This window comes from Dietzia papillomatosis NBRC 105045 (genome assembly GCF_001570845.1).
Lineage (GTDB): Bacteria > Actinomycetota > Actinomycetes > Mycobacteriales > Mycobacteriaceae > Dietzia > Dietzia cinnamea.
Map to the genome: position 1 here is coordinate 1 of NZ_BCSL01000002.1, position 55877 is coordinate 55877.

Annotated in this window: 56 protein-coding genes; 13 read left to right on the forward strand and 43 right to left on the reverse strand. The window is 72.2% G+C overall.

The genetic code is table 11. The features are described from left to right. Positions 1-43: 43 nt before the first annotated feature. The 4 genes from DPA01S_RS00785 to DPA01S_RS00800 form a co-directional block, all read right to left on the reverse strand. Positions 44-799: an SDR family oxidoreductase gene (locus DPA01S_RS00785; protein ID WP_061913542.1), complete on the reverse strand. Its 756-nt coding sequence runs from the start codon at positions 797-799 to the stop codon at positions 44-46. Further along, complete coding sequence (locus tag DPA01S_RS00790) at positions 796-1671, reverse strand: DNA-formamidopyrimidine glycosylase family protein (protein ID WP_061228334.1); 876 nt, start codon at positions 1669-1671, stop codon at positions 796-798. The genes DPA01S_RS00785 and DPA01S_RS00790 overlap by 4 nt, the downstream gene beginning before the upstream one ends. A gap of 3 nt (positions 1672-1674) precedes the next feature. Further along, positions 1675-2613, reverse strand: coding sequence for a cation diffusion facilitator family transporter (locus DPA01S_RS00795; protein ID WP_061228333.1), 939 nt, complete (start codon positions 2611-2613; stop codon positions 1675-1677). Between the two features lie 70 nt (positions 2614-2683). Beyond that, complete coding sequence (locus DPA01S_RS00800; RefSeq protein ID WP_061913544.1) at positions 2684-7420, reverse strand: ATP-dependent helicase; 4737 nt, start codon at positions 7418-7420, stop codon at positions 2684-2686. A 96-nt stretch (positions 7421-7516) separates the two neighbouring features. On the opposite strand from DPA01S_RS00800, the gene DPA01S_RS00805 reads away from it, so the two are divergent. The 3 genes from DPA01S_RS00805 (at position 7517) to DPA01S_RS00815 (ending at position 9641) form a co-directional block, all read left to right on the forward strand. Continuing rightward, positions 7517-8257, forward strand: a complete 741-nt coding sequence (locus tag DPA01S_RS00805) for a 3'(2'),5'-bisphosphate nucleotidase CysQ (RefSeq protein ID WP_061228331.1) — start codon at positions 7517-7519, stop codon at positions 8255-8257. A gap of 61 nt (positions 8258-8318) precedes the next feature. Continuing rightward, a complete protein-coding gene (locus DPA01S_RS00810) occupies positions 8319-9119 on the forward strand; it encodes a thymidylate synthase (protein WP_061913546.1) in 801 nt (266 codons plus the stop codon). Between the two features lie 9 nt (positions 9120-9128). Next, a complete protein-coding gene (locus DPA01S_RS00815) occupies positions 9129-9641 on the forward strand; it encodes a dihydrofolate reductase (protein WP_061228329.1) in 513 nt (170 codons plus the stop codon). On the opposite strand, the gene DPA01S_RS00820 is transcribed toward DPA01S_RS00815, so the two are convergent. From DPA01S_RS00820 to mftA, 12 genes are all read right to left on the reverse strand, one after another. After that, positions 9638-10258, reverse strand: a complete 621-nt coding sequence (locus tag DPA01S_RS00820) for a DUF1707 SHOCT-like domain-containing protein (protein ID WP_061228328.1) — start codon at positions 10256-10258, stop codon at positions 9638-9640. The two genes, DPA01S_RS00815 and DPA01S_RS00820, sit on opposite strands and share 4 nt — an antisense overlap. A gap of 96 nt (positions 10259-10354) precedes the next feature. Continuing rightward, on the reverse strand, positions 10355-11476 hold the full coding sequence (locus tag DPA01S_RS00825) for an NDMA-dependent alcohol dehydrogenase (protein ID WP_061228327.1): 1122 nt from the start codon (positions 11474-11476) through the stop codon (positions 10355-10357). A gap of 161 nt (positions 11477-11637) precedes the next feature. Continuing rightward, positions 11638-12021 (reverse strand): thioredoxin, encoded by a 384-nt coding sequence (trxA, locus tag DPA01S_RS00830; protein WP_061228326.1) that lies wholly within the window; start codon positions 12019-12021, stop codon positions 11638-11640. Positions 12022-12215: 194 nt separating this feature from the next. Further along, a complete protein-coding gene (locus DPA01S_RS00835; protein ID WP_061228325.1) occupies positions 12216-13127 on the reverse strand; it encodes an alpha/beta fold hydrolase in 912 nt (303 codons plus the stop codon). Between the two features lie 55 nt (positions 13128-13182). Further along, positions 13183-14490 carry a mycofactocin system GMC family oxidoreductase MftG gene (mftG, locus tag DPA01S_RS00840; RefSeq protein ID WP_083961774.1) on the reverse strand — a complete coding sequence of 436 codons (1308 nt, stop codon included), beginning with the start codon at positions 14488-14490 and terminating at the stop codon, positions 13183-13185. Beyond that, complete coding sequence (gene mftF, locus DPA01S_RS00845) at positions 14487-16013, reverse strand: mycofactocin biosynthesis glycosyltransferase MftF (RefSeq protein ID WP_083961775.1); 1527 nt, start codon at positions 16011-16013, stop codon at positions 14487-14489. The genes mftG and mftF overlap by 4 nt, the downstream gene beginning before the upstream one ends. Next, positions 16010-16735 carry a mycofactocin biosynthesis peptidyl-dipeptidase MftE gene (gene mftE, locus DPA01S_RS00850; protein WP_083961776.1) on the reverse strand — a complete coding sequence of 242 codons (726 nt, stop codon included), beginning with the start codon at positions 16733-16735 and terminating at the stop codon, positions 16010-16012. The genes mftF and mftE overlap by 4 nt, the downstream gene beginning before the upstream one ends. Positions 16736-16741: 6 nt before the next feature. Then, a complete protein-coding gene (locus DPA01S_RS00855; protein ID WP_061913550.1) occupies positions 16742-17557 on the reverse strand; it encodes a mycofactocin-coupled SDR family oxidoreductase in 816 nt (271 codons plus the stop codon). Between the two features lie 34 nt (positions 17558-17591). After that, positions 17592-18815 (reverse strand): pre-mycofactocin synthase MftD, encoded by a 1224-nt coding sequence (mftD, locus tag DPA01S_RS00860; RefSeq protein WP_061228322.1) that lies wholly within the window; start codon positions 18813-18815, stop codon positions 17592-17594. A gap of 63 nt (positions 18816-18878) precedes the next feature. Further along, complete coding sequence (mftC, locus tag DPA01S_RS00865; protein ID WP_061228321.1) at positions 18879-20114, reverse strand: mycofactocin radical SAM maturase; 1236 nt, start codon at positions 20112-20114, stop codon at positions 18879-18881. Continuing rightward, a complete protein-coding gene (mftB, locus tag DPA01S_RS00870; protein WP_061228320.1) occupies positions 20111-20437 on the reverse strand; it encodes a mycofactocin biosynthesis chaperone MftB in 327 nt (108 codons plus the stop codon). The genes mftC and mftB overlap by 4 nt, the downstream gene beginning before the upstream one ends. Position 20438: 1 nt before the next feature. Then, positions 20439-20525: a mycofactocin precursor MftA gene (mftA, locus tag DPA01S_RS16655; RefSeq protein ID WP_067716580.1), complete on the reverse strand. Its 87-nt coding sequence runs from the start codon at positions 20523-20525 to the stop codon at positions 20439-20441. Between the two features lie 113 nt (positions 20526-20638). On the opposite strand from mftA, the gene mftR reads away from it, so the two are divergent. Beyond that, entirely contained in the window at positions 20639-21277 is a 639-nt protein-coding gene (gene mftR / locus DPA01S_RS00875; protein WP_061228319.1) for a mycofactocin system transcriptional regulator MftR, read from the forward strand. A gap of 26 nt (positions 21278-21303) precedes the next feature. Beyond that, positions 21304-21816, forward strand: coding sequence for a hotdog fold domain-containing protein (locus tag DPA01S_RS00880; RefSeq protein ID WP_061228318.1), 513 nt, complete (start codon positions 21304-21306; stop codon positions 21814-21816). Between the two features lie 51 nt (positions 21817-21867). Here DPA01S_RS00880 and DPA01S_RS00885 read toward each other — a convergent pair whose 3' ends face one another. After that, the gene (locus tag DPA01S_RS00885) at positions 21868-22734 is read right to left on the reverse strand and encodes an ABC transporter permease (RefSeq protein ID WP_061228317.1); all 867 of its coding nucleotides are present in this window, start codon (positions 22732-22734) and stop codon (positions 21868-21870) included. Next, positions 22731-23783 carry an ATP-binding cassette domain-containing protein gene (locus tag DPA01S_RS00890; protein WP_061913552.1) on the reverse strand — a complete coding sequence of 351 codons (1053 nt, stop codon included), beginning with the start codon at positions 23781-23783 and terminating at the stop codon, positions 22731-22733. The genes DPA01S_RS00885 and DPA01S_RS00890 overlap by 4 nt, the downstream gene beginning before the upstream one ends. A 131-nt stretch (positions 23784-23914) precedes the next feature. Here DPA01S_RS00890 and DPA01S_RS00895 point away from each other — a divergent pair, with 131 nt between their 5' ends. Further along, entirely contained in the window at positions 23915-24310 is a 396-nt protein-coding gene (locus DPA01S_RS00895; protein ID WP_061228315.1) for a VOC family protein, read from the forward strand. 99 nt (positions 24311-24409) lie between these two features. Further along, the gene (locus DPA01S_RS00900) at positions 24410-25240 is read left to right on the forward strand and encodes an HpcH/HpaI aldolase/citrate lyase family protein (protein WP_061228314.1); all 831 of its coding nucleotides are present in this window, start codon (positions 24410-24412) and stop codon (positions 25238-25240) included. An 87-nt stretch (positions 25241-25327) separates the two neighbouring features. On the opposite strand, the gene DPA01S_RS00905 is transcribed toward DPA01S_RS00900, so the two are convergent. The 6 genes from DPA01S_RS00905 to eccCa all read right to left on the reverse strand — a co-directional run bounded on the left by DPA01S_RS00905 (position 25328) and on the right by eccCa (position 33441). After that, positions 25328-26200, reverse strand: coding sequence for a sulfurtransferase (locus DPA01S_RS00905; protein ID WP_061228313.1), 873 nt, complete (start codon positions 26198-26200; stop codon positions 25328-25330). A 48-nt stretch (positions 26201-26248) separates the two neighbouring features. After that, the gene (locus DPA01S_RS00910; protein WP_061228312.1) at positions 26249-27607 is read right to left on the reverse strand and encodes an NAD-dependent succinate-semialdehyde dehydrogenase; all 1359 of its coding nucleotides are present in this window, start codon (positions 27605-27607) and stop codon (positions 26249-26251) included. A gap of 167 nt (positions 27608-27774) precedes the next feature. Further along, the gene (locus DPA01S_RS00915; RefSeq protein ID WP_061228311.1) at positions 27775-28068 is read right to left on the reverse strand and encodes a WXG100 family type VII secretion target; all 294 of its coding nucleotides are present in this window, start codon (positions 28066-28068) and stop codon (positions 27775-27777) included. Positions 28069-28101: 33 nt separating this feature from the next. After that, complete coding sequence (locus tag DPA01S_RS00920; protein WP_007628508.1) at positions 28102-28422, reverse strand: WXG100 family type VII secretion target; 321 nt, start codon at positions 28420-28422, stop codon at positions 28102-28104. A gap of 112 nt (positions 28423-28534) precedes the next feature. Next, a complete protein-coding gene (locus DPA01S_RS00925; RefSeq protein ID WP_061228310.1) occupies positions 28535-29374 on the reverse strand; it encodes a hypothetical protein in 840 nt (279 codons plus the stop codon). After that, positions 29371-33441 carry a type VII secretion protein EccCa gene (eccCa, locus tag DPA01S_RS00930; protein WP_061913661.1) on the reverse strand — a complete coding sequence of 1357 codons (4071 nt, stop codon included), beginning with the start codon at positions 33439-33441 and terminating at the stop codon, positions 29371-29373. Before eccCa ends, DPA01S_RS00925 begins: the two co-directional genes overlap by 4 nt. A gap of 190 nt (positions 33442-33631) precedes the next feature. Between eccCa and eccD the strand changes: the two genes are divergently transcribed. Next, positions 33632-35152 carry a type VII secretion integral membrane protein EccD gene (gene eccD / locus DPA01S_RS00935; RefSeq protein ID WP_061913554.1) on the forward strand — a complete coding sequence of 507 codons (1521 nt, stop codon included), beginning with the start codon at positions 33632-33634 and terminating at the stop codon, positions 35150-35152. Then, on the forward strand, positions 35149-36600 hold the full coding sequence (mycP, locus tag DPA01S_RS00940) for a type VII secretion-associated serine protease mycosin (RefSeq protein WP_082767655.1): 1452 nt from the start codon (positions 35149-35151) through the stop codon (positions 36598-36600). Before eccD ends, mycP begins: the two co-directional genes overlap by 4 nt. A gap of 65 nt (positions 36601-36665) precedes the next feature. Here mycP and eccB read toward each other — a convergent pair whose 3' ends face one another. After that, positions 36666-38120, reverse strand: a complete 1455-nt coding sequence (eccB, locus tag DPA01S_RS00945; RefSeq protein WP_061228308.1) for a type VII secretion protein EccB — start codon at positions 38118-38120, stop codon at positions 36666-36668. A gap of 149 nt (positions 38121-38269) precedes the next feature. Between eccB and DPA01S_RS00950 the strand changes: the two genes are divergently transcribed. Next, positions 38270-39901 carry a type VII secretion protein EccE gene (locus DPA01S_RS00950; protein ID WP_061228307.1) on the forward strand — a complete coding sequence of 544 codons (1632 nt, stop codon included), beginning with the start codon at positions 38270-38272 and terminating at the stop codon, positions 39899-39901. Here the strand turns inward: DPA01S_RS00950 and DPA01S_RS00955 are convergent. Further along, positions 39855-40940 carry a DUF695 domain-containing protein gene (locus DPA01S_RS00955; protein ID WP_061913557.1) on the reverse strand — a complete coding sequence of 362 codons (1086 nt, stop codon included), beginning with the start codon at positions 40938-40940 and terminating at the stop codon, positions 39855-39857. The genes DPA01S_RS00950 and DPA01S_RS00955 overlap by 47 nt on opposite strands. 155 nt (positions 40941-41095) lie before the next feature. On the opposite strand from DPA01S_RS00955, the gene DPA01S_RS00960 reads away from it, so the two are divergent. Beyond that, on the forward strand, positions 41096-42196 hold the full coding sequence (locus tag DPA01S_RS00960) for an NAD(P)H-binding protein (RefSeq protein WP_061228342.1): 1101 nt from the start codon (positions 41096-41098) through the stop codon (positions 42194-42196). Beyond that, the gene (locus tag DPA01S_RS00965) at positions 42193-42912 is read left to right on the forward strand and encodes a CPBP family intramembrane glutamic endopeptidase (RefSeq protein WP_232302948.1); all 720 of its coding nucleotides are present in this window, start codon (positions 42193-42195) and stop codon (positions 42910-42912) included. The genes DPA01S_RS00960 and DPA01S_RS00965 overlap by 4 nt, the downstream gene beginning before the upstream one ends. Before the next feature lie 34 nt (positions 42913-42946). Here the strand turns inward: DPA01S_RS00965 and truA are convergent, their stop codons facing one another. Next, the gene (gene truA, locus DPA01S_RS00970; RefSeq protein WP_061228305.1) at positions 42947-43834 is read right to left on the reverse strand and encodes a tRNA pseudouridine(38-40) synthase TruA; all 888 of its coding nucleotides are present in this window, start codon (positions 43832-43834) and stop codon (positions 42947-42949) included. A gap of 318 nt (positions 43835-44152) precedes the next feature. Between truA and DPA01S_RS00975 the strand changes: the two genes are divergently transcribed. After that, the gene (locus tag DPA01S_RS00975) at positions 44153-44899 is read left to right on the forward strand and encodes an SGNH/GDSL hydrolase family protein (RefSeq protein ID WP_061913559.1); all 747 of its coding nucleotides are present in this window, start codon (positions 44153-44155) and stop codon (positions 44897-44899) included. A gap of 74 nt (positions 44900-44973) precedes the next feature. On the opposite strand, the gene rplQ is transcribed toward DPA01S_RS00975, so the two are convergent. The 16 genes from rplQ to rpsH form a co-directional block, all read right to left on the reverse strand. Then, on the reverse strand, positions 44974-45564 hold the full coding sequence (rplQ, locus tag DPA01S_RS00980; RefSeq protein WP_061228304.1) for a 50S ribosomal protein L17: 591 nt from the start codon (positions 45562-45564) through the stop codon (positions 44974-44976). A gap of 34 nt (positions 45565-45598) precedes the next feature. After that, positions 45599-46633 carry a DNA-directed RNA polymerase subunit alpha gene (locus tag DPA01S_RS00985; RefSeq protein WP_007628082.1) on the reverse strand — a complete coding sequence of 345 codons (1035 nt, stop codon included), beginning with the start codon at positions 46631-46633 and terminating at the stop codon, positions 45599-45601. 106 nt (positions 46634-46739) lie between these two features. Beyond that, positions 46740-47345 (reverse strand): 30S ribosomal protein S4, encoded by a 606-nt coding sequence (rpsD, locus tag DPA01S_RS00990; protein WP_007628084.1) that lies wholly within the window; start codon positions 47343-47345, stop codon positions 46740-46742. Positions 47346-47367: 22 nt separating this feature from the next. Then, the gene (gene rpsK / locus DPA01S_RS00995; RefSeq protein WP_043566757.1) at positions 47368-47775 is read right to left on the reverse strand and encodes a 30S ribosomal protein S11; all 408 of its coding nucleotides are present in this window, start codon (positions 47773-47775) and stop codon (positions 47368-47370) included. Beyond that, positions 47775-48143 (reverse strand): 30S ribosomal protein S13, encoded by a 369-nt coding sequence (gene rpsM / locus DPA01S_RS01000; protein WP_061228302.1) that lies wholly within the window; start codon positions 48141-48143, stop codon positions 47775-47777. The genes rpsK and rpsM overlap by 1 nt, the downstream gene beginning before the upstream one ends. Positions 48144-48311: 168 nt before the next feature. After that, on the reverse strand, positions 48312-48533 hold the full coding sequence (gene infA / locus DPA01S_RS01005) for a translation initiation factor IF-1 (protein ID WP_010541191.1): 222 nt from the start codon (positions 48531-48533) through the stop codon (positions 48312-48314). Positions 48534-48669: 136 nt separating this feature from the next. Continuing rightward, positions 48670-49950 (reverse strand): lipase family protein, encoded by a 1281-nt coding sequence (locus tag DPA01S_RS01010; protein WP_082767653.1) that lies wholly within the window; start codon positions 49948-49950, stop codon positions 48670-48672. 136 nt (positions 49951-50086) lie between these two features. Next, positions 50087-50890: a type I methionyl aminopeptidase gene (gene map / locus DPA01S_RS01015; protein WP_061913561.1), complete on the reverse strand. Its 804-nt coding sequence runs from the start codon at positions 50888-50890 to the stop codon at positions 50087-50089. An 8-nt stretch (positions 50891-50898) separates the two neighbouring features. Next, positions 50899-51444: an adenylate kinase gene (locus tag DPA01S_RS01020; protein WP_061228300.1), complete on the reverse strand. Its 546-nt coding sequence runs from the start codon at positions 51442-51444 to the stop codon at positions 50899-50901. A gap of 48 nt (positions 51445-51492) precedes the next feature. Beyond that, entirely contained in the window at positions 51493-52815 is a 1323-nt protein-coding gene (secY, locus tag DPA01S_RS01025; protein ID WP_061228299.1) for a preprotein translocase subunit SecY, read from the reverse strand. A gap of 204 nt (positions 52816-53019) precedes the next feature. Next, on the reverse strand, positions 53020-53469 hold the full coding sequence (gene rplO, locus DPA01S_RS01030; protein WP_061228298.1) for a 50S ribosomal protein L15: 450 nt from the start codon (positions 53467-53469) through the stop codon (positions 53020-53022). A gap of 2 nt (positions 53470-53471) precedes the next feature. Next, positions 53472-53654, reverse strand: a complete 183-nt coding sequence (gene rpmD, locus DPA01S_RS01035) for a 50S ribosomal protein L30 (RefSeq protein ID WP_007628098.1) — start codon at positions 53652-53654, stop codon at positions 53472-53474. A 2-nt stretch (positions 53655-53656) separates the two neighbouring features. Beyond that, entirely contained in the window at positions 53657-54316 is a 660-nt protein-coding gene (gene rpsE / locus DPA01S_RS01040; RefSeq protein ID WP_061913563.1) for a 30S ribosomal protein S5, read from the reverse strand. Between the two features lie 43 nt (positions 54317-54359). Then, entirely contained in the window at positions 54360-54755 is a 396-nt protein-coding gene (rplR, locus tag DPA01S_RS01045; protein WP_007628102.1) for a 50S ribosomal protein L18, read from the reverse strand. A 2-nt stretch (positions 54756-54757) separates the two neighbouring features. Next, positions 54758-55294: a 50S ribosomal protein L6 gene (gene rplF, locus DPA01S_RS01050; protein ID WP_061913565.1), complete on the reverse strand. Its 537-nt coding sequence runs from the start codon at positions 55292-55294 to the stop codon at positions 54758-54760. 12 nt (positions 55295-55306) lie between these two features. Next, entirely contained in the window at positions 55307-55705 is a 399-nt protein-coding gene (gene rpsH, locus DPA01S_RS01055) for a 30S ribosomal protein S8 (RefSeq protein WP_007628106.1), read from the reverse strand. Positions 55706-55877: the final 172 nt, after the last annotated feature.

A 55877-nucleotide genomic window follows, 5' to 3' on the forward strand; every position in this document is an offset into this window, starting at 1 on the left:
AAGGCGGGTGGAAGTGCAAGCTCGAGATGATTCCGCGGCGACCTCAGACGAAGCGGCGGCTGACCTTCTCCGGGAGCAGCGTGAGCAGCGGGCCGATCACCTTCCAGGGCTTGGCCGGGACGAGCGCGCGGACGGGCTCCGCATCGATCGTCTTGACCAGCGCGTCGACGCCTTCGTCGAACTCCGTCATCAGCGCGGTCTTCACCGATCGGTTGATGTCCGTGCGGATGTAACCGGGGAGGATGTCCGTCACCTTGATACGGCTTCCGGCGCTGTCGAGTTCGGCGTACATCCCCTGCGCCAGGGACGAGACGAAAGCCTTGGTGGCGCCGTACGTGTTCTGCGCCTTGGGCATCCCCCGCAGCGCACTCACAGACGAGATGAACACCAGGTGCCCCTCCCCTCGCGCGAGCAGCAGCTGAGTCGCCGCCTCGGCCTGGTTGAGAGTGCCGATCACGTTCACTATCGCGGTCTCGCGATTGGCGTGCGCCTTGCCCGTGCCGATAGAAGCGCCCTTGCCCAGCCCGGCGTTGAGCACGAACCTGTCGATCCCACCGAGCTCCGCGTCCAGCTCGCGGAAGACCCGCTCCACCGCCTCCCCGTCGGCCACATCAAGCTCGCGAACGGCGACGGTGATCGACGGGTTGGCGGCCACCAGCTCGGCGCGCAGCTCCTCGAGGCGGTCGAGACGCCGTGCGCACAGTGCCAGGTTCTTGCCGTGCGCCGCCCAGCGGCGGGCCATACCCTCGCCGAGCCCGGAGCTGGCCCCGGTGATCAGGATCGTCTTGCGGTCGGTCACGAGTTCTCCTCAGTTGGCGATGCGCCCAGTGTGGCACGGCTCGGCTGGCAGGACGGGCAGCGGTACGCGATGCGGTCGAGCGAATCACTCGGCTCATCGGGGTTCGCGAGGCCGCCGAGGCGGAAGGTCTCCACCTCGGTCCCGCACCGTCTGCACGGTTTGCCGTCGCGGCCGTACACCCACAACTCGCGACCACGCCGGGCCTCGCCCGTGGTCACCCGGACGACACGGTCGGCGTTCGCCACCAACATCCTGCGTGCGAGCCTCACCATCGCCGGGAGATCCCGGACCGTCTCGACGGGATCGCGCGGGTCCACTCCCCGCACGAAACACAACTCGGCGCGGTAGACGGTGCCGATGCCCGCGAGGTTGCGCTGGTCGAGGAGCGCCTCGCCGATGGTGCGGGTGGGACGTTCCTCGATGCGCCGCACGACCTCGGCCACGCTGGCCGCCGGATCCCAGTCGGCACCGAGGAGGTCGGGCCCGAGGTGCTCGACAGCCACGTCGGCTTCGGCGGGCGACAGGGCGCGCAGGAAACCGAGTTCGGTCCCCACCACCTCGACGTCGTCCGCGCGCAGGACCAGCCGGGCGGTGTGTGCGGGGAACCGCCACCTCTCCCCGGCGCGGAGCACGAGGACCCGGCCCTCCATCTTGAGGTGGAGGTGGAGGGTGACGGGGTCACGCCCCTGGTCGTCGGGCCCGATGTCGACGAAGAGGTGCTTGCCCCGCGACCGGGCAGCCTTCACGGTCCTCCCGCGCAGGTCGACCGCGGCGAACCTCGGCACCCGGAGTTCGCCCCGGTCCAGGGTCCGCCCGGCGAGTGCGGCGTCAACCCGCGTGGCCGCGCGGTGGACCGTGTCTCCCTCGGGCACGGCTCACCACCCCAGTTCGCGGCAGCCGCCGACGCCCGCGGTCTCGATCTGCACGGTCACGTGCTCGATCCCGTGCTCGTCGAACAGGACACGTCGGGCATCGTCGAGCACCTCGGCGTGGTCCGCGTCCGGGGCGACGACCAGATGGACGGTCCCCACGTCCATCCCGGACGTGAGTGTCCAGAGGTGGAGGTCGTGCACCTCCTTCACGTCGCGCAGGACGCCGAGCTGGGCCTCGACCGCGGCGGGTTCAACACCGGCCGGGGCGTGCTGGGCGAGGACTGCGAGGACCTGCCGGCCGAGCGCCACCGCGCGGACCACGATGAATACCGCGATCGCCGCGGCCACCACGAGGTCCCAGACCGTCGACCCGGTGGTACGTATGAGCAGCGCGGCCGCGATCACCCCGACCGACCCGGCGGCGTCGGCGAGGACCTCGAGGTAGGCGCCGCGTACCGCGAGGCTCTCGTCGGACCCGCCACGGAGCAGCAGGAGGGAGATGACGTTGACGACCAGGCCGAGCACGCCGACGACGAGCATCGTCCCGGTGGCGACGGGCGTATCGGAGCCGAGGCGGCCGAGCGCCTCGACCAGAACGTACACGCCCATTCCCAGCATGATGAGCACGGCGAGGCCGGAGGCGAAGATCTCCACGCGGTAGCGGCCGAACGTTCGCCGGCCGGTGGAGTCGGGACGGGTGGCGATGATCGTCGCGAGGAGAGCCGCACCGAGAGCGACGACGTCGGCCCCCATGTGGCCGGCGTCGGAGAGCAGGGCGAGGGAGCCGGAGAGCAGGCCGGCAACCAGTTCGACGACGAAGAACGCTGCCGTCAGTGCTAACGCGATCGCCAGCCTGGCGCGGTGGCGCCCACCGGCATGTCCGGCGGGACGAGCGTGGGTGTGCCCCGAGCCGTGTGCACCGTGCGCGTGACCCACTCCCATCCGGCTACCCCCTCTGACATATGCACCAATGCGCATATTCTAACTAATCGGGCGTGGGGTCTCAAGGGCGTCAGCGCCGGATGCGCACCCCCTTGGGGGTGATGCCGAAGCCCGCCGCCTCGAACGCGGCGGCGTGTGGAGAGCCGTGCACGGGCTCGCCGCCGATAGTGGTGACGGTCAACGGACCGACCGCTCCCGAGCGGACGGCGTCGACGAGCGCGCCCGCGGCGAGAGGCACCGCACCGGCGCGGTCGTCGAAGATGAGGACGGTGCGTCCGCCGCGCTCGACGAACAGCACGCAGATCCCGTCGACCAGAACCACGAGCGCGCCCGCCTTCCGACCGGGCCGGTGACCCGAGCCGCCCGTGGCCGCTGCGTCGCCTCCGCCCGCCGCGTCGCCTCCACTGGGCGCGGTGGCGGGCCAGGGCAGAGCGGCACCGTAGGGGTTGGCGGGGTCGGTGGCGGCAAGAACCCGGACGGTGGGTTCGTCGGTTCCGGAGGGCCAGTGGGCGTCGTCGGCGGTGTCGTCGAACGTGCGCAGTCTGTCGATCGTGTTGCCGGCCGCGAACTGCGCTGCGCCGAGACCGTCGACGAAGTACCCGCGGCGGCAGCGGCCGGAGTCCTCCATCTGCGCCAGCACCTTGTACACGGCGGCGAACCCGCCGGGGATCTCTTCGGCCTCGACCGCGCCCCGGGTGACGACGCCGTGGCGCAGCAGAAGGGTCTCGGCCCAGGCGTGCGCCCGCAGCGTGGCGTCGCTGATCGGCTCCGGAACGAGGGACCAACGGCCCGCCAACACGGGTGGCGTCCTCGTCCCCGCGGCGACCGCACCGTTGAGCTGCGCCATCGCGGTGCGGCCGAACCGGGCGCGACGTGGGCGGGCGGAGGCGCGGGGCGACCGGTGCGCGGTCCCCGACCCGGACGAGCCACCGCCGGCGAGCACCGCGCGCAGCGGTGAGAGCGTGTCGTTGGTGACGACCCCGTCCCACACCAGGTCCCAGACGGCGTCGCGCACCGCGGCCTCGGGGACGGCGGGTGCGGGGTCGGAAGGGGCGGGGTTCACGGGCCCAGCGTCGGTAGGGGCGGTGAGTGCGCTCCTCACCGTGGTGACTATGTCGCGGAAGAACAGGGCTCCGCCGCGCAGGGAGTCGACGACGGCGAGGTGGACCGGCCCCTCCGGCTGCGGTCGCCCCAGGGGCAGGGTGGCGCCGGCGGAATCGGCCGGGTGCAGGGAGATCCAGCCGTCGCGGGATCCGGCACGTCCACGCCCGCTCCAGATGACCTCTCCCCCGGCGAGGAGTTCGTCGAGCATCGCCGGAGAGTAGTCGCTCACCCGGGGCGCCAAGACGAGTGGTTCGAGGGCGGAGGCGGGAAGCGCGAGCCCGTCGAGCTGCTCGATCACTGCGAGCAGCCCGTCGACACCGGATTCGGCACCCGCCCGCGCGCCACCGCCAGCGCCGCCACCTGACCCCAGGCTCTGCCACCCGGGCAGGAAGCGGCCCAGCGCGGACTGGGACACCGGCTCGATCTGCGAGCGCAGAGCGGCCAACGATCGACGGCGGATGTGGCGCAGCACCTCGGCGTCGCACCACTCGGGACCCGTCGCGCCGGGGCGGAACTCTCCGGCCAGCAGTGTGCCCGAGGAGGTGAGCCTGTCGAGCACGCCGCGAACGACCGCCACGCCGAGTCCGAACCGCTCGGCGACCGCCTCGACCGAGAAAGGGCCGTGGGTGCGCGCGTAGCGGCGGATCAGCTCACCCAGCGGGTCGCCCACGTCGCCGAGGAAGGCCGACGGCACGCCGGGTGGAGGCGGGACTCCGAGGCCGTCGCGGAGCCGGGCCACGTCCTCGACCCCGGCCCACCAGCTGCGACCGGAGTGCTCCACCGGCACGATCCGCCACGTCCGAGCCAACTCGTCGAGCCAGCCCGGGACGGCGCCGGGCTCGGCGGAACGTTCGGCGATCTCGTCGACGGTGAGCGGGCCGAGCAGCCGGAGCAGGTCGACCACCGCCTCGGCGTCGCGTGCCGCGCGCTCGGGCTCGAGGTGCTGAAGGCGTCGCTCGATCGAGTCGAGGACCTCCACGTCGAGCAGTTCGCGCAGCTCGACGCGGCCCAGCAGCTGACCGAGCAGGCCGGGATCGATGCTCAGTGCGGCGGCCCGCTTCTCGGCGAGCGGGGAGTCACCCTCGTAGAGGAAGGCGCCGACGTAGTCGAAGAGCAGCGACTGCGCGAACGGCGAGGCGCCGGGCGTATCCACCTCGACGATCCGCACGCTGCGCGACTCGATCTCCCCCAGCAGCCGCTCGAGCGCGGGCACGTCGTAGACGTCCTGGAGGCACTCGCGCACCGCCTCGAGGATCATCGGAAAGTCCGGATACCTCCGCGCGACGTCGAGCAACTGCGCGGACTTCTGCCGCTGCTGCCACAGCGGGGCCCGCCGGCCCGGATCCAGCCGGGGGAACAGCAGGGCGCGTGCGGAACACTCGCGGAAGCGTGAGGCGAACAGCGCCGACCCGCCCACATGCCGGGTCACCAGATCGACCGCCTCCTCCGCAGAGATCGCGAACGTCTCAGCCCCCGGGCGCGCGCCCCCCTCGCCGTCGTCACCCGTATCGGGGACCCGGAGGATGATGCCGTCGTCGGACACCACCGGCACCGCGTCGAAGCCGTGCGCGGCGGCCAGCCGGGCGCGCACGGCCTCCGCCCACGGCCAGTGCACCCGCGCGCCGAACGGCGAGTGCAGCACGATCCGCCAGTCCCCCACCTCGTCGCGGAACCGCTCCACGACCAGGGTCGTGTCGCTGGGCACGTGGCCGGTCGCCTCGCGCTGATCGGTCAGGTACCGCCGGAGGTTGGCGGCGGCGTAGGTGTCGAGGCCGGCGGCGTCCAGGCGCGCGGTGACCTCCGCCTCCGACCCGGACGACACCTCGCGCAGGAACCCGCCGAGCGCGCGGCCGAGTTCAGCGGGGCGGCCCTGGTCGTCGCCCAGCCAGAACGGCAGCCGGCCGGTCCCGCCGGGCGCGGGCGAGACGAGGACGCGGTCGTGGGTGATCTCCTCGACGCGCCAGCTGGAGGCCCCGAGCGCGAAGACGTCACCGACCCGCGATTCGTAGACCATCTCCTCGTCCAGCTCGCCGACGCGGGCGGCCTTCTCCCCCACCATGAACACGCCGAACAGGCCGCGGTCCGGGATGGTGCCGCCGGAGGTGACGGCCAGTCGCTGGGCGCCGGGGCGGCCGGTGAGGGTGCCGGCGTCGCGGTCCCACACCAGGCGTGGCTTGAGCTCGGCGAAGTCCGCGGACGGGTACTTGCCGGCGAGCATGTCGAGGGTGGCCTCGAACGCGGACCGCGGCAGACCGGCGTACGGGGCGGTGCGCCGGACGGCCGAGAACCACTCCTCCACGTCGATCGGCTCGAGTGCGCACGCGGCCACGGTCTGCTGCGCCAGCACGTCGAGCGGGTTGGCGATCACCGTGAGTTCCTCGATCGCGCCGGCGAGCATCCGCTCCACCGTGACCGCGCTGTGCACGAGGTCAGCGCGGTGCTTGGGGTAGACGACGGCCCGCGACACCTCGCCGACCTGGTGTCCCGCGCGCCCCACGCGCTGCAGCCCCGAGGCCACCGACGGCGGGGACTCGACCTGCACGACCAGATCCACCGCGCCCATGTCGATGCCCAGCTCGAGCGAGGAGGTCGCCACCACCGCGCGGAGCCGGCCGGACTTGAGCGCGTCCTCGATGATCGCCCGGCGTTCCTTGGACACCGACCCGTGGTGGGCCATGGCCAGTTCCGGCGGCGCCCCGCGCGAGACCTCTGACGGCACCATGAGCTGCGCGGGCGGCCGGGCGGGGGGCTCGGGGAGCGAGCCCGGGTCGGTGTCCTCGGCATAGATCTCGTTGAGCCTCGCGGTGAGCCGCTCGGCCAGGCGCCGGGAGTTGACGAACACGATCGTCGAGCGGTGGGCGGTCACGAGGTCCACGACCTGACGCTCCACGTGCGGCCAGATGGAGCCCTGACCCGGGGTGCCGGGCGGCGCGGTGACCTCCGGGGCCGACGAGGACAGGTCCGCCATGTCCTCGACCGGCACGCGCACCGAGAGCTCGAAGCCCTTGTCCGACCCCGGCGCCACGATCGTGGTGGGACGCTCCCCCGCGAGGAAGCGGGCGACCTCGCTGTGCGGCCGCACCGTCGCCGACAGCCCCACCCGCTGCGCGGGCGTGTCGAGCAGCTCGTCGAGCCGCTCGAGGCTGAGAGCGAGATGCGCGCCGCGCTTGCTGCCGGCGACCGCGTGGATCTCGTCGATGATCACCGTGTCCACCGTGGCGAGGGTCTCCCGCGCGGCGGAGGTGAGGAGCAGGAACAGCGACTCCGGCGTGGTCACGAGGATGTGCGGTGGCCGGGCGCGCTGGCGGCGACGCTCGTCAGGCGGGGTGTCACCGGTGCGGATCCCGACGGTGACGTCCGGCGTCGGTACCCCCATCGACGCGGCCTCACGGGCGATCCCCGCGAGCGGCGCGCGCAAATTGCGCTCGACGTCCACCGCGAGGGCCTTGAGCGGCGAGACGTAGAGGACGCGGGTGCCGGGCCCGGGGTCCGGCGCGCCGCCCCGGTCACCCAGGAGCAACCCGTCGAGCGCGGCGAGGAACGCCGACAGGGTCTTGCCGGAGCCGGTAGGGGCCACGACGAGGGTGTGCGATCCGCCGGCGAGCGCGGTCCACGCCCCTTCCTGGGCCGCTGTGGGCGCGTCGAACGCGCCTCGGAACCAGGAGGCGGTGGCCGGGTGGAACCGGTCCAGGGCGGCGGGCATGAAGTCATGATGGCCTACGACTACGACAGAGCGGCCTACGACAGCGCGGCCTACGACACAGGCCGCCACGCGCCGCCTGCTCCGTAGAGTGAGGGCATGCGCGAACTCAGCGACCACGACCTGGCCTACCACCTCGCCACGGGCATCGGGGACATCGTCCGGGGCACCCGGGCCGGCGGGTTGCTGCACGGGCGGTCGCTCGCGCGGGTCGCCAACGAGGTCGCCCAGAGCTGGACCGACGAGGTGCTCGCGGTGCACCGGCCGGACGACGGCACCCTCTCGGAGGGCGTCTCCGACGACCTGAGCCGCCTGGACAAGGCGCGCGTGTGGATCATCGATGTGATCGACGGGACCAAGGAGTTCTCGACCGGCCGCTCGGACTGGTCGGTGCACGTGGCGCTCGTGGTGGACGGCCGGCCCGCCCTCGCCTCGGTGGGCCTGCCCGACGCGGGCAGGGTGTTCCGGTCGGACCAGGTCGACCACGTCGACGGGCCGTTCTCCGGCACCATGGTGATCAGCCGCAACAACCCGCCGGCCGGCGTGCACGAGATCGCCGACGAGCTCGGGCTACGCGTGCGTCCGATGGGCTCCGCCGGGGCCAAGATGCTCTCGGTACTGCTCGGCGACGCCGACGTCTATCTCCACGCCGGCGGGCAGTACGAGTGGGATCAGGCCGCGCCGGTCGCGGTGGCGCTGGCGTCCGGGTTGCACGCGTCCCGGCCCGACGGCTCGCCGATCGAGTTCAACAAGTCCGACGCCCACTCCCCGGACATCCTCGTCTGCCGGCCAGATCTCACGGAGAAGGTGCTCGCCGCCACGGCGGGCTGGTCGGTGTGACGGAATGGGTCGCTGAGAGCCCCAGTGGGTCGGCCCCCGGATTTTCAGTAGACTCCGCCTCATGACCGTCCCCACCCCGTACGAGGATCTGCTCCGGCTCGTCCTGGAAGAGGGCACCCCGAAGGCGGATCGCACGGGAACGGGCACGCGCAGCCTGTTCGGTCACCAGATCAGGTACGACCTCGCCGCCGGCTTCCCCCTTCTCACGACCAAGCGGGTCCACTTCAAGTCGGTCGCCTACGAGCTGCTGTGGTTCCTGCGCGGCGACTCGAACGTGCGATGGCTGCAGGACCACGGCGTGAGCATCTGGGACGAGTGGGCGGACCAGGCCGGCGAGCTCGGCCCCGTCTACGGCGTCCAGTGGCGGTCGTGGCCCACCCCGGACGGCCGGCACATCGACCAGATCGCGGCGGCCGTGGACCTGCTGCGTACGGACCCGGACTCGCGGCGCAACATCGTCAGCGCGTGGAACGTCAGCGAACTCTCGCAGATGGTGCTGCCACCGTGTCACCTGCTGTTCCAGTTCTACGTGGCCGACGGCAAGCTCAGCTGCCAGCTCTACCAGCGCAGCGCCGACCTCTTCCTGGGCGTGCCGTTCAACATCGCCTCCTACTCCCTGCTCACGCACATGGTCGCGCAGCAGGTAGGCCTCGAGGTGGGCGAGTTCATCTGGACCGGCGGGGACTGCCACATCTACGACAACCATGTCGAGCAGGTGCGCACCCAGCTGGAGCGTGAGCCGTACCCGTACCCGGAGCTACGGCTACGGAAGGCGGAGTCGATCTTCGACTACCGTTTCGAGGACTTCGAGGTCGTCGGTTACGAGCACCACCCGGGCATCAAGGCCCCGGTCGCGGTCTGAGCCGGCGCCGTGGCGGTGCGGATGGTGTGGGCGCAGGCCCGCGGCGGGGTGATCGGTGACGGCCGGGATATGCCGTGGCATATCCCCGAGGACCTGGCCTTCTTCAAGCAGGCCACCGTCGGCCGCCCCGTGGTGATGGGCCGCGCGACGTGGGACTCTCTGCCGGAGCGCTTCCGCCCTCTGCCGGGACGCCGCAACATCGTGTGCACGCGGGACCCCGGGTGGGCGGCCGACGGCGCCGAGCGCGCCGGGTCGGTGGACGCCGCGTTGGCCTCGGCGGGCCGCGACGCGGTCGTGATGGGCGGCGGTCAGGTCTACGCCGCCGCGCTGCCCGCGGCCGACGAGTGCCTGGTGACCGAGATCGACGCCGACGCGCCCGGGACCGTGCTGGCGCCCACGTTGGACGCGGCGTGGGAGCGGGTGGAGGTCGGCGAGTGGATCACCGATCCACGGAGCCGCGTCGACGGGTACGACGACGAGGTGCGGCACCGGCACACCGTGTGGCGTCGCCGGGAGCGCTAGAACCACTTCCAGGTCTTGGGGATCTTCTCCCCCGCGGCGAGGATCTTGATCTTGGCGTTGGCCATGAAGCCGTTGATCTCGATGTCCAGATGCGGGCCGCCGTGGACCTCGTAGCGCCCCTCGTCGATCTTGAGATCGGTCATCGTCCGGTTCCCGGTGATCGTGACCGAGACGCCCGGCGGGAGCAGCACCCGGGCGTTGGCGGCCCACAGGTCCAGCTGGAGGTGGGTGCGGGGGCGGTCGACGACGGCCTCGCGGGCGTCGAGGTAGATCTCCCCCATCCACGAGGTGAGCCGGTAGTCGTCCGGCAGCATCCATCTCCCCTCGCGCTTGAGGGTGTCAAAGATCGAGGTGGTCTTCTGGCCCTCGTCCACGACGATGGCGGCGCCGGGGCGGGGGGCCGGCGGGCCCGGGCGGTGCGCGGCGGGCGGGGCGGCCGGGTCGGACCCGGCGGGCAGTCCGCTCAGCGCCACCTCGAGTTCGGCGGGGCAGGTGGCCGCCCAGATCTGGGCGGCGCGGTCGGAGAACTCGGCGAGCGAGAGCTCACCGCGCCCCACCATCGCCTCCAGTCGCCGTTGGGCCAGTGCTCTGGGGTCGTTGTCCTGCTCCGGATCCATGGCCTCAGATTACCCAGCGACCGGGTGCCTGTTGGGAGGGCCCGGAACGCCAGACCCCGCGGGGTCGGTGTAGGTCCGGGTCGTGGGCCGCCGCGGTCAGTCCTCGTGCACGATGATGCCGCGCACCATGCCCTCGCCGCCCGCCTCCATCATCTCGTAGCCCTCGTTGACCTGGTCGAGGGTGAAGCGGTGGGTGACGAGCTCGTCGAGCTTGAGCTGCTTCTCGTCCCACAGACGCAGGATGTTGGGGATGTCGTGGAACGCGTTGGCCGACCCGAAGAGCGACCCCTTGATGACCTTCTCGTACTGGGAGACGAACAGTCCGGTGAGGGTGATCGACTGGTTGTCGAGGCCGCCCATCGAGGTGAGCACCACGACACCGCGCTTGCCGACCATGTCGACGGCGTCGGCGGTGACCTTGGCGTCGGCCACGCCGATCGTGATGATGGCCTTCTCCGCCATGAGGCCCCAGGTCAACCCGGGCAGCTCTGCCTTGGCCTGCTCGACGTCCGTGTAGACGTGGGTGGCACCGAACTCTCTGGCCTTGGCGAGCTTGGTCTCGTCGGTGTCGATCGCGAGGATGAAGCGGGCGCCGGCGTGCCTGGCGCCCTGGATCGCGTTGATGCCGATGCCACCGATGCCGAAGACCACGACGGTGTCTCCGGCCTTGACGTCGGCGGAGTAGACCGCCGAGCCCCACCCCGTGGTGACACCGCAGCCGACGAGCGCGGCGACCTCGAAGGGGATCCAGTCCTGGATCTTGACCACCGAGTTCATGTTGGCGACGGTGTACTGGGAGAACGTTCCGAGCGTGCACATGGCGCCGGCGGTCTCGCCATTGTCCAGGGCGAAGGGGTACCGGCCGTCGGCCATGACGCCGAAGGTGCCGTTCAGGCCGCCGTCGCAGAGGTTGGACATGCCACGGGCACACGCCGGGCACTTGCCGCACGCGGGGATGAACGAGCCCACCACGTGGTCACCGGGCTGGACGTGGGTGACCCCCTCACCGACGGCCTCGACCACGCCCGCACCCTCGTGCCCCAGGACGATCGGGAGCCGACCGGGCAGGTCCCCGGTCCGCATGTGCAGGTCCGAGTGGCACAGGCCGGCGACCTTCCACTTGACCAGCACCTCACCGAAGTGGGGTCCGTCGAGCTCGGCCTCGACGATCTCGAACGGCTTGCCGAGCTCACGGGCGATTACGGCCTTGGTCTTCACTGCGACTCCCTCCGGGCGCGACGGTGGTAATCACCGTCACTGGAACGTGTTCTCGTCACACTAACCCCGGTTCTGACATCTGTGGGGTGGCTACAAGAACGTGTTCTCCCCCCGGAGGGAGCGCGGTGCGGACCAGAGGTCCCGGATCCGCGCGCGGGGATTCAGGCCTGGGCGTCGCCCTGCTGGGCCTGCGCCTCCTCGACGGCCTTGCGGACCTCGTCCATGTCGAGTCCCTTGATCTGCTCGACCAGGTCGTCCAGGGCCTGCTCCGGGATCGCACCCGAGTGACGGAAGACGGCGATGCCCTCACGGAACGCCATCAGCGTCGGGATCGACTGGATCTGCAGCATCGCACCGAGCTGCTGCTCGGCGTCGGTGTCGACCTTCGCGAAGGTCACCTCGGGGTGCTTGCCCGACACCTTCTCGTAGACCGGGCCGAAGGCCTTGCACGGGCCACACCACTCGGCCCAGAAGTCCACCAGGACGATGTCGTTCTCGGTGACGGTCTTCTCGAACTCGGCGGTCGTGATGTCGACGGTGCTCATACGAATGCCCTCCTTGCGCGTACGGGGCGACTCTCGACCCGTCTGCTTGTCGCCAGCCTACGGATCGCGCGGGCCGGCGACGAGATTCCCCGGCCACCGATACCCGGACGGGTATCGACGACCGCTCATCCAGGGCAACGTACACGGAGTGGGGTTATTCCCCGGACGCCCCCGCGCCGCGGCTCGTCGGGGACTCAGCGGAGGGGCGGCGAATCGAGCACCTCGGCCAGGAACCACTCGAGCTGGTCGAGGAAGACGGCGTTGTCGTCGCCGGCGACCATGTGACCGGCGTCGGCGACCTCCGTGGTGTGGGCGTGCGGGAGCAGCTCGAGCAGATGCTGCACGGAGTCGTCGCTGACGATGTCCGAGGCCGACCCGCGGATGAGCAGGGTGGGCTGGGTGATCCTCGGGACGAGCTCCTCGAAGAAGGCGTTGCCGATCTCGGCGTTGTCGGCGGAGGCCCCGCCGGCGAACTGCGGGTCCCAGTGCCAGTGCCAGCGCCCGTCCTCGCGCAGCCGCAGGTTCTTGCGCAGTCCCTCGGGGTTCGGGGGCCGCTTGCGGTGGGGCTGGTAGGCGGCGATCGCGTCGGCGGCCTCCTCGAGACTCGCGAACCCGTCGAACCCGGACCGCATGAACTCCCCCACCCTCTCGACGCCCGCGGCCTCGAGCCTGGGGGTGACGTCGACCAGGACGAGCGCGCGGGCGACGTCCTTGCCGGTGCCCAGCGAGAGCATCGCGGTCATCCCGCCGAGCGACGCACCGACGACGACCGGACGCCGCTCGGGGAACCGCTCTGCGACGATCGCCTCGAGATCGGCGGCGAGGCGATGGATGTCGTAGTCACCCTCCGGGTCCCAGTCGCTGTCCCCGTGTCCGCGCGCATCCATCGCGGTGACGCGGTAACCCTCGGCGGCCAGGCGGCGGGAGGCCCGGCTCCAGGCGTGGCGGGTCTGCGCACCGCCGTGGAGCATGAGGATCTCGTCGACGGGCTCGGTGGGCCGGCCGTCCGGTCCGTGCGGCTCCCAGACCTCGCCGACCAGCCGGACGCCGTCCTCGCGCTCGACCGCGAACTGCTGTGGCTCGACGGTGGTCTCAGTACTCGGCATGCGCGCCTCCCGGGCCGCCGCCCACCCTCTCGGTGGAACGTGTTCTATCTGTGTTCTACCACGCCCGCTCGGCGACCATCCGCGCGGCGAGGTCCTCGGCCACCGCCAGGACGGTGTAATACGGACCGCATAGCGGCAGCGACGGCAGGACCGACGCGTCGGCCACCCGCACTCCCTCCACCCCGAGCACCCGACCGGAGTCGTCGAGCACCTCCCCGACCCGCGCCGCGCCCGACAGGTGGTGGGAGGTCGAGCGGGTGACGGTGCCGTCGATGCCCAGGCGTTCCGCCACGAACGCCGTCGCCTCGGCCAGCGCCGTCGCGTCGCCCGGGTCGTCCGGGAGGTCCACGCTCCCGTCGGCGTGCACCCGCCCCCGTCCGAGGGGGTTCATCAGTGCCACCCCGATACGGTGCGGCACCTCGCCGAGGCCGGGGATCGCGCGGTGCATCGGGACCGCGTAGGGGCGCACCTCGATCTCCGGCACCCACCCGCGCTCCCGCACAGGGAGGTCGAGCCGCACCACGTGGGAGAGCAGGGGCGGCAGCCCGCCGGCCGCGTCAGCCCCCGTGCCGAGCCCGGCACCGGCCCCGGCGGCCGGGTCCGCGGGGACGTCCAGCAGGAGCTCGGGATGCTCCTGCACCCCGTGGCCGACCGGGTGGCCGCCGGCCCCGTCGATACCGGAGCCCAGAAGGAGAACGGTCGTCCCGATCGTCCCCGCGCACAGCACCACCTGGCGGGCGGCGATCGCCTCGTCGTCGTCGAGGACCACGCCCACACACCGCCGGGCGCCTCCCGTTCCGCCGACGGCCCCGCCCGCCCACGACAGTTCACGTACCGCGGCACCGGTGCGTACCCGCACGCCAGCGCCGGCGGGGTCCCACGCGTCGAACGCCGTCACCCTCCGCCCGTCGCTGCGCGCCTGCGGGACGGCCGCTACGCGTCCGGGGAACGCGGCGGCGACCCACGCGGCGACCGGCCCCATCGGCGCCAGGCGGGGGCGCAGGCGCTCGGCCGCCCGCGCCAACCCCACCGCGTAGCGCCGGGGCCAGCCCTGTCCCCACGCCTCGAGATCCGCCGGCCGGGCCGGCGCGCAGTACCCCCCGTTCACCGCGCCCGACCCGCCGACCGCCCGGCCGCGGGGCAGCTCAAGGGCCGTGTCCCCGAGCGTGGCGGGGTGGCGTGCGACCACGCGGGAGCCGGGGCCGATGTCGAGCAGGCCCGCGAGCGGGGTGGCGGCGGCCGTACCGGCCTCGAGCAACAGGACGTCCGCGCCGGCGTCGGCGAGCCGCCGGGCCACCACACACCCGGCGGCGCCCGCACCGACCACCACGACATCGGCGTCCCCGCCCGGGCCGCCGGTCATCGCGTGAGTTCCGGGCGCAGGGCGGCCGGGGAGCGCTCCGTCACCGCAGAGCGCCAGACCCCCGCGCCGTAGGCCAGGTCGTCCAGGCGGTGCAGCAGGACGTGCCCGACCGGCTCGTCGGCCGGCCATCGGCCCGGTTCCCGCGCGCTCCACCAGTGCCACAGCCCCTCCGCGGCGGCCGCGACCGCGAGGCGCCGGCGCAGCGCCCGCGCGATCCGGCCCCGCGACCCGGCGGTGAGCGCCAGCGCGGTCGCGGTGACCGGCCCATACGGGCGTAGTAACGCCTCCGGCAGCTGCCTGATCGAGGCCCCGGCGCCGCGGGCGACGAGCTCGGCGGCCGCGCGTCCGTCGCCGGTCAGCGCGCGCGTCCGCCACCACGCCCTGGCCACCGCGCCGAGCGCGACCACCGTGCCGAGCGGGCTCGCGCTCCATACCCCGACCGCCACGGCCAGCGACCACGGCGCGGCGACGGCGGGCGCGACGTCGGCGCCGTGCCGCGCTGCCAGAGGTGCGGCTCCACGTCCGTAGTAGGCGCGGCGGGTCAGCAGGGCGCGAAACCCGGTGCGGTGGCGGTGGGCGACGCGGGCGGCGGGCTCGTAGCGGATCCGGCCCCCGGCGTCGTCGATGCGCCAGCACAGGTCCACGTCCTCCGCGACGTGCATGCGGTCGTCGAACGGCCCCTCGCCCCCTCCTGCGGGGACCCGGGGCAGCCGGTCGGGGCGGACCGCGAGCGCCGCGCTGGGCACGTACGCCACGCGCGTTCGCGGCCTCACCCGCGCCGGTTCGGGCCCCATGTCCAGCGCCGAACGCGCCGTCTCGTAGCCGCGCACCCAGAACCGGCCGGGCTCGGCGGCGACGACGCGCGGCGCGACCGCCGCGACCAGCGGATCGTCGAGTCGGGCCAAAAGGATGTCGAGCCAGCCCGGCAGCGGGAGGACGTCGGCGTCGAGGTACACCACCACCTCGGCGCCGGAAGCGACCGCCGCGGACGTGCCGGCGTTGCGCGCGGCCGCCGGGCCGCGGGAGCGGTCGTGGCGCAGGACGGTGACGGGCGGGGTGGTGGCCGGCGCAGCAGTGAGGGGCACCGCCAGCGGCGGGTCGGAGCCGTCGTCGACGACGACGAGGTGGGCGCCGCGCGCGAGTTCGGGGGCGAGGGCCCGCGCGAGGGCGGCGACCCCGTCCGCGTCGTCACGGACGGGGACCACTACGGCGACGCCGTCCAGCGGGCGGTCCGCGGACACCGGGCCGGCGGGATGGGCCATCCCGCGATCGGTGAGAGCGCGGGCGAGCGCGGCCCCCGCGGGCGTGTCCGTCGCGACGGCCCGACCGCCGTCCAGGAGGCCCGCCACCGACGGCGCGGGCGTGATGAGCGTGACCGGGTCGCCGCCCAGGACCCGCACGACGCCGCCGCGGCGCAGGATCCGCGTCCGGCGGTCGAGCAGCACGTGCGGGCGGTCGGTGGCGGGCGGGGTGGGTGCGGCGGGCGGGGCAGGTGGCGGCGCGCGGTGTCCGGCTGGTCTCATCGGAGCATCCCGTCGTCGCCCGGGCGCCACCCGTCGAGCCGTGCGCGGGCGTCCGCCACCAGCGAACCCCACAGCCGCTCGCCGTACGCGGCCGTGGCGGTGGTGGGGTCCCCCAGGACGCCGGACGGGCTCACGGCGGCGACCCCGCCGTCGCGCATGGCGGGGAGGATCTGTGGCAGCGGCCGGACGCAGCCGCGGGCCGCGAGATCGACGCGCACTAGGTCCGGGTGCAGGTGCAGTATGAGCGAGGTCTCGGCGTGCCCGGCGTGGGTGTCGCGGGCGTCCTCGGCGGTGCGGCAGGACAGCCACGCGGCGTCGCGGCCCTCGTGCCGCAATCGCGGGACCGCGCGGCGGAGGGCGTCGACGTTGCCGCCGTGACCGTTGACCACGAGCAGTCGGTCCGCCCACGAGGACACGGACCTGCCGAGCTCGAGCAGCACCTCGGCGAGCGCCGCGGTCCCGATCGAGACGGTCCCCGCGAACGACTGGTGCTCCCCGCTCGAGCCGTAGGCCAGGGCGGGGAGCACGCGGACGGTGTCGCCGGTCGCCGCGTGGGCCGTGGCACCGGTCGCCGCGTCGGCGACGGCGCGGGCCGCGGCCTCCGCGAGGAGGGTGTCGGTCTCCGGCGGCAGGTGAGGACCGTGCTGCTCGGTGGCCCCGAGTGGCAGCACGGCCAGTACGCCGCCGCCCGGCCGTCCGTCCGCGCCGGTCGCGCCCGTCATGTCGGGTCAGACCTTGATCGCGCCCATGTCGACGGTGAAGGTCGAGGCGGTGATCGTGCGCGAGGCGTCCGACGCGAGGAACATCACGGAGTCCGAGATGTCGTCGGTGCTGGCCATGCCCATGCCCAGGATCGGGGTGAAGTGCGGCAGGAACTGCGGCATGTTGTTGAACACCTCGAGCGCGTCGGGGTCCTCGGCACCCATCGGCGTCTGCACGCCGTACGGGTGGATCGTGTTGACCCGGATACCGTGCTCACCGAGCTCCTTCGCGGCGGTCTGCGCGAGGCCCACCACGCCGTACTTCGAGGCCGAATACGGGGACTGCACCGGCATGGCCTTGAGGCCCGCCACCGAGCTGACCAGGATGATCGAGCCGCCGTTGCCCGCGTCGAGCATGTGCGGGATCGTGGCCCTGAGGGTCTTCCAGTACCCGGTGAGGTTGATGTCGATGGTGTCCTGCCACTGCTGCTCGTCGAGCTCCCAGACCTTGCCCCAGTTGCAGATGCCCGCGTTGGCGATCACCACGTCCAGGCGGCCACCGAAGCGCTCCAAGCCGCGGGCCACGAGGGCCTGCTGGAACGCCAGGTCGCGGACGTCACCGACCTCGGCGAGGATCTCCCCTCCCTCGGCCTCCACGCGCTCGATGGTGGTGGCCAGGTCGTCCTCGGTGGCGGCCCGGTACTTCACGTACTCGGACGGCGAGTCACACAGGTCCAGGCCGATGATCCTGGCGCCCTCGCGCGCGAAGCGGATCGCGTGCTTGCGGCCCTGGCCGCGGGCCACACCGGTGATGTAGACGACCTTGCCGTCGAAATCTCCCATTACAGGGGGTGTCCTTCTCTTCCGTGGTGGTGGGTCAGACGCCGAGACGGCGCATGAAGTCGTCGGGGATGACGTAGTCGTCGCGGTTCAGCTCGGAGATCGAGGACTTGCTCAGCCCGATGAGGCTCGAGTCGAGTCCGGAACGCATGATGTCGAGGACGTTCTCCACTCCCGCCTGGCCGTTGGCCCCGAGCCCCCACAGGTACGCGCGACCGATCATCACGGCCCGGGCACCGAGCGCGAGTGCCTTGGCCACGTCCGAACCGCGACGGATGCCGCCGTCGAGCAGGACCTCTACCTGATCGCCCACCTCGTCGGCGATCGGCGCGAGGCACCGGATGGACGCCGGGGTGGCGTCGAGGTTGTTGCCGCCGTGGTTGGAGACGGAGATCGCGGTGACCCCGGCGTCGACGGCCCGCTTGGCGTCGTCGACCCGGATGATGCCCTTGAGCATGACCGGTCCGTCGTAGTTCTCCACGACCCAGGCGATGTCCTCCCACGTGGCCGGCGGGGTGCCCATCCACTCGCCGTAGGCACCGAAGAACGTCGGGCCCATCTCGCCCTTGCCCACCAGGTTGGGGGTCGTCAGATCGGGGAACCGCTTGTTGACCACCACGTCGCGGGCCCACTCGGCGGCCCAGCGGGGACGCACGGCGATCTGCGGGGCGAGGGTGATCATGGCCCTGGCATCGAGCTTCTCCGGGATGGCCGGGCTGCCCCAGTCACGGCCCATCGAGAACGACCAGTCGGTGGTGAGGATGACCCCCGCCGCCCCGGCGGCCTTGGCGCGCTCCAGCCGCTCCAGCACCTTCTCCTTGCCGCCGAGCCAGTACACCTGGAAGAAGGTCTGCGGGTTGGCCGCGATGACCTCCTCGATCGGCTTGGACGCGAACGAGCTCAGTCCCATCGCGGTGCCGCGGGCGGCCGCGGCACGGGCCACATCCACCTCGCCGTCCGGCGTGACGGCCTGGACACCGGTCGGCGAGATCATCACCGGCAGGCTGATGGGCTGGCCCATCACCGTGGTGGCCATGTCACGGTCCTGCTTGGCGCCGATCACGTGGGGCTTGGGCTCGAGCTCGGTGAAGGCGTCCATGTTGTCGCGGATGGTCACCCCCGCCTCGCTGCCGCCGACGAGCGCCATGTACACGCTCTTGGGCAGCTTCTTCTTCGCGCGGCGCTGGGCCTCCGCGACAGACTCGAACCACGGGTTCTGGCGCCAGGGGTTGGCCTCGGCGATCTTCGACAGGCGGGACACGGTGGTGGCTGCTCCTTCTAGGGGGTTGGTCCGGGCCAGCGGGGTTCGTCCGGGCGGGCCGGCTCAGATCGGGGACTCGTCGCACAGGCTGGTGGGCCTGCGCGGCGGTGTCGTGACGAGGGTCAGCGGCACCGGGCCGGTGGGCTGCTTACGCGCCGCGAGCCCCATGGGCCGCGTGTGGTCCTGCGAGGGGTCGGGGATGCTGCGCTCAGCCGCGAGCAATCCCTCTCCGTAACCCTGGACGCACTCGGGGTCCGGGCCGTCCATCGGCAGCCCGGTGAAGAACTTGGCCGCCATGCAGCCACCCCGGCAACTGTCGTAGAAGTCGCAGGACGCACACGCCCCGGCCGACTGCGGCTCGCGCAGCTCACGGAACAACTCCGAGGTCTGCCACACCGTCTCGAGCCCGCCGTCGGCGACGACGTTGCCGGCGAGGAACTCCTCGTGGATGGCGAACGGACAGGCGTAGACGTCGCCGATCGGGTCGATCAGGCACACCACACGGCCGGCGCCGCACAGGTTGAGCCCGGGTAGCGAGCCCTGCGCCTGTCCTTCACCGAAGGGGGTCAGGTGGAAGAAGCTGTCGCCGGTAAGCACATCGGAGCCGTTCGCGACCAGCCAGTCGTACAGGTCCTTCTGCTGCTCGGGCAGGGGATGCAGGTCGTCCCACACGTCGGCGCCGCGGCCCGACGGACGCAGGCGCGTGATGCGCAGGGTCGCGTCGTACTTGTCGGCCAGCGCCTTGAACTCGTCCAGCTGGGTGACGTTCTCGCGCGTCACCACCACCGAGATCTTGGCGTCGGTGAAGCCGGCGTCCTTGAGGTTCTGCAGCGCACGGCAGGCCATGTCGAAGGACCCCGGGCCGCGGACCGCGTCGTTGACCTCCGCGGTCGCACCGTCGATGGAGATCTGGACGTCCACGTAGTCGCTCGCGGCCAGGCGCCTGGCGACCTTCTCGTCGATACGGACACCGTTGGTGGAGAACTTCACGCCCACCTGGTGGCTGGTGGCGTAGTCGACCAGCTCCCAGAAATCGGAGCGGACCGTCGGCTCGCCTCCGCCGATGTTGACGTAGAAGACCTGCATCTTCTGCAGCTCGTCGATGATCGACTTGCACTGCTCGGTGCTGAGCTCGCGCGGGTCACGGCGACCGGAGGAGCTCAGGCAGTGCACGCAGGCGAGGTTGCAGGCGTAGGTGAGTTCCCAGGTCAGGCAGATCGGCGCGTCGAGCCCACGCTCGAACTGGTCGACGAGGCGGCCGACGGGCGCCGGGGCGGGACGGTCGAGCATGCTGGTCATGAGGTCTCCTCGATCATGCGCGAGGCGGCGAGCTGGCCGAGCGCGTGCAGGTACAGCCGCGCTGTCGCCGGATCATCGATCGACACCCCGGCGGCGGCACAGGCGGCGCGCGCGGTGGGGTGGTCGGCGAGGGTGCTGACCACCTCGACGATGGTCGGCGACTTGAGGAAGCTGAGCTTGCGGGTGTGGAAGTGGTAGAGCAGTGCCCCGAACGGCTCGGGCCGGAGCGCCACGCCGGGGTGCAGGCGCCAGCCGGCGTCGAGGTCGAATTCCGCCGGGGCGGCTGACTGCTCGGCGTCGGCCGGCGCTGCTGCGGAGGTCATCTCAGTAGACCCCACACATGCCGTCGATGGAGACCTCCTCGATGAGGGCCTCCTCCAGCACGACCTCGGTGTTCTGCGTGTTCTCCATGACGTGTCCTTTCGTCTGGCACTCCAGCGACATCCCACCGGTTTCCGGTGAGATCTGCATCATATTGGCACTTAGTGCCAGTGGCAAGAGTCACTCATCTAGGCTCTCGTGTCATGGGAATGCCGGAAATGCCCGGAACCGAGACACGGCCCCCGGGACGTCGGCCGTCGACCACGCGCGCCTCCATCGTCGACGTGGCCCTCGACCTGTTCGCCCGGCAGGGCTACGACGCGACCAGCGTCGACCAGATCGCCGAGGCCGCGCACATCTCCCGCCGCACCCTGTTCCGCTACTTCCCCGGCAAGGCCGCCATCGCCTGGGGCGAGTTCGACGAGCAGATCGACCTCATGCTGGGGTACCTGGACGGCGTCCCAGAGAACACGCCGCTGCGCGACGCGCTGGCGGACGCCCTCATCGCGTTCAACACGTTCCCGCGCGAGCAAACGGAAGCGCACCGACTACGGATGCGCCTCCTGCTCGGCGTGGACGAACTGCAGGCGCACTCGACCCTCGTGTACGCCGACTGGCGCCGGGCCGTGGCCGGGTTCGTCGCCGCCAGGCTCGGCCAGACGGTGGACGATCTCGTGCCCGCCGCGACCGCGCACGCCGCGCTGGGGATCGCACTGTCCGCCTACCGCCTGTGGGTGGCCGAGCCCGGAGCCGACCAGGATCGCCTCCACGAGCTCCTGCGTCACGGGACGCAGATCCTCGCCCGAGAGGACGCGTTCGAGCCCGGTGGGCGACCGCGCTGAACTTACCGGCGGGTAACCTCGTCGTCGTGACCCACTCCGACACCTCCCCCACCCACCACACCGACACCTCCACCTACCGGCTGTGGAAGACCGCCACCCGGCTCCCGTTCGGCTCCCGCCTGTTCAGCGCGGCGGTGAGCCTCAAGGCCCCGTACTTCCGCACCGCGTACCCGCACGTCGTCGAACTCCGACCGGGCCGCTGCGTCGTCCGCGGACCCGGCTGGTGGGGCAACCGCAACCACATCGGCACCTTCCACGTGATCGCGGCGTGCAACCTCGCCGAGATGGCCATGGGCATGCTCGCCGAGGCCACGGTTCCCGCCACCCACCGATGGATCCCCGTGGGCATGAACGTGCGCTACCCCGCCAAGTCGACGGGCGGGATGACCGTCACGGCCGAGTGGACCGAGCTGCCCGACTTCGCGTCGATCACCACCGGGCAGGACGTCGAGGTGCCCCTGCGGTTCGTCGACGACGCGGGGGTCGAGCCCATCACCGGCTCGATCACCATCCGCGTCTCGCCCAGGAAGAAGCGCTGAGACGGTACCGGCTCTCCCGTCGGCGGGCTCGTCGGCGGGCTGACCGGCGCGCTAATCGCGGGTGCGGGCGTCGAAGGCCTTGATCGCTATCGGGGCGATCACCACCGTCAGGCCGACGATCCACAGCAGTGACGCCAGCACCGGGTGCTGCAGCGGGAGGGCGGCGTCCGGGCCGACGGCCGGGGCGTTGCCCCAGAGTTCCCGCATCGCCTGCACCACCGAGGAGAGCGGGTTCCACTCCGCGATCGCCCGCAACCACACGGGCATCGACTCCGGCGGGGCGAAGGTGTTGGCGACGAACGTGATGGGGAACGTCGTGGTGAACATGACGCCGTTCACCGCCTCGATCGTCTTGAGCCGCGAACCGACGACGATGCCGATCCAGATCATGACGAAGCCGAAGCCCAGCAGGATGAGGTATCCGAGCAGCGCGTCGATGATCCCGCTGCGGATCCGCCACCCCACGATGAGGCCCGTCAACGACATGACCACGACGCCGATCGAGGAGTGGATGAGGCTCGACGCGCTCCGCGCGATGAGGATGGACGCCCGCTGGATGGGCAGCGTCCGGAAACGGTCGATGATGCCCTTGTTGAGGTCGTTGCACAGTCCCGAGGCCACGACGAACGACGAGAACGCCATGGTCTGCGCCATGATCCCGGGAAGCAGCCACTCGCGGTAGTTCCCGCTCCCCGCCACGGCGATCGCACCGCCGAAGACGTACGCGAACAGCAGCACGAACATCACCGGCTGGATGGTGACGTCCGCGAGGTTCTCCGGCTGCCGCCGGATGTGGAACAGATTGCGGCGCACCAGCGCCGAGACCTGCCGGCCGAACGACGGGCCGTCCGGGCGGGCCGGGACGACGAAGCCGTCCGCGCTGGTGGTTCCCACGGCGGGGTCCGCGACGGTGCTCATACCCGGTACTCCTCCTCGGTGGTGCCGAGACTGGCGGTCTCGGATCGGGCGGTGTCGGATCGGGCGGTGTCGTCTCCGCCGGACTCGAGTCGGGGGTCCTCCGCCTTACGCCCCGTCAACGAGAGGAAGACGTCGTCCAGGCTCGGGCGCTGCAGGCCGATGTCGTCCAGCTCGATACCGGCCTCGGTGAACGCCGCGGCGATCCCCGCGAGCGCGGAGACACCTTCCGACGGCGCGGTGAGGCGGCGCGCGTCCCGGTCGACGTGGAAGTCGGCGATCCGGGTCGTCAGCACCCGCGCGGCTTCGTCGACGTCCTCCGGACGCGACACCGTGATCACCAGATTCGCCACCCCCGAGCGATCCTTGAGCTGCAGCGGCGTGCCCTCCGCGATGACGCGTCCGTGGTCGATCACGATCACCCGGTCGGCGAGCTGATCGGCCTCGTCGAGGTACTGGGTGGTGAGCAGCAGCGTGGTGCCGTCACGGACCAGTCCGCGCAACACGTCCCACAATTCGTTGCGCGACCGTGGGTCCAGACCGGTGGTCGGCTCGTCGAGGAACAGCACCGGCGGGGCCGCCACGAGACTGGCCGCCAGGTCCAGGCGGCGCCGCATCCCGCCGGAGTAGCTCTTGGCGACGCGGGTCGCCGCCTCGGTGAGCGAGAACTTCTCCAGCAGTTCGTCCGCCCGCGCCTTCACCGCCTTCTTCGGCAGCCCGTACAGGTCACCGACTAGCCGGAGATTCTCCCGCCCGGTGAGCAGTTCGTCCACCGTCGCCGATTGGGCGGTCAACCCCATCTTCTTGCGCACCAGTGCGGGTTCGGAGACGACGTCGTGGCCGGCCACCCGGGCGGTTCCCGAGGTCGGCGGACTCAGGGTGGTCATCATCCGGATCGTGGTGGTCTTGCCGGAACCGTTCGGGCCGAGCAATCCGAGGACCGTCCCGGTGGGGACGGTGAACGAGATGTCGTCGACAGCGGTGAAGTCACCGAATCGCTTGACGAGGTGTTCGGCCTCGATCGCCGGTGCGGACGTGGATCGGGTACTCACCCTCAAAGGGTGGCCTCCACCCGTGGAGTAGTCAACAGTCCCGCCGCGCCGTGCGGACAGATCCTGTCAGCAATGCGGTCCGCGGCGCCGGATCGGATGCCGACGAGCCCCGACCGACCTACCGTCGTTCCATGCCCCGCATAGCCATCACCTCCGTCCACGTCGACGACCAGTCGCGTGCGCTCACCTTCTACACCGAGGTCCTGGGGTTCGTCCACAAACACGACTTCCCCGCAGGCGACTTCCGCTGGCTCACGGTGGTCGACCCGGGTGACCCGAACGGCACCCAGTTGCTGCTCGAGCCCGATCAGCACCCCGCCGCCCGGGCCTACGCCACCGCGTTGCACGCCGACGGCATCCCCGCCGCCCAGTTCGAGGTGGACGACATCCACCGGGCGCATGCCGAGCTGCAGGAACGGGGCGCGCGGATCGTGCAGCCGCCCACCGAGGCGGGTCCGGTGTGGACGATGATCCTCGACGACACCTGCGGCAACCTCGTCCAACTCGTCACCGCCGCGGACGTCTGAGGTCCGGTCGCCGGAGCCGTACCCGGCTCGTCGACGTATCGTGGGGAGGCCGCGCCAGCGCCTTCCGACGCCCCCACGACCAAAGGATGACCGGTACCCGTGAGCCCCCAGTCGACCATCCCGCCGACCATCGCCCGTTCGTGGCTCCTGCTGCCCGCGGACAAGTCCGAGCGTTTCGACGACGCCGTGGACTCCGAGATGGACGTGGTGGTCCTCGACGTCGAGGACGGGGTGCGGCAGTCCGAGAAGGAACGCTCGCGCCGTGAAGTGCGCCAGTGGCTCGAGGCGGGCAACCACGCGTGGATCCGCATCAACGACGTCCGTTCGCCGGAGTGGGAGAAGGACCTCATGGCTCTGGGCCACTGCCCCGGGCTGGACGGAGTGATGCTGGCCAAGACCGAGAACGCCGAGCACGTCGCCCTCACCGCGGCCCGCCTGGCCGAGGGCACCCCGATCGTCGCCCTGGTCGAGTCCGCGGACGGCCTGGCACAGGCGGCGGAGATCGCCAAGACCGACCAGGTCGTGCGCCTGGCGTTCGGCGTCGGGGACTACCGCCGCGACACCGGGATCGGGTCCTCTCAGATCGCCCTGGCCTACACGCGCTCGCAGTTCGTGGTGGCCAGCCGGATCGCGCGCGTCGCCCCGCCGATCGACGGGCCGACCATCTCCAACGACACCCGGGTCCTCATGGACGCGGCGGAGCACGCCGTCGAGATGGGCATGACCGGCAAGCTGTGTCTCCGGGTCGACCAGGCGCCGTACATCAACGAGGTCCTCTCCCCCTCCGCCGCGGACGTCTCGTGGGCCGAGTCGGTCATCGACGAACTCGGGAACGGCGGCGAGCGCTGCCGCGACGGTTCCGACCTGCCGCGTCTGGCCCGCGCGCAGAAGATCGCCCGGCTCGCGCAGGCGTACGCCGTCGCGCGCTGACGGAAACCGCGGACGCCTGGCGCGTCGCGGACGTGACAGGGCCCCGGCCGCGGGTGCGGCCGGGGCCCTGTCGTCGCTCCGGGGCGGTCAGCGGGGCGAGTCGCCGGTGACCAGCGGGAGGCCGGGATCGCCGGCCCACGCGGTCATCGACCCGTCGTACACCGCCACGTCCTCGCGGCCGGCCAGCGCCAGCGCGTGGGCGACCCCGGTGGCCGCGATCCCGCCACCGCAGTAGGTGACGACCGTGCGGTCCTCGTCGAGCAGCCCGGCCGCCTCGAACTCGGCGCGCAGTTCCTCGAGCGGACGCAGCGTGCCGGTCTCGGGGTCCCGGAGGCGGGCCACCGGCAGGTTGATGCTGCCGGGGATGTGGCCGGGACGCCCGTACGAGGCGACGGCGCCGCGGTACGTGGCCTCGTCGAGGACGTTGACGAGGATCGTGTTCTCGTCGTCGAGGGCCGCGGTCACGTCCTCGGTGGACCGGATCAGTTCCGGCCGACGGACGCCCGTGAAGGTGCGCGGCGTCGGCACCGCGATCTCGTCGGTGACCTCGTAGCCCGCGGCCTTCCACGCCGGTAGGCCGCCGTCGAGGACCGCGACGTCGTCGAATCCCTCGAAGCGCAGGTGCCACCAGAACCGGGTGGCCCAGAACCCCTCGTGCTGGTCGTAGACCACCACGGTCGCGCCGTCCCCGATGCCGAGCCCGCTCGCGGCGGCCGCGAAGCGCTCGTGATCCGGCGCGGTGGCGGGCAGGGGGCTGGACGGGTCCGCGAAGTCGCCGAGCAGGTCGGCGAACAGGGCACCGGGGATGTGCTCGGGCCGGTACGTCTCGAGGCCCGAGACCGGGCGTGGGGTGCCGTCCGCGTCGGCGGTCAGGTGGGTCGTGGCGTCGACGACGACGAGGTCGGCCTCACCCAGGTGGTCGTGCAGCCACTCGGGGCTCACGGTGAGCGGAGTCGTCATGTCTCGTCCTTTCGATGGGGTACGCCCCCCGAGAATAGACAGATCTGTTCAGCTGACGCGCTGGAGCCGGACGTTGGCGAACTCGGTCAGGCCCCATCGTCCCAGTTCGCGGCCGTATCCGGAGCGCTTGACGCCGCCGAACGGTAGCCCCGGGAGGGTGGTGCCGTGTTCGTTGACGTAGGCCATGCCCACCTCGAGCCGCTCCGCCACCTCGGAGGCGCGCTCGGTGTCGGTGCCCCACACGGATCCGGAGAGCCCGAAGGGCGTGTCGTTGGCGATCCGCACCGCCTCGTCGATCGAGTCGTAGGTGTACACCATCGCGACGGGGCCGAAGATCTCCTCGCGGTAGGCGTCCATCTCCTCGGTGATGCCGGTGAGGATGGTGGGCTGCATGAACGCGCCGGGCCGGTCGATCGCCGCGCCGCCCGTGACGAGCGTCGCGCCCTGCCGGACGGCCGTCTCGACCTGCTCGACGACGTCGTCGCGGGCGTCCTCCGACGACAGGGGCCCGAGCTCGGTGCCCTCGTCGGCGGCGGGCCCGACGGTCAGCTCCTCGTAGAGGTTCTTCAGCCGGCCGAGGAAGTCCTCCTCGAGCTGCGTCGGGACGAAGATCCGCTTGGGCGAGTTGCACGCCTGCCCGCAGTTCGACAGCCGCGCCCGACCCACGGTCTCGGTGAGCTCGTCGAGATCGTCGGCGTCGAGGATGATGAGCGGGTCGGACCCGCCGAGCTCCAGCACGCTGGGCTTGAGGTTCTCCGCGGCCACCGTGGCCACCGCGGCGCCGGCTCCCTCGCTCCCGGTGAGGGAGACGCCCTTGATCCGCGGGTCGGCGATCATCTCGGCGACCGTGTCGCTGGAGGCGTAGACGTTGACGAAGACGTCCTCGGGTAGGCCCGCCGCGCGCTGCACCTTCTCGATGGCCGCGGACGAGCGGGCACAGATGCTCGCGTGCTTGAGCACGACGGTGTTGCCGAGCAGCAGGTTGGGCGCGGCGAACCGAGCGACCTGGTAGTAGGGGTAGTTCCACGGCATGATCCCCACCAGCGGCCCGACGGGCTCGTAGGTGACCCGGTTGAGACGCGCCTCGGGCACGTCCAGCGACTCGGGCTCCAGGAGGGCGGGACCGTGCTCGCCGTACCAGCGGTAGATCGACGCCGCGAGCTCCACCTCGCCCTGCGCCTGGTCGGGCAGCTTGCCCATCTCGGTGGTGATCGCCTTACCGAGTTCCTCGCGGTGCTCGTCGAAGGCGTCGGCGATCGCCACCAGGATGCGGGCCCGCTCGGCCACGTCGGTGGCGCGCCAGGTGGCGAATCCCCCGGTGACGGTGTCCAGGACGCCGTCGACGTCGCGGATCTGCTCGTACTCGCGGTCGGTCCGACCGGTGGACGGGTCGTGCGTGACGTACATGCGGTCCTCCCTCTTCTCGCGGCGGCCGGTGGTGGTACCCGGTCGTGTCCCGCGACGGTAGGCGGGGGGTGGGACCGTTGCATCCGGTCGGTGCGCCCCGACCCCGCCGCCGCGGTGGTGCGGGGCGGGGTCGCGGGAGGTCGGACGTGGGTGTCGGGGCCGGTGGATCAGCTCCAGCCCTGAGCGGCACGACGATCCGCGTCGGCCATGCCCTCGTTGCCCTGGGCGGCGGCGCGGGAGATCTCGGCGAGCATCGCCTGCAGCGCTGCCGCGGCCTGGTCCCAGTCGTTCTGGTGCGCCTGGTAGGCGACCGCGGCGTCGCCCTCCCACTCGGCGACCAGCGGGGCGAGGTAGGCCTTGAGGTCGTCGAGGGTGGTGCGCAGGCTGGTGGACGCCTGCGCGACCTGGCCGACGAGGGCCTCGATCGGGCCGTGGTTGTAGGTGATCTGTCCAGAGGTCATGACGGTCCCTTCCGGTGGTGGTGGTGTCGGCGATCAGAGGTTGAGCGGGCCGGTGCCGCCGGCCCGGGTGATGAGGGCGGCCGAGTCCTGGTCCGCGGCGTCGAACGACGAGCTGTTGGTCCGCATCGTCTCCGAGATCCCGGCGAGGGCGTTGTTGAGCTTGGCGCTCTGCTGCTGCCACTCGGTCATGATCTGGGTGAAGCGTGCCTGCGCGGCGCCGCGCCACACCGAGCCGCCGAGCTGGGACACCGAGTCCCGCACGGTGCCGAGCAGCCGGTCGATCTCGAGGTTCACGTCGTCGACCCTCCTGGCCGCCGTGTCCATGGTCCCGATGTGGGTGTTGAACCCGGTCATCTCGTCCTCCCCTGTGGTCGCTGCGGACTCCCCTTCTGGGTCCGTCACAGTGTTCGACGCGGCCGGGAGGTCGTTCGGTTCCACGGGATCGGGAAAATCTCCGTCGGGCTCGTCAGGAGGTGGCGTAGAGCCGGGCCGCCGCCTCGACCGGCGCGACCTCGGGTACGACGAACGACAGCAGGCGGGCCCGGTCGCACGCGTCCACGACCCGCTCGGCGACCCGTCCGCGCACGAGGACCTCCGCGGACCCGGTGGCCGCCTCGCGCCGCCGGCGCCTCAGGCCGGTGACCGCGTCGAGGATGCGCGGCACCTCGTCGTCGGCGGCGGTGTCGCGGAACGGGTCGCGGCGCTGCACCACGGCGCGGTCGACCAGGGTCAGTCCGCCGCGCGCACGTTCGACGAGTGAGACCGTGGTGCGTGTGCGGGAGGCTTCCACGCACACCGCCCAGCGCGCCGACGACGACGGGAGCGCCTCGGCCGTGACCAGGGCTGAGCGGACCACGCGGGCGGCGACCCCCACGTCCCGGGCGGCGGCCACGAGCCGGGTGGTGCGGCTCGTCCCCCAGTCGCTGGGCACCACCAGCACGGCGGCGTCGCCGTCACCGTCATTGTCGCCGGCTGAGGCCCCGGCCCAGCGCAGTGCGCGCGCGACGGGGGCCGCGAGGAGTTCGGAGACCGGCACGGAGAGGCCGGCGACGTCCACGCGGTCGCGGTGTGCGTGGGCGACCGGGTCCGCGAGGCACCGGGCCGGGAAGCGGGCGGCGGCCTCGTCGGCCCGATCCGAGCACTCGATGCGGTCGCCACCGGGCGGGAGCGCCGATCCGTCGAGGCCGGCGAGGACGGAGGCGGGGGCGACCACCGGGGACAGCACCGCCGAGGCGGACGCCGCCGCGACGGCCAGCCCCGAGCAGGACAGGTCGACGGCCAGGGTCGCCGCGCGCGCGTCGGTCACGGTTCGGACAGGGCGGTCTGGACCAGCCGCACGCCGCCGTCGCGGGTGACGAGCCGTCCCCGCCCCGCGGGCAGCGGGCCGGGTCGCACCCCTCCGAGCAGCGGCCCCTCCTCGCGGCTGCCGGACATGACGAGACCCGCGCCGCCCAGGTCGCGGATCCGGGCGACGAACGGGTCGAACAGCGCGCGCGAGGCGCCGGCGCTGCGCCGGGCCAGGACGACCGACAGGCCGATGTCCCGGGCGTGCGGCAGGAAGCGCGCCAGGGGCTGCAGCGGGTTGCCCCCTCCCGTGATGAGGAGGTCGAGGTCGTCGACGAGGAGGTAGATCCTGGGTCCGCTCCACCACGACCGCGCGCGCAGCTCCTCGGCCGTGACGTCGGCGCCGGGCATGCGCTCGTCGAGGACCTGCGCCAGGTGCTCGACCATGGGCACGAGGGCCGTCTCGGTGGGCGCGTATCCCGCGAGGTGGTCCCCGGTGACCTCGCCGAGCATCGTGCGCCGGTAGTCCACCACGATGAGCTTGGCGTGTTCGGGGGTGTTCCCCGCGACCAGCCCGCGGGACAGCGACCGCAGAAGGGAGGTCTTCCCGCACTCCGAGTCGCCCAGCACCAGCATGAGCGGGTCGCCCTCCAGGTCGGCGTAGACCACCGTGAGGTCGGCCTCGTCCACGCCGAGCGGGAGGCGGGTGCGACGACCGTCGGCGTCGGGACGGGCCAGGCTCGCGACCTGCGCGTAGGGCAGCACCTCGGGCAGCATCCGGACGGGGGCGGCGCCGACGTCGCCCACCCGGGCGCGCCACCGCCGGGCGAGGTGACGCGAGGCCTCGGCGGTCGCGTCGGCCATACCCTCCGGGTCGACCCGACCGTCGAGCCGGGGCTGGTAGACCAGCATGTGATCGCGGGTGCGGGTGAGTCCCCGCCCCGGGGCGGCCGGGACCGTCATCGCCGCGCGCCGGTCGATCATGGAATCGGTGGGATCACCCAGGCGCAGCTCGACCCTGGTACCGAGGGCGTCGCGCAGCGCCGGCCGCAGGTCCGCCCAGCGGGAGGCGGACAACACCACGTGGATCCCATAGGACAGCCCGTCCGCGGCCAGGCCCAGGACCACGGCCTCGAGGTCCTCGAACTCGGTGCGCAGGGCCTGCCATCCGTCGAGTACCAAAAGGACGTCGGGGTACTCCGCCACGGGGCGCCCGTTCCGGTCGATCTCCCGACGGCGCGCCTGGTCGACGGAGGTGATACCCGCCTCGTGGAAGGCGGTCTCGCGACGACGACGCTCGGCGTCCACCTCGGCGATCGTGCGCCGGATTCTCTCCTCCTCGCCGCGGCGGGCGACCCCGCCCACGTGCGGCAGGTCCGCGACTGACTGCAGCAGTCCGCCGCCGAGGTCCACGACGTATACCGACAGCCGGTCGGGCTCGGTGGTCGCGGCCGCGGACAGCACGAGGGTGCACAGCGTCGTCGACTTGCCGGAGCGGGTGCCGCCGACGACGGCGACGTTGCCGTCGGCCCCGGACAGGTCCACGTACCAGGTGTCGCGGCGCTGCTCGAACGGCAGGTCCACCTCGGCGAGCGGGAACCGCAGCCCGACCGGCCGGACGGCCGCGATCGCGGCCCCCGCCGGGTCCGAGCCGGTCGGCTCGGTGCCCGTCGGTTCGGTGCCCGTCGGTTCGGTGCCCACGGCCGAGTCCAGCGGGGCGCCCTCCCCCAACGGGGCCAGCCACACCTCGTGCGCGGGTCGGCCGTGCCCGGCGAGTCGGCCCACCAGGACGTCGAGCAGGCTCGCCGCCCCCTCCGCGCCGTCGGTGTCCGCGCCGTCCCCGGGAACGAGGTCCTCCTCGTCGTCGCCTCCGATCACCACCGGTGGGGTCGGCACCGGCATGTACCAGGCGGTGAACGGCCGCACCGCGGCCCGGGCGGCGACCATGGCCACCGTGGAACCGTCGAGGCGTCGGTCCTCGGTGTACGGACCGGAGACATAGGCGGCGTCGAACCGCACCGGGTCGCCGGCGTCCACCTTGAGGTAGCCGGCGCCCGGGGTCGCGGGCAGGTGGTAGGCGTCGGTCACGCCCAGAACCGTGCGGGACTCGGTGGCCGAGAACGTCTTGAGCGCGATCCGGTAGGACAGGTGGCTGTCCAGCCCGCGCAGCCGTCCCTCCTCGAGGCGCTGGGAGGCGAGCAGCAGGTGGATGTGCAGGGACCGCCCGAGGCGCCCGATCGTGAGGAACAGCTCGGCGAACTCGGGCTTGGAGGACAGCAGTTCGGAGAACTCGTCGACCACGATCACCAGCGCGGGGAGCGGGTCCAGCGGGGCGCCCTTGGCGCGGGCGGCCTCGTACTCCGCGACGTTCGAGTAGTTGCCGGCCGCGCGGAGCACCTCCTGGCGCCGGGTGAGCTCCCCCTCGAGGGCGTCCCGCATGCGGTCCACCATGGTGACCTCGGCCTGCAGGTTGGTGATGACCGCGGCGACGTGCGCCAGCGACTCCAGCCCGAGGAACGTGGCGCCGCCCTTGAAGTCCACCAGCACGAGATTGAGCGAATCGGGGTCGTGGGTGGCGACGAGGCCCAGCACGAGGGTGCGCAAAAACTCGGACTTGCCGGATCCGGTCGCGCCGATGCACAGCCCGTGCGGACCCATGCCACCGTGAGCTGCCTCCTTGAGGTCCAGCTCCACAGGCGCGCCGTCAGGACTAACCCCCACGGGCACGCGCAGCCGGTCGCGCTCGCCGCGGCGTCGCCACGCGACCGCCGGGTCGACCTGGGTGGCCACGCCGATCCCCAGCAGGTCGGGCAGGCCGGGCGCGCGGCGGGTCGAGGTGGAGCCGTCGGCGTGGGTCACCGTGTCGGCGGGCCGGTAGCGCGACAGCGCCATGGCCAGGCGTTCGGCCTCCGGCGGGCTCATCGAGTCGACCCGCGCGACCTCCTCCTCCCCCGCCTCGGTGCGGACGCGCGCCACGCGGTCGTCGCCGACCCGGATGCACAGGCCGCGGCGCAGCGCGAGGTCGCGCAGCTGCCCCGCGCGGCTGCCGGAGACCTCGAGCACGGTGACGCCGTCGAGACCGTCCTCGGCCAGGAGACGCTCGGCGCCGGTGACGCCGACCCCGTCGACGACGACGACGAGGTGCGCCCGCCCCGGGACACCGGCCGCGCTCGGGGAGAAGGCGGGACGGTCCGAGATGTCGGTCCCCAGCATCGACTCGACCCCGGCGAGCGAGAACTCGGTGAGCCGGACCCGCCCGCCTCCGTCGGTGTAGACGGGGTGTTCGTGGTGCGGGAGCCACTTGAGCCACTCCCACGCCCGGCGGGCGTCGCCCTCGCTCGCGGCGACCGCGACGCGGACCCGGTCGGGGCCGTGGGCCACCACGAGGCCGGCGATCATGGCGCGCACGGCGGCGCGTACGAGGTCGACGTCGCCGTCGAGGGACAGGGCGGCGAACGCGCGCAGTTCCAGCGCGACGGGCAGGTTGTCGACCACCGAGTGCACGCGGACGAAGCGCCGCATGCTCACCACCGACACCGGCTCCAGGTCGTCGACGGGGCCGGTGTCCGGGGCCTCGAGCCGGGTCGCGAGCGACTGGCGGCCGGGGCCCACGCGGATGGTGAGGTCGTCGGGGTCCGACTCGTCGCGCTCCCACATGCGGGGCGTACCGACGAGCGCGGGCAGCTCGACGGGATCCGGGTGGCGCCAGAGGGCGGCCGCCCGCTGCGCGGCCGCGGTCTCACGGACGGTGTCCCGGGTCTGGCCGAGGTAGCGCAGGTAGTCCTTGCGCAGTTCGTCCGTCTCGGCGGTCTTGTTCCCGCCGGTCAGCGTGCCGGCGAGCATGCCCACCGCCGAGACGGCCATCATCACCGGGAAGAGCATGAACATGGGGTTGCGCATCATCCCCGTGCGCATCATCACCACGACCATCCCGCCCACGGCCACCACCAACACGATGGGCAGGACGATCTGGATGAGCGGACGCGGGGTCGGCCGCGGCAGGGCGGGCGGCGCCTGCAGCGCGATCCGGCCGCCGGGCGTGGGCGGGGCGTCGAGCTTCTCGGCGCGCGCGAACACCACGTCACCCATCAGCGGCACCCGTGTGCGTCACCAGCGATCGTCCTCTCCACTGCCGCCGGGCGCGCGGCGCGCCGCCGGGAGTTGGGGCCCCCACGAGCGCCCTCCCACCCCGACAATGATCGGCGTATCGGGTGGCGATGTTAGGGCAGTACACGTCCTGGCGGGGGCACCAACCGGGAGCGAGCGGGAGGTCGGCGGGATGTCGGCGGACAGTGAGATCAGGGGCGTCGCCGCGGGCGTCGAACCCCTGGACCAGCGCCGGGTGTCGGTGGTGTGCCGATCCACCCGGGTGGACCTGAGCCTGCCCGCCCACCTCGAGCTGGTCGCGGTGATCCCGGAGGTCGTGGACCTCGTCCGCGACCACATCCGCGCGGCCGCGGGTCCGGCGTCGGGGGTGGACGTCGACGCCCGGATGGGCGGCGGCACCGGCGGGTCCTGGCAGCTGTCCCGACTGGCCGGCGGCCCGCTGGCCGTGTCGGAGACCCTCGCCCAGCAGCGCGTCCACGACGGCGAGATCCTCGTGCTGGACCACCGCCCGGTGCCGACGCCCGCCCCGCTGTTCGACGACGTCCTGCAGGGACTGACCGAGCCGGACGTGGCCCGCTCCGCCTCGTGGGGCCGCCGCGACGCCGTCACCACCGCGACCGCCGCGACCGCTGTCGTGGCGGTCGCCGCCGCGGTGGCGGCGACCCGGCAGTGGTGGCTCGACGGCGGGCTCACGACCCCGCTGGTGTCGGTTCTGCTCGCGCTGCTCGGCCTCACCGCGGCCCTCGCCCTGCGTCGCGCCCCCGTCCCCGGGTCCGCGGACGCCGTCGCGGGTGCGTGTGCGGTGGGCTTCACGGTGCTCGCGGGGACCACCGTGGGTGGCCCTCCCGTCGGCGCCGGGCATCTCCTGGGCGGGCTCACGGCCGGGTCGGTCCTCGCCGCGTTGTTGCGGTCGACCGTCTTCCGCCCCGGGCCGGCCCTCGGCTACGACACCGCCGCCGGGTACCTCGCGGCGTGCGTGGCGCTCGCGACGGGCGCGGTCGGTGCGCTCGTGGCGGCGACGACCCCCACGCCGGCCCCCGCGGTGGGCGCCGGTGCCGTGCTCGTCGGGCTCCTCGTGCTCACCGCGGCCCCGCGGATCGCCGTCTGGGCCGCCCGCATCCCCATCCCGCCGGTGCCCGCCCCGGGCGAGGACGTCGAGGCCGGCGACCTCGAGGACATCGACCACGACGTGCGCGGTAGGGCCCGCGGCCCCCTGCCCACGCCGGGCGTGTTGCGGCACCGGTTCCTCACCTCGCGGTCCTGGCTCACCGGCCTGTTGGCCGCGGCCGGCGCGGTCTGCACCGCCGGGTCGCTGACGTCCCTGACCGGCGACGGCGACACCACCCGCTGGTCGGCTCCGCTGGCGCTGGTCCTCATCGTGGTGCTGGTGCTGCGCGGGCTGGGCTACGCCGACCGGGTCCACACCGCCGTGCTGCTCATCTCGGCGCTCGTGCTGACCGCCGGTGTACTGGTGGGCGCGGGCCTGACCGTCGACTCGCCGGTGGGGGTCGTCGTCCCGGCCGCGGTGGCCGTCGCCGCGGCGGTCATCGTGGCCGCGTCGGTCCTCCCGCACGTCGACCTCTCCCCCGGGGCGCTCCGGGCCGTGGGCGTGGTCGAGGCCGTCGCCCTCTGCGCGATCGTCCCCCTCGCGGTGGGTGCCATGGAGGTCTACTCCCTCGTCCGCCAGCGATGACCGACCCGGGACCGGCCGCGCGCCCCGCCCACGGCCGCCGTGCCGCCCGTGTCGCCCGTGCCGTCCGGCGGACCGCTGCCACGGCAGCCGTGGCAACGGTGGTGGCCGGTCAGCTGCTCGCCCACCCGGCGGGGACGCCCGCCGCGTCCGCGGTGGAGCGCCCGTCGATCGACGGCCCGGTCCCCGAGGGCTCAGGGCTGGACTCCGGGCCGCTTCGCCTGGACGGCCCGTGCCGCACCACCGCCGCCGTCCTCGACCCGACCGCCCCACCCGCCTCGGCGACCGCCGCCGAGCTGGCCGACGCATGGATCCACGGCCGCGGGGAGGGCCAGGTCGTGGCGGTCATCGACACCGGGGTCAACCCCGGGCCGCGGCTGCCCCGGGTCCGCGGTGCCGGTGACGTGGTGCCCGGCCGGGACGGTACAGAGGACTGTGACGCCCACGGCACGCTCGTGGCCGGGGTGCTCGCGGGAACCGAGGACGCCACCGGACACTCGGGCATCGCACCCGGCGTCGAGATCGTCTCGATCCGCCAGTCCAGCAGCGTCCTCCGGGCCGAGAGCCCCGGCCCCGACGGCCCGACGGTCGGGGCCGGGGTCGGCACCCTGTCCACCCTCGCCCGGTCGATCCGGGCCGCCGTCGACGCCGGCGCCGGCGTCATCAACATCTCCGAGGTCGCCTGCGTCCCCTCCGGCACCGTGCTCGCAGACGCCACCCTCGGCGGTGCGATCCGCTACGCCGCCGTCGACCACGACGTCGTGGTCGTCGCCGCCGCCGGGAACGTCGGCGAGGCGTGCGGCGAGCAGAACCCGCCCTCCGCCGACCCGTCCGTACCGGGCGACGACGGTTGGGACGACGTCCTCACTATCGCCTCCCCCGCCTGGTACGACGACCACGTGCTCACCGTCGGTGGCGTCGACGCGGACGGCGCCCCCGCGGAGTTCTCGTTGCGCGGCCCGTGGGTGGACGTCGCCGCGCCCGCCGTGGGGCTGCGGTCCGTGGGCGCCGACGGCGCGGGCGTGTCCGACTTCGTCGTGGCCGGCGACGGCTCCCGCACCCCGATCAGCGGCACCAGCTTCGCCGCGCCGTTCGTCGCCGGCACCGCCGCGCTCGTCCGTCAGGCCCACCCCGGACTCACCGCACGTCAGGTGATCGCCCGGATCGAGGGCACCGCGATCCCTGCCGCGGGCGGGCACGACCACGCGATCGGCCACGGGGTGGTGGACCCGGTGGCGGCCGTGACCGGCGTCCGTAGAGCCGGCCGTCCCGCCCCGTCGACCACCACGATCGCCGCTCCCCCGCCCGATCCCGGCCCACCGGGTGCGGGCGCCGGCGCGGGCGTGGCGGCGGGCGCTCTGGCCCTGGGCGCGATGGCCCTCGTCGTCGTCACCCTGCTCGGGTCCCGCGACACCGGGCGCCGCGACGACCGACACACCCTCGCCGACTGACGGCGCCCCGCCGCCCGTCGCGCACCTCCCACCCGTCACGGGCCACCGCCCGCCACGCGCCCGGTTCAGCGCGTCGCGTCGTCCGGACCCGCCGGCTCCAGATCCGAGCCGTCCCGGGCGACCAGCGCCGACCCGCGGTCCAGGCGCGGTCCGGCCGGGAGGCGGTCGAGAATCGCGGTGTCCACGGGCACCGGCGCGCCACCCAGGCCGAGCACCGCGGCGGTCGGTGCGTCGGGGACGTCGAACCGCACGCCGGTGTCGGCCACGATCGTCGTGACCGCGGTGCGCGTCGTCGTGCCCCGTCCCGTCGCCGCGACGAGCAGCCCGCCGCCCGGCACGCCCACGGCGTCGACCGCTGGGCCTCCGCCGTCGGCGCCGGCCACCGCCCGGGCCTCCCCGGGGCCCGGAGCCGGCGCGCCCGCCACCAGGGACACCCGGCGCGCGGCGGGGCCCGGCCCGCCCGCGTCGCGCACGCACATCACCGGCGAGGCGGACGTCTCCAGCACCGTCGGGCGCTCGCCGGGGAAGGCCTCCACGTCCAGCGCCACCGACCGCGGCACGCCCATCCGGTCCGGCGGCACCTGCGCGACCGTCCCGACCGTCGCGGTGGACCGGATCACGTCGGCGAGGACCGGTCCGACCTCCTGCACACCGTCGGCCAGCGCGACGTGGGTCCGCGTCCCCGTGGCCGTGTCCACGGTGAACACCTGGCCGATCCGCAGCCCGTGGAGTCCGTAGTCGACCGGTTCGCCCGCCATCTCGATCACCGGCCGGCGCACCGGGTCCACCTCCGGCAGCGGGTCCACCAGGGCCGCCGTGACCGGACGCGGGTCGACCCCGCCGAGGCCGAGGATCTCCAGCAGGTCGCCGTCCCCGAGGTCGATGCGCGCGCGGGTGCCGTCGCGGAGCAGCCAGCCGGTGCCGTCCTGGTCCGCCAGCACGATCTCGTCCGGGCCCGTCTCGCGACCGGACGCGGCCCCGGCGTCAGCGTCCTCCCGCGCGACGATGCTGGTGCCGGTGACGCGCGGGCGTCCGCGGTCGGCGTCGACGACCTCGTCGCACACCGTCCACGACACGGCGGCCGCCGCCTCGGCGTCCCGGTGACCCGGTAGCGCCGAGGGCGCGCCGGGGATGCCGAGCAGCCCGCCGCGCGGGGTGCCGGCGATGTCGGCGTCGCGCACGGTCCGCGGCTCCGCCGGCTCTCCTGACACGAGGCGCGCGGACGCGAGGTTGCGCACGGGGTGCACCTTCTCACCGGCGCGCACGTACATCTGACCGGAGTCCCGCCCGACCATGATCATCGTGCTCCCGACGTCCGGGGCGGGGTCGAGCAGGGCCAGCACCGCGGCCCCGGCCACACCGAGCACAGCCGCGACCACGCCCACCGTCAGCCCCGTCGACTGACGCCTGAGCGGATCGTGCAGCATCCGGACGTCCCGGGCGACCACGGCGTGGCGGGCCCGGCGGGCGAGAAAGCGGTGGCCGTCCACCTGCGCCCTGGTCGTCGGCTTGAGCGGCACCGGCGCGGCCCCCTTTCCACGGATGTGGGACCCCCGCGGCCGGGGGCACCGGGGGTAGGGTACGCCAGGATCCGGCCCCCGTGGCCGGTCTTCCGGGCGCCGTCCGCACGCGCCCGAGTGCTCGGGACAGGCGTGGAGGAGGCGGGTGGATGACGGCGGTTCCCACCCTGGCCGGGCTGCTCGCCGCGCTCGTGGCGACGGTCGTTCTCACCGTGGTCTGCCCGCCGCAGGCGCAGCCGTGGGCCCAGTTCGCGACGGTCGCGCTCGTCGCCACCGTGATCACCGCGCGCCGCGGCGGCCGCCCGGTGCTGGCGCGCCCGGGGACCGCGCGTCAGCGGCCCGTCGACGTGGTGGACCTCGTCGCCCCGGACCGCTCCCCCGTCGGATGCGTGGAGGGCGAGCGCGTGGTGACGACCGCCGTGGAGATCTCGGCTGGCGCGCTCGTGACCACCGAGGTGGGGCGCGACGACCCGGCCGCGCATCGTGGTGTCCGCCTCCCGCTGGCGGTGGTGGCGCGCCAGCTCGAGCAGGGCGGGGTGCGCCTCGAGGGGATCGACGTGGTGGCCGACGGTCGCCGCGCCGCGACGGGTGGCGACGGCGAGGTGTACGACGCGCTCGTCGGCCCGCTCGCGCTGATCTCGCACCGACGCGTCCACCTGCTGCTGCGGTTCGACCTCGCGCGGCTCGCGCTGGGGCCCGCCGGACGGGCCGACGGCTCGCTGGAGCAGGTGGTCACGGTGGCCACCGAGCGGTTGCGCCGGTCGCTGGTGCATCACGGGGTGCCGTGCCGGGTCCTCGACGCGGCCGGACTCGCCGGCCTCTACCTGGACGCCGAGGGCGACCCGGGGCCGGGCGTCGGCGTGGTGGTGCGCCCGTCCGCCGACCCGCGGTCGGTGATCGACGGGCTCACCGCCGTGCGGGCCGCGCGCGTCACCGAGGTGCTCCGTCTGAGGCGTGTGGAGGGTCGTGACGACGTGGTGGACGTGGTGACCACCGTGGGGCTGACCGGCGTGGCCGAGGGGGCTGTGGCCGAGCGCGTCCTGCCGACCACCGCCAACACCTGCCATCGACTGCCGTCGGCGGGTGTCCTGCCCGTCCCCGGCGAGGAGATGCCCGTGGCCGTGGCCGGGTCGCTGGTCCGGCGCCGTGTCGACGAGCTCGCAGCCCTCGCCCCGCCGGCGCACGGCTGCGGACAGATCCTGGGAGCCACCCGCACCGGGGGCGCGGCGGCGGTCCAGCTGGCCGGCCCGCATCTGCGGTCGGTCCTGCTCGCCGCGGGACCCGCGGTCTGCCGACAGGTCGCGTTCCGCGCGGTCGCGGCCGGCTACCGGGTCGCGGTGGTCACCGACGTCCCCGACCGGTGGCGGCCCCTGACCGCGATCGGCGACGAGTCCCGCTACCGGATCGTCGACCCCGACGCCTCCGACGCGGGAGCCCCGGTCGACGCCGTGATGTGGGATGTCGACGGCCCGTTGACCGAGGGGCGCATCGACGCCCTCGCCGGGCCGGGCGGGCCGGACGTCACCCCGCCCACCGTCGTCCGCGTCGACGCCGACTGGGACCTGCGGGGCGAGCGGCACGCGGACACCGCGGCCCCGCCGGACCTCGTCCTGGACGGGCGGATCGACGGGTGGATCTCGATCGAGCCGCGCGCGGGTGAGTCCCGCCGCGTCTCGGTGGTGGCCGGGCCAGGCGAGGAGGCGTTCGTCGGCCCCCTCACCGTGCCGGGCGAGCTCACACCCGCAGGTGCTGCACCTTCCGCCAGCCCGGATCGTCCGTGACGGTCACCGTCACCTCGCCCTGATCCCAACCGGACGCCGCCACCCGCAGCTGCTCGTGGGCGGGGGTCGTGGAATCGACGTAGAAGTGCAGCAGACGGCGCCCGTCGCAGCTCTCCGCCCCGACGCACTCGCCGTCGCCCTCGAGGCGCTCGACGAGGTGGTCCTCGAGATCCCGCAGGCCGGGCAGCGAGCGAGAGCCGGGCAGGCCCCCGTCCTCGACGTCCGTGTACGGCACGTCGACGGCGACGTGGCGGTCGAATTCCGGCGCCGACAGGGCGACCAGCGGGACGCGGACCACGGCCACGAGCGGGCCCCGGTCGGTGTCCCCGTGGAGGATCTGCCACGCCGGGTCGCCCAGCTCGTCGGTGTTGTCCGCGGCGAGCTCACGCAGGATCCGGGGCAGGTCGGCGAGCGGCACCGCGTCGACGCCAGGCGCGGTGGCATTGGCCCTGATGAGCCCGACCCACGTCTCGACCTGCTCCTCGCCGCACAGGGCGTCCAGCAGGAGGTAGGCGGCGATCGACGAGTCGGCCCCGGTCAGCGCGGTGAACGCCGGGTGGTGGACGGTGACGTCGGCCCGGGACAGCCCCAGGTCCACCACGACCTCGGCGTCATCGAACCCCAGCCGGTGATCGCGGAAGTACATCGCGCAGCCCCGGACCGGCTCACGCAGGTCGGCGAACGACCACGTCTCGTCGGCCCGCGGCGCGGCGGCCAACCACCGGCGCGCGGCGCCCCGCAGCTCGGGCACTCCGGCCGCGGTGACGGTCAGCCGGTGGGGCACCTCCTCGCAGCCCGGGACGAACTCCCACGACAGGCCGGGATCGATGGCCTCGATGAGCGAACTGAACTCCGCGACCACCCGCCCGGTGACGCCGGAGTCGATCGCCGCGGTGGCCCGGCGCCTGCCGTCGGCGGACCACCAGCGCCAGAAGGTGGTGATGGCCCGGTCCGATCGCGAGCGGGCCGTCTCGATGCGCACGCCGGAGAAGTCCAGCGATCGCGAGAGCTGCCGGGGTCGAGCCGCGCGAATCGCCATGTGTTCTCCTCCCGTGGCCGCGGTCCGTGAATGCGTGTCTCACCCCAGTATCCGGATTACCCGCCGATCGCGCCCGCGCCGACACACCCGGACAGGTCGTAAGGCTGATCGCGGTGCGGGTGCGGCGGGACGGTGACGGTGGCATGGTCGGAGCCATGACCTCCTCCCAGGACCTGGCCGGGCTGTCTTCCGGAGCGCAGCACGGCCGGCGGGTGCTCGTGATCGGCGCGACCGGATACATCGGATCGCGGCTGGTACCCCGGCTCATCACGGACGGTGCCGAGGTCTCGGTGCTCGCGCGCACCCCCGCCAGACTCGACGACGTGCCGTGGAGAGACGAGGTGACCATCCACGAGGGTGGCCTGGGCGATGCCGACGCTCTCCTCGCCGCCCTCCGCGAGACCGACGTGGCCTGCCACCTCGTGCACTCGATGGGTGGCTCCAGGGACTTCGAACGGGAGGAGCGCGAGACCACCGAGCAGTTCGTCCGCGCCGTCGAGGAGGCGGGTGTCGAGCGCATCGTCCACCTGTCTGGCCTCCATCCGGAGGGCGAGGAGGAGCTCTCCCCCCATTTGCGGTCCCGCGCCGAGGTCGCCCGGATCATGCTCGAGTCAACCGTGCCCGCGCTCGTGATCCAGGCCGGGGTGGTAATCGGCTCCGGCTCGGCGTCATTCGAGATGATCCGGCACCTGACCACCCGGCTCCCGGCCATGGTCACGCCCAAGTGGGTGAGCAACCACATCCAGCCCATCGCGATCCGCGACGTCCTGCACTACCTCTCCGCGGCCACCACGGTCCCCCTGTGCGGCGAGCTGGCCCACGGCCGGGCCATCGACGTGGGCGCGCCGGACTTGCTCACCTATGGCGAGATGATGCAGGTCTACGCCGAGGAGGCCGGACTGCGGCGCCGGGTCATGGTCCCCGTACCGGTGCTCACCCCCAAGCTGTCCTCCCACTGGCTGGGACTGGTCACACCCCTCGAGACCGGCCTGGCCAAGCCGCTCGTGGAGTCTCTGCGCTGCGAGGCCGTCGTCGCCAGGGACGACGCCGACGAGGTGCTCGGGCCCCCGCCGGGCGGGCGCACGACCTACCGCGACGCCCTGCGCGAGGCGCTCCGGGTCCCGCACGGTCCGGCGCGGCCACCCCTGTGGGAGGGCGCGGATCCGCTCGGCGACCCCGCGCGCCTGCTGCCGTCCGACGCCGACTGGGCCGGGGTCCGCCCGCCCACCCTCGGGCGCACGCGATCCCGGCCGTGACGTCCGGGCAGCGGGACCGGGACACGCCCACCGGCCGCTACCTGCGGGCGCTGCGGACCGGTGACATGGACACCGCGCCGTCGCACCCGTCCCGGCGGCGCGTCCTCGTCGTCGTCGTCACCCTCGTCGTCGGCGCGGCGGTCGGCGCGTGGGCGCTCCGGATCCCCGCCGGGGACGCCCTCTTCTACCCCGCCACCGCTCTCCTCGCCGCGGTGTGGCTGACCGGCGCGTTCGCCTCGGGACCGATCCGGGTGGGCTGCGAGCCGTACCGCCCGCGCCGGCCGGTGCTGTCCTCGGTGCTCACGGCCGCCGCGCTCGCGGTGGTGTTCTGCCTGGGGGCGCTCGTCGTGGCGCGTATCGAGCCACTCCGCGACCCGGTCGACGCGCTCCTCGCCCACGCGACCGTGGGGAACCTCGCGCTGGTCGCAGCCCTCACGGCGGTCAACGGGGTCGCCGAGGAGTGCTTCCACCGCGGTGCCGTGTACTCGGCCGTCGCCAACCTGCGGCCGATCCTCACGACGACGGTGATCTACGCGACCGTCACGGCCACCGCCGGGATCCCCCTGCTGGTGCTCGCGGCCGTCATCGTGGGCGTCGTGACCGCGCTACAGCGGCGCGCCACCGGCGGCGTCCTCGGGCCGGCGATCACGCACGTCGCGTGGTCGATGGTGATGCTGTTCGCGCTCGGCCCGATCCTCGACGCCGCGCGGGCCTGATCCCCGCAGGACCACGCGGCGCGGCCCGGCCCCGCTATCCCCCGCAGCACCCCGCCGCGCCGCCGCCCGGGCCCGGCCGCAGCTCGCGTGTGACGAGGTTCCGCGCGGCGAGCTCGTCGTCCGCCGGGTAGTCGACCCCGATCAGCGACAACCCGCGCGCGGGCGCCACGGGCACCGCGGAGGACCGCTCGGTCTCCGCCAGCAGCCCGCTGATCCAGTCGAGGCTGCGCCGGCCCTCCCCCACGGCCATCACGGCGCCCACGAGGCTGCGCACCATCGACCAGCAGAACGCGTCCGCGCTGACCGACGCCGTCCACACCTCGGTCGCACCGGGCGCGTCCGCACCGCGCGGATCCGGCTCGGTCCGCCACTCGAAGCGCTGCAGCTCCCGGATGGTGGTGGCACCCTCGCGGCGGCGGCAGAACGCGGCGAAGTCGTGCAGGCCCAGCAGCCGCTCCGAGGCCGCGCGCACCGCCTCGAGGTCCGCGGTGCGGGTCCACGCCGCCGTGTCGCGGGCGCGGGTGGGTTCGGCGCCCCACGGCGCGGTGGTGAGGCGGTACTCGTAGTGACGGCGCAGGGCGGAGAAGCGGGCGTCGAACTCGTCCGGCACCCACCGCGCGTCCATCACGGCGATGTCCGCGGGCAGCAGCCGTGCGAGCCTCCGGACCAGCGCCTCAGGGCGCCCGTCCAGCGAGCGCTGGTCGAGCCACGCCGGGTCCACGTCGACGTGGCAGACCTGGGCGCGGGCGTGCACCCCGGCGTCGGTCCGGCCCGCGACGGTCAGCGTGACCGGGTTCCGCAGCACGGTGCCGAGTTCGGCCTCGAGCACCCCGCACACCGTCCGCAGCCCGGGCTGACGCGCCCACCCGGAGAAGTCGGTGCCGTCATAGGCGACGTCGAGGCGGATCCGGCGGGTGCTCACGGCCTACAGACGCTAGACCACGCCCGCGCGCGCCCGCCACACCAGCCCACCGCCGCCCGGTCCGGCACGATGGCCCCATGTCGTCGTCGCCGCGCCCACCGTCGTCCCCGTCCCGACCGGCGCCGGGGTGGTCCGCCCCGTCGGTCCGTCCCCCGCACCGCCCCGCGCGTAGCCGCCCACGCAACGCCGCGCTCCTCGCCGTCGGCGTGGCCGTCGCCCTCACGCTGGGGGCCTGTTCCGGGAGCGACGACGACGAGGCCCCGCCCCCCCGCGTCCCCTCCCGCGCCCACCGACATCGCAGGACCGCCCGACACCGCCGTGGCCCGGTACGTGGCACTCGGCGACTCGTTCGCCGCCCTGGGTCCGACCAACGCCCCGACGAGCGGGCCGGAGGCGTGCCTGCGCTCCACCCGCAACTACCCGTCTCTGCTCGCCGGCGACATCCGGCCGGGCGAGTTCATCGACGCCACCTGCGGCGGAGCGCGGACGGTGGACATGACCGCACCCCAGATCCCCGAGACCCCGCCGCAGTTCGACGCCCTCACCGCCGAGACGGACCTGGTGACCCTGTCGATCGGCGGCAACGACATCGGGTTCGGCGACATCGTGGGATGCGTGATGCGGACAGCCCGAGTCGCCGACGGTGCGCCCTGCCGCGAGCGGCTGGACGGCGTCACCTCGGACGCGCTGGCCGGGCTGGCGGGCCGACTGGATGACGTGTACGCCGGCATCCGCGAGCGCTCGCCCGATGCCCGGATCGTCACCACCGCGTACCTCCCGCTGGTGCCCGAGCTCGACAGCTGCGACTTCGTGGACCGGATGAGCCCCGGTGACGTGGACTGGACGCGCTCCGTCACCGAGCGGATCAACCGGGTCGTCGTGGACGCCGCGGACCGCGCGGGCGCCGCGGCGGTCCTGCCCGACGACGCCGCGAGCCGCCACGCCTGCGCGCCGGTGGCGGGGCGTTACACCGACTTCACCGGCATCGAGACCGCCTCGCACCCGATGCACCCCACGGCTGCAGGGCACCGGGCGATGGCCGAGGCGGTCGCGGACGTGCTCTGACCGGAGGCGTGTACGACGAGGGCCCCGTCTCCGCGGGTGCGGTGACGGGGCCCTGCATCTCGTACCGGGGCGGATCAGGCCTTGTCGGCGTCCGAACCCTCGGCGTGGGTCGCGTCCTCGGACACGGCCTCGGCGGTCTCCTCAACGGCGTCCACCTGGGCGTCGTCGGCGCCCTCGACCTGGTCGGCGATCGGGCTGTTGGCCTCGGCCTCGGCGGTCACGTCATCGGTCGACTCGGCGGCGGCCGGGGCGGCGGCGGCCTTGGAGGCGGCGGCGCGGGTGGCGCGGGAGGCCTCCGCGGAGGCGAGCTCCTCGGTCACGAGCGCGATCATCGCCATGGGCGCATTGTCGCCCTTGCGGTTCTCGAGCTTGACGATCCGGGTGTAGCCACCGTCGCGGTTGGCCGCGCGCGGGCCGATCTCGGCGAACAGCTTGTGCAGGACGTCCTTGTCGCGGATGACCTTGGCGGCCTCACGACGGTCGGCCAGCGTGCCGCGGCGGGCCTTGGTGATGAGCTTCTCCGCGTAGGGGCGCAGCAGCTTCGCCTTGGTCTCCGTGGTGCGGATGGCATCGTGCTCGAACAGCTGGGTGGCCAGGTTCGAGAGGATGAGCCGCTGGTGGGCGGCGGATCCGCCGAGGCGGGCGCCCTTCTTGGGCTTGGGCATCAGATTCTCCTAGGAATGGTGTTCCGGGCGCTCGTCAGAGCTGCTCGGTCTCGGCGTAATCCTCGCCGCCCTCGTCGGTCCACGTCCCGGTCTCGGCGTCGTAGCCGGCGACCGAGGCGGGATCGAATCCGGGGGGCGCGTCCTTGAGCGACAGGCCCAGCTCGACGAGCTTGACCTTGACCTCGTCGATCGACTTCTGGCCGAAGTTGCGGATGTCGAGCAGGTCCGACTCGCTGCGGGCCACGAGCTCGCCCACCGTGTGGACGCCCTCGCGCTTGAGGCAGTTGTAGGACCGGACCGACAGGTCCAGGTCGTCGATGGGCATGCCGTAGGCGGCGATGTGGTCGGCCTCGGCCGGGCTGGGCCCGATCTCGATCCCCTCCGCCTCCTCGTTGAGCTCACGGGCGAGACCGAAGAGTTCGACGAGGGTCTTACCGGCGGACGCCAGGGCGTCACGGGCGGTCATCGAGTTCTTGGTCTCGACGTCCAGGACCAGGCGGTCGAAGTCCGTGCGCTGGTGCACACGGGTCGCCTCGACCTTGTAGGTCACCTTGAGGACGGGCGAGTAGATCGAGTCGACCGGGATCCGGCCGATCTCGTGGCCGGCGTCCTTGTTGAGCCCGGCGGGCACGTAGCCACGGCCGCGCTCGACGACCAGCTCGATCTCCAGACGGCCCTTCTCGTTGAGAGTGGCGATGTGCAGGTCCGGGTTGTGCACCTCGACGCCGGCGGGCGGGACGATGTCACCGGCGGTGACGGCACCCGGCCCCTGCTTCTTGAGGTACATGGTGACCGGCTCGTCCTCGACGGACGAGACGACCAGGCCCTTGAGGTTGAGGATGATGTCGGTGACATCCTCCTTGACGCCCGGCACGGTGGTGAACTCGTGCAGGACGCCCTCGATGCGGATGCTGGTCACGGCCGCGCCCGGGATGGACGACAGCAGCGTGCGCCGCAGCGAGTTGCCGATGGTGTAGCCGAAACCGGGCTCGAGGGGCTCGAGCACGAACCGCGAGCGGTTCTCGGAGACGACCTCCTCGGTGAGGGTGGGCCGCTGGGAGATGAGCATGTGCTACCTCTTTCGATTCTCGGCGCCCGCTATTTGACGCCGTGGGAACCCACCGTCGCCGGGCGGGCCGCGGTGTGCGGCCCGCCCGGCGACGAGGGAGGACAGATCACTTCGAGTAGAGCTCGACGATCAGCTGCTCCTGCAGCGGCACCTCGATCTGGGCGCGCTCGGGGAGCTGGTGGACGAGGATCCGCAGGGTCGTGGGGACGACCTGCAGCCACGCCGGGACGGGACGCTCACCGAGCGTCTCCTGGGCGATCTCGAACCAGTCCATCTTGGTGGACTTGGGACGGACATCGATGATGTCGTACTGCGAGACGCGGTAGCTCGGGATGGTCACCTTCTGGTCGTTGACCAGGAAGTGGCCGTGCGCCACGAGCTGACGGGCCTGGCGGCGCGTCCGCGCGAGACCCGCGCGGTACACGACGTTGTCCAGCCGCGACTCGAGGATCTGGAGGAGGTTCTCACCGGTCTTACCGGCGCGGCGGTTGGCCTCCTCGTAGTAGCGACGGAACTGCTTCTCCATCACGCCGTAGGTGAAGCGGGCCTTCTGCTTCTCCTGCAGCTGGGTGCGGTACTCGGACTCCTTGATCCGCGCACGGCCGTGATGACCGGGCGGGAAGGGCCGACGTTCGAATGCGGTGTCTCCACCCACGAGGTCCACGCCGAGACGGCGGGACTTGCGGGTGACGGGGCCGGTGTAACGTGCCATGGTCTAGTGCGTTCCTTCCGGCTCAGACTCGACGCCGCTTGGGCGGACGACAGCCGTTGTGGGGCTGGGGGGTGACATCGGAGATCGTGCCCACCTCGAGGCCGGCGGCCTGGAGGGAGCGGATCGCGGTCTCACGTCCCGAGCCGGGGCCCTTGACGAACACGTCGACCTTCTTGACGCCGTGCTCCTGCGCCTTGCGGGCCGCGTTCTCGGCGGCGAGCTGGGCGGCGAAGGGCGTCGACTTACGCGAGCCCTTGAAGCCGACGTGGCCGGAGGACGCCCATGCGAGGACGCCACCGGACGGGTCGGTGATCGAGACGATGGTGTTGTTGAACGTGCTCTTGATGTGGGCCTGGCCCAGGGGCACGTTCTTCTTATCCTTGCGACGGCCCGTCTTCTTCGGGCCCGCAGCGCGTGACTTGGGGGGCATTACTTCTTCTTTCCGGCGACGGTCTTCTTCGGACCCTTACGGGTACGGGCATTGGTCTTGGTGCGCTGACCACGGACGGGCAGGCCACGACGGTGACGCAGTCCCTGGTAGCTACCGATCTCGATCTTCCGGCGGATATCGCCCTGGATCTCGCGGCGGAGGTCACCCTCCACCTTGTAGTTGCCCTCGATGTCGTCACGAAGGACGGTCAGCTGCTCGTCGGAGAGGTCCTTGGTGCGCAGATCGGGGCTGATACCCGTACGCTCCAGGATCTCCAGCGACCGGGTGCGACCGATGCCGAAAATGTAGGTGAGCGCGATCTCCATGCGCTTGTCGCGTGGGAGATCGACGCCGGCAAGGCGTGCCATGTGGCGTATCTCTTTCGTCGTGCGGTAGGTCTGCTCCCCGACCGTCCCCGATCCGGATGGTCATCTCTCGATGAGCAACCGTCCGGGGCCCCGGCCTCCGCAACCGGGGGTACGAACCCGCCGACCCCTTTCGCGGAGGCGGCGGCTGGTACGGGGAGTTGAGCGTCTTTACTTGTAGCGGTAGACGATCCGTCCACGCGTCAGGTCGTAGGGCGAGAGCTCCACGACCACGCGATCCTCCGGGAGGATGCGGATGTAGTGCTGCCGCATCTTCCCGCTGATGTGGGCGAGGACCTTGTGCCCGTTCTCGAGCTCGACGCGGAACATTGCGTTCGGCAACGGCTCGACGACACGGCCCTCGACCTCGATGGCTCCGTCTTTCTTTGCCATGCTGGTTACGGTCCTCCACGATTCCCCGGATGACGTCTACCGGATTGTGGTGCACTGGTGGGCACACCGACGTATAAGCCTACGCGAGGTCGCTGGTCAGCGCCAATCGCGACGAACCGGCCCGCCCGGCCACCTGTCAGACGTAGCAGGCGCGACCGGCGGGGGCGCCCTCGAACCGCTGCTGTAGCCAGTTCATGGCCGCCGGCAGCTTCTCCACCGCGCCCAACAGATGCTCGGGCGCAAGGCCGGGTTCCCAGGTGACCGGCGCCCCCTCGCGGCAGTACCGCTTCGCCGTCTCCTCCGCGTCCCAGAACGGCACGAGAGGATCGGTGCCGGAATGCCACATGAACACCGGCACCCGCGGCACATCCGGACTGAGGCGGACGCTGTTCTCGGCGAATGCGCGCATGAGCCCCTCCTCCGCCATGAGGTCGCCGCCACGCAGGACCATCGGGACCGACCGGAACGCGCCGAAGGTCAGCAGCGTCGCGGTACACCGGCCCTTCAGCTGGTGGTAGAGATGCCAACCGTCAGGGGTGAGCTTCTCCTCGAGACGGATCGCTTCCGGGTACTCACGGGCCATCCCCACCGCGGCGGCGAACGCCAACCCGAACGCCGGGTGCGGCTGGTTGCCGATCATCCGCGCCATCGTGGTCATGTCCGTCGGGACGCCGCCCTTCGCAACGCCCACCAGGTTCACGTCGGGGGCGTAGTCGTCGTGCAGGAGCGAGACCCAGGCACTGGCGATGCCGCCCCCCGAGTACCCCAGCGCGCCGAACCGGCTGTTCCGGGAATCGAAACGAGGGTCATCCCGCACCGCCCGCATGCCGTCGAGGACGATGCGCCCGGACAGCTGTCCCCCCGGGTATGCGACCTTGGGTCCCAGATGGTCCGGGATGATGACGGTCCAGCCCTGGTCCAGACGGGACCGGAGGAAGACCATGGCGTTGTCCTGCACGGTCTCGAGGGTGGGGTGCACGAGGGTCTCGGTGGGCGCACACCGCTGCCCCAACGCGTTGAGGTAGTGCTGGTAGCTCAGGACCGGGCCGTCGGGGCGGGCGTGATGGGGCCGGACCACGGTCGCGGTGGCCAGCAGCGGCCGGTCCCGAGTGTCCGTGGACCGGTACGCGATCTCGGTGACGCCGTACCCGAGGAATACCGGCATCGTCACGGTCCTGGAGTTGATGACCCGGCCCGGCGCCGCATCCGCGAGCGCCTGCGGGTCAGCGTGGTAGAAGGGTCCGGGCTGCGGGTCCTCCGCGATCGACCCCGCGCCGCCCTCCGCCACGGATTGTGCGGCGGCTCCCTGCGTTACGAGCAGGGCCTGCGCTAGCACGAGGGAGAGCATCACCAGGACCGCGACCGCGGGACGCACTGACGTGGGGAGTTCCCGGGGAACGCGGACGGGTGTTGGCATGCCCTGACCTTTCAGGCCGATCTGAACCGAGAGAACATGCTAACCCGACCGCGGTCGTCCGCGGCCGGCCCCCCGGGCCCGAGCGACGCCGGCCCCCGGGCCGGCCTGCGCCCTCCGGGGCGCGGGACGACCCGCCTCAGCCGAGTGGACGGGGGGTGAGGATCCGGGGCCCGTCCGCTGTGACGGCGACGGTGTGTTCCCAGTGCGAGGCCGGCGAGCCGTCGACGGTGACGACCGTCCAGTCATCCGACAGGGTCCGCGTGTCGGTCTCTCCGCCGAGAACCAGCATCGGCTCGATCGCCAGGACCGACCCCTCCTGGAGGCGCGGTCCCCTACCGGGCTTGCCCTCGTTGGCGAGGAACGGCCATTCGTGCATCTCACGGCCGATGCCGTGGCCGCCGAAACCGTCGACGATCCCGAGTGAGACGCCGTGCCGTTCCTCGGCCCGCCGGGTGGCCACCTCGAGCGCGTGCGACACGTCGGTCAACCTGTTCCCCGGGAGCATCGCGCGCATGCCCACCTCGAGGACCTCACGTGTCGCGTCGTTGAGGGCGGCGACATCGGGCGCGAGGGAGCCCACGCCGAACGTCCACGCCGAGTCCCCGTGCCATCCCTCGAGGATGGCTCCGCAGTCGATAGAGACGAGGTCCCCTTCCCGCAGCACCGTCTCCGGTCCGGGGATCCCGTGCACCACGACCTCGTTGACGGAGGAACAGATGGAGCCGGGGAAACCCTCGTACCCCTTGAAGGACGGTATGGCGCCGGACTCGCGGATCACCTGCTCAGCGACCTCGTCGAGATCACCTGTCGTCGCGCCCGGGACGGCGGCGTCCCGGACCGCGATGAGCGTGCGGCCGACGATGCGCCCCGCCGCCTCCATCGCGTCCAGTTCCCCCGCTGTGCGGGCGGTGACGACGCCCTTGCGCGACCGGCCGAGCACGGCGGGCGTCAGCGACCCAGCGCGGCGAGCGCGCGGGCGTTGATCTCCTCGACCGAACCGACGGCGTCGATGCTCTTGACGTCGCCCGCGTAGTACTCGAGCAGAGGGGCGGTCTCGGACCGGTACACCGACATGCGGTTGCGGATGACGTCCTCGGTGTCGTCCTCGCGACCGCGGGCCAGCATCCGCTGGACGACCGTGTCGTCGTCGACCTTGAACTCCAGCACCGCGTCGAGGGAGCACCCCGCCTCGGAGAGCATGTCCTTGAGGGCGTCCGCCTGCGCGACGCTGCGGGGGTATCCGTCGAGCAGGAAGCCCTCCGCGGCGTCGGGCTCGGCGATCCTGGCCTTGACCATGCGGTTGGTCAGCTCGGCCGGGACCAGGTTTCCGGAGTCGATGTACCCCTTCGCCTCCTTGCCCAGATCGGTGCCCTGCGAGATGTTGGCGCGGAAGAGGTCACCGGTCGAGATGTGGGGCACGCCGAGCTTCTCCGACAACAGAGCCGCCTGGGTTCCCTTACCGGCACCGGGAGGGCCGAGGAGGACGAGACGCATGGTGGGGACCTGCCTTTCTACAGTGGGGTTGCTCGGACGAGGCCGCGGCTACTTGAGGAAGCCCTCGTAGTTGCGCTGCATCAACTGGGCTTCGATCTGCTTCACCGTGTCGAGGCCCACGGAGACCATGATGAGCACGGCGGTGCCGCCGAACGGCATGTTCTGCATGTCGCCACCCCCGCTGCCCATGTCGAGGAAGATGTTCGGGAGCACGGCGATGAGGCCGAGGTACAGCGAACCGAAGAGCAGGATCCGGTTGAGGACGTAGCCCAGGTACTCGGCGGTCGGGCGACCGGGACGGATCCCGGGGATGAATCCGCCGTACTTCTTCATGTTCTCGGCCTGCTCCATCGGGTCGAACTGGATGGCCACGTAGAAGTACGCGAAGAAGATGATGAGGGCGAAATACAGGACGATGTAGCCCCAGCTCGACGGGTTCTGGAGGTACTGCATCACGTAGCGCTGCCAGAAACCGTCACCCGACGGCTCGGGGCCCTGCACCAGCTGGGTGATGAGGATCGGCACGTACATGAGCGACGACGCGAAGATCACGGGGATGACGCCCGCCTGGTTGACCTTCAGCGGGAGGTAGGTCGAGGTCCCGCCGTACTGACGGCGACCGACCATCCGCTTGGCGTACTGGACGGGGATCCGGCGCTGTCCCTGCTCGACGAAGACGACGGCGACGACGATGAGCACGACCGCGAACATGACCGCGGCGAACTTCATCGTCGAGGAGTTCTGGTAGATGTTCACGCCCTCTGCGGGGATACGGGACGCGATGCCGGCGAAGATGAGCAGCGACATGCCGTTGCCGACGCCGCGATCGGTGATGAGCTCGCCGAACCACATCACCAGGGCCGCACCGGCGGTCATGACGATCACGATCGTGATGAGCGTGAGCACGTCGTCGTCCATGAGAACGGACTGCCCGTTACCGAGGAGCTGTCCCCGGTCGGCCAACGCGACGATGCCGGCGGACTGGAGCACGGCCAGCGCGATGGTCAGATAGCGCGTGTACTGCGTCATCTTGGCCTGGCCGGACTGCCCCTCCTTCTTCAGCTGCTCGAAGTAAGGGATGACCACGGTGAGTAGCTGGACGATGATGCTCGCCGTGATGAACGGCATGATGCCGATCGCGAAGACGGACAGCTGCAGCAGCGCGCCACCGGAGAACAGGTTGACCAGGGAGTACAACTGGGCGTTGTCCCCGGTCATCGCGGTGTCGAGCAGGCCGCGCAACTTGGGGTAATCGACGCCGGGCGACGGGATCTGCGCGCCGATCCGGTAGAGGATGATGATCCCGAGGGTGAAGAGGATCTTCTTCCTCAGGTCCCGGTCCTTGATCGCGGACGCGAGTGCGGAGAGCACATGTCCTCCTGGTCGTGGTCGGCCGTGGGCCGCCGGTCGTCGTAAGCAGATGCGCCGGGCGCGGGTCACATGGACCGCACGGCGGATGCCGGGCCCGGAGCGCACAACGGGAAAACTCTATCAAGACGAGGGCAGGGGCCGGATCCGAGACTCTCGGACCCGACCCCTGCGCACCTCAGCGGCCCTCGGCGGGCCTACCGGGGATCAGGCCCCGGCCTCCGACACGCTTCCGCCCGCGGCCTCGATCTTGCTCTTGGCCGACGCGGAGACCTTGTCGACGGTCAGTGTGACGGCGACGGAGATCTCCCCGTCACCGAGAACCTTGACCGGCTGGTTCTTGCGGACAGCGCCCGCGTCGACGAGCTCGGTCACGCCGATCTCGCCGCCGTTGGGGAACAGCCGCTGGATGTCGGACACGTTGACGACCTGGAAGACGACCTTGTTGCGGTTCTTGAAGCCCTTGAGCTTCGGGAGCCGCATGTGGATCGGCATCTGGCCGCCCTCGAACGCCGCGGGGACGTTCTTACGCGCCTTGGTGCCCTTGGTACCGCGACCGGCCGTCTTGCCCCGCTTGCCGCCTTCACCGCGACCAACGCGGATCTTGTCGGTGTGGGCGCCCGGCGCGGGACGCAGGTGGTGCAACTTGATGGTCATTCTCACTCCGTCTCTTCGACCACGACGAGGTGGTTCACGACGTTGATGAGACCCCGGGTCTGCGCGTTGTCCTCACGCACGACCGACTTCCGGATGCCCTTGAGGCCGAGCGTACGCAGGGAGTCCCGCTGGTTCTTCTTGGTCCCGACGGTCCCACGGACCTGGGTGATCTTGAGGTTCGCCATGGTCAGGCCCCCTGTCCGGCACGCGCGCGGAGCATGCCCGCGGGCGCGACGTCCTCGATCGGCAGGCCGCGACGGGCCGCGACCTCCTCTGGACGGTGCAGACCCTTGAGGGCGGCCACGGTCGCGTGAACGACGTTGATGGCGTTGTCCGACCCGAGCGACTTGCACAGGATGTCGTTGACGCCGGCGGCCTCGAGCACGGCGCGCGCGGCGCCACCGGCGATGACACCGGTACCCGCGGACGCCGGACGCAGCATGACGACACCGGCGGCGGCCTCACCCTGGATGGGGTGCGGGATCGTGGAGCCGATGAGCGGGACGCGGAAGAAGTTCTTCCGGGCCTCCTCATTGCCCTTCTGGATGGCCGCGGGGACTTCCTTGGCCTTGCCGTAGCCGACGCCGACCATACCGTTGCCGTCACCGAGGATCACGAGCGCGGTGAAGCTGAAACGCCGACCGCCCTTCACGACCTTGGAGACGCGGTTGATGGTGACGACGCGCTCGATGTACTGCGACTTCTCGTCGTCGTGGCGGCCACGACGGTCGTCGCGGCCCCGCCCGCGGCCGCGGTCGCCGCCGCGCCCCTGGGCGTTGTCGTTGGTGTTCTTGTTGTCTGCGGCGGGTCCGTTGCCTCCGCCGTCACGACGCTGACGTCCCGGCATCAGACGGTCCTTCCATTCGCGGTCAGTGCAGTGGTGTTGATCATCAGAACTCCAGCCCACCCTCGCGGGCGGCGTCGGCGAGCGACGCGATCCGGCCGTGGTACTTGTTGCCGCCACGGTCGAACACGACGGCGTCGATGCCGGCGGCCTTGGCGCGCTCGGCCAGGAGCTGGCCGACCTTCGCGCTGCGGGCCTTCTTGTCGCCCTCGAGGGACCGCACATCGGCCTCGATGGTCGACGCGGCGGCGAGCGTACGGCCCGCCAGGTCGTCGACGATCTGGGCGTGGATGTGGCGCGAGGAGCGGTTGACGACCAACCGCGGACGCTCCGGCGTGCCGGAGACCTTCTTGCGGAGGCGGTAATGGCGCCGGGCCCGACCCTCGCGACGTGCGGTCGAGGCGTCGGTTCCCAGCGGGGAACGCTTCTTGGTGCTGCTCATGATCACTTACCCGTCTTTCCGACCTTGCGACGGACCTGCTCGCCGGCGTAGCGGATGCCCTTGCCCTTGTACGGGTCGTGCTTCCGCAGTCGCTTGATGTTGGCGGCGATCTGGCCCACCTGCTGCTTGTCGATACCGGAGATCGAGAACTTGGTCGCACCGTCGACGGCGAACGTGATGCCCGCCGGGGCGGCGACCGGCACCGGGTGCGAGTAACCGAGGGCGAACTCGAGGTCCGAGCCCTTGGCCACGACGCGGTATCCGACGCCGAAGATCTCCATGTCCTGCTTGTAACCCTCGGTCACGCCCACGACCATGTTGTTGACCAGCGAGCGGGAGAGGCCGTGCAGGGAGCGGTTGTCGCGGTGGTCGTCGGGACGGTTCAGCGTGAGGGTGCCCTCCTCGACTGTCACCGAGATGGGCTCGGGCAGCACCTGGGTGAGCTCACCCTTGGGGCCCTTGACCGTGATGGTCTGGCCGTCGACCTTGATGTCGACACCGGACGGGACTGTGATCGGAGCCTTGCCGATACGTGACATTTCGTCGCCCCCTTACCAGACGTAGGCGAGGACTTCCCCGCCCACCTTCTTGTTGTTCGCCTGACGGTCGGTGAGCAGACCCTGGGACGTCGAGATGATCGCGACGCCCAGCCCGCCGAGGACCTTGGGCAGTTCGGTGGACTTGGCGTACACACGCAGACCCGGCTTCGAGATGCGCTTGATGCCCTGGATGCTCCGCTGGCGGGACGGGCCGTACTTCAGATCGATGGTGAGCTTCTTGCCCACCTCGGCGTCGGAGACGGCGTAGTCGGCGATGTAACCCTCCTGCTTGAGGATCGCCGCGATGTTGCCCTTGAGCTTGGAATGCGGCATCGACACGGTGTCGTGGAACGCCGAGTTGGCGTTACGCACACGCGTCAGCATGTCCGCGATGGGATCGGTCATCGACATGGATGGACCATGTTCCTTTCTCGTAACGGTTCCCATGCAACACGCCCGCCCGGCGACCTGTGGGTCGCCCGCGAACGCCGTGGGCCTATCACGAAGAGTGCGAATGTTCTCTTGTATGGGATCCGGCCCCCCGTGGGGCGCTCGGGTGTCCCGCCGTTCACAGTGCTCTTCT

Bases quoted from the DNA above. Each gene is read 5' to 3' on its own strand.
- DPA01S_RS00800 (WP_061913544.1), bottom strand. From the start codon at position 7,420: ATGCCCGCCGCCCTGGACCGGTTCCACCCGGCCACCGCCTCCTGGTTC.
- rplQ (WP_061228304.1), bottom strand. From the start codon at position 45,564: ATGCCCAAGCCCAAGAAGGGCGCCCGCCTCGGCGGATCCGCCGCCCAC.
- mftE (WP_083961776.1), bottom strand. From the start codon at position 16,735: ATGACGGGCGCGACCGGCGCGGACGGACGGCCGGGCGGCGGCGTACTG.
- rpsE (WP_061913563.1), bottom strand. From the start codon at position 54,316: ATGCCGGGACGTCAGCGTCGTGACGGCGGAGGCAACGGACCCGCCGCA.
- DPA01S_RS00885 (WP_061228317.1), bottom strand. From the start codon at position 22,734: ATGAGCACCGTCGCGGACCCCGCCGTGGGAACCACCAGCGCGGACGGC.
- mftR (WP_061228319.1), top strand. From the start codon at position 20,639: ATGGGAATGCCGGAAATGCCCGGAACCGAGACACGGCCCCCGGGACGT.
- rpsM (WP_061228302.1), bottom strand. From the start codon at position 48,143: ATGGCACGCCTTGCCGGCGTCGATCTCCCACGCGACAAGCGCATGGAG.
- DPA01S_RS00820 (WP_061228328.1), bottom strand. From the start codon at position 10,258: ATGGATCCGGAGCAGGACAACGACCCCAGAGCACTGGCCCAACGGCGA.
- rplO (WP_061228298.1), bottom strand. From the start codon at position 53,469: ATGACCATCAAGTTGCACCACCTGCGTCCCGCGCCGGGCGCCCACACC.
- DPA01S_RS00805 (WP_061228331.1), top strand. From the start codon at position 7,517: ATGCGCGAACTCAGCGACCACGACCTGGCCTACCACCTCGCCACGGGC.
- rpsD (WP_007628084.1), bottom strand. From the start codon at position 47,345: ATGGCACGTTACACCGGCCCCGTCACCCGCAAGTCCCGCCGTCTCGGC.
- DPA01S_RS01010 (WP_082767653.1), bottom strand. From the start codon at position 49,950: ATGCCAACACCCGTCCGCGTTCCCCGGGAACTCCCCACGTCAGTGCGT.
- DPA01S_RS00960 (WP_061228342.1), top strand. From the start codon at position 41,096: ATGACCTCCTCCCAGGACCTGGCCGGGCTGTCTTCCGGAGCGCAGCAC.
- DPA01S_RS00905 (WP_061228313.1), bottom strand. From the start codon at position 26,200: ATGACGACTCCGCTCACCGTGAGCCCCGAGTGGCTGCACGACCACCTG.
- DPA01S_RS00855 (WP_061913550.1), bottom strand. From the start codon at position 17,557: ATGGGAGATTTCGACGGCAAGGTCGTCTACATCACCGGTGTGGCCCGC.
- DPA01S_RS00920 (WP_007628508.1), bottom strand. From the start codon at position 28,422: ATGACCGGGTTCAACACCCACATCGGGACCATGGACACGGCGGCCAGG.
- rpmD (WP_007628098.1), bottom strand. From the start codon at position 53,654: ATGGCGAACCTCAAGATCACCCAGGTCCGTGGGACCGTCGGGACCAAG.
- DPA01S_RS00795 (WP_061228333.1), bottom strand. From the start codon at position 2,613: ATGGGAGTGGGTCACGCGCACGGTGCACACGGCTCGGGGCACACCCAC.
- mycP (WP_082767655.1), top strand. From the start codon at position 35,149: ATGACCGACCCGGGACCGGCCGCGCGCCCCGCCCACGGCCGCCGTGCC.
- mftF (WP_083961775.1), bottom strand. From the start codon at position 16,013: ATGAGACCAGCCGGACACCGCGCGCCGCCACCTGCCCCGCCCGCCGCA.
- DPA01S_RS01020 (WP_061228300.1), bottom strand. From the start codon at position 51,444: ATGCGTCTCGTCCTCCTCGGCCCTCCCGGTGCCGGTAAGGGAACCCAG.
- rpsK (WP_043566757.1), bottom strand. From the start codon at position 47,775: ATGCCCCCCAAGTCACGCGCTGCGGGCCCGAAGAAGACGGGCCGTCGC.
- DPA01S_RS00915 (WP_061228311.1), bottom strand. From the start codon at position 28,068: ATGACCTCTGGACAGATCACCTACAACCACGGCCCGATCGAGGCCCTC.
- DPA01S_RS00835 (WP_061228325.1), bottom strand. From the start codon at position 13,127: ATGCCGAGTACTGAGACCACCGTCGAGCCACAGCAGTTCGCGGTCGAG.
- infA (WP_010541191.1), bottom strand. From the start codon at position 48,533: ATGGCAAAGAAAGACGGAGCCATCGAGGTCGAGGGCCGTGTCGTCGAG.
- rplR (WP_007628102.1), bottom strand. From the start codon at position 54,755: ATGAGCAGCACCAAGAAGCGTTCCCCGCTGGGAACCGACGCCTCGACC.
- eccCa (WP_061913661.1), bottom strand. From the start codon at position 33,441: ATGGGTGACGTGGTGTTCGCGCGCGCCGAGAAGCTCGACGCCCCGCCC.
- DPA01S_RS00955 (WP_061913557.1), bottom strand. From the start codon at position 40,940: ATGGCGATTCGCGCGGCTCGACCCCGGCAGCTCTCGCGATCGCTGGAC.
- mftC (WP_061228321.1), bottom strand. From the start codon at position 20,114: ATGACCAGCATGCTCGACCGTCCCGCCCCGGCGCCCGTCGGCCGCCTC.
- mftG (WP_083961774.1), bottom strand. From the start codon at position 14,490: ATGACCGGCGGCCCGGGCGGGGACGCCGATGTCGTGGTGGTCGGTGCG.
- mftA (WP_067716580.1), bottom strand. From the start codon at position 20,525: ATGGAGAACACGCAGAACACCGAGGTCGTGCTGGAGGAGGCCCTCATC.
- DPA01S_RS00910 (WP_061228312.1), bottom strand. From the start codon at position 27,607: ATGTACGTCACGCACGACCCGTCCACCGGTCGGACCGACCGCGAGTAC.
- DPA01S_RS00895 (WP_061228315.1), top strand. From the start codon at position 23,915: ATGCCCCGCATAGCCATCACCTCCGTCCACGTCGACGACCAGTCGCGT.
- rplF (WP_061913565.1), bottom strand. From the start codon at position 55,294: ATGTCACGTATCGGCAAGGCTCCGATCACAGTCCCGTCCGGTGTCGAC.
- rpsH (WP_007628106.1), bottom strand. From the start codon at position 55,705: ATGTCGATGACCGATCCCATCGCGGACATGCTGACGCGTGTGCGTAAC.
- mftB (WP_061228320.1), bottom strand. From the start codon at position 20,437: ATGACCTCCGCAGCAGCGCCGGCCGACGCCGAGCAGTCAGCCGCCCCG.
- DPA01S_RS00985 (WP_007628082.1), bottom strand. From the start codon at position 46,633: ATGCTCATCTCCCAGCGGCCCACCCTCACCGAGGAGGTCGTCTCCGAG.
- DPA01S_RS00810 (WP_061913546.1), top strand. From the start codon at position 8,319: ATGACCGTCCCCACCCCGTACGAGGATCTGCTCCGGCTCGTCCTGGAA.
- trxA (WP_061228326.1), bottom strand. From the start codon at position 12,021: ATGAGCACCGTCGACATCACGACCGCCGAGTTCGAGAAGACCGTCACC.
- eccD (WP_061913554.1), top strand. From the start codon at position 33,632: ATGTCGGCGGACAGTGAGATCAGGGGCGTCGCCGCGGGCGTCGAACCC.
- DPA01S_RS00950 (WP_061228307.1), top strand. From the start codon at position 38,270: ATGACGGCGGTTCCCACCCTGGCCGGGCTGCTCGCCGCGCTCGTGGCG.